Origin of the sequence: Pseudomonas flavescens (genome assembly GCF_013408425.1) — a bacterium.
GTDB lineage: Bacteria > Pseudomonadota > Gammaproteobacteria > Pseudomonadales > Pseudomonadaceae > Aquipseudomonas > Aquipseudomonas fulva_A.
In genome coordinates this window covers 1-57,671 of sequence record NZ_JACBYV010000001.1, presented here as the reverse complement: position 1 = coordinate 57,671, position 57,671 = coordinate 1, and the positions used below count along the sequence as shown (strand labels likewise).

Here is a 57,671-nt window from a genome sequence, read left to right as displayed (position 1 = left end):
CCACCCAGAAACCGACCAGCATGCCGACACCATAGGTGGCCAGGGTGATCAGGCCCTGTGCCGAACTCTTGATGCTCTCGCCGGCCTTGCCGTCGGTGTAGATCTGCCCGGAGACGAAAAAGAAGTCGTAGCACACGCCATGCAGAACGATACCGGCGACCAGGAATGCCACCAGCTCGCCGCTGTTGCCGTAGGCGAACAGCACATAGCGCAGCGCCCATGCCGCCATGCCCACCAACAAGGTCGCCTTGATCCCGAAGCGCTTGATGAACAGCGGCAACAGCAGCATGAACAACACTTCCGAAACCTGGCCGAGGGTCATCATGCCGGTCGGGTTGGCGACGCCGATTTCAGTCAGGAACAGGTTGGCGTTCTGGTAGTAGAAGGCCAGCGGAATGCAGATCAGGATGGAGGCCAGAAAGAAGGTCGCGAAGCCGCGATCCTTGAGCATCTGCAAGGCATCCAGACCGAGCAGGCGCTTGATGCCGGTCTGCTGGCCGGGCACCGGAGGCGTCGCTGGCAGGCTGAAGCTGTACAGCCCGAGCAGCAGCGAAGCACCGGCACAGAGCAGAAAGGTGTTGCGCAGGGCGCCAGCGGCGATGGCCTGCTGGGCATCCCAGGCGAACACGAAACTGATCACCAGGCCGGCCACGATCCAACCCAGCGTGCCCCACACCCGCACCCTGGAAAATTGCGCCGCCGGGTCGCTCAACTGCCGGAAGGCCACCGCATTGACCAGCCCGAGCGTCGGCATGTAGACCACCATGTAGCAGAGCACCAGCGGATAGAAGGTGGCGAAATCCTCGGCCCGGTAGAGCTGGTACAGCAGTACCGCGCCGCCCAGGTGGAGGATCGCCAGCAGGCGCTCGGCATTGACGAAGCGGTCGGCGATCAGGCCGACCACGAAGGGCGCCAGAATCGCCCCCCAGGACTGGGTCGCGTAGGCCATGCCGATCTGTCCGCCACTGGCCTCCAGGGTGCGCCCCAGGAAGGTACCCAGGGTGACGAACCAGCCTCCCCAGATGAAGAACTGGAGAAACATCATCACGCCCAACCTGACATTCAAAGTGCTCATGTTCTTATCCTTGTTGTTGTTCACGAGACTGCGTTAAACATATTCAGTCCAGGCCCAGCAGCCCCCGATTGCGCGACGCGCTGCTGGTGCCCCCGGCGAAATCGTCGAAGGCGCGCTCCGCGCGGGTAATCAAGTGGCGCGAGATGAACGCCGCCCCTTCGCCAGCGCCCTGGGCGGCGTCCTTGATGCAGCACTCCCACTCCAGCACCGCCCAGCCCTGATAGCCGTACTGGGTGAGCTTGCTGAAGATCGCCTTGAAGTCGATCTGCCCATCGCCCAGCGAACGGAAGCGGCCTGGCCGATCGACCCACGACTGATAGCCGCCATACACCCCGGAACGGGCATCGGGCCTGAACTCCGCGTCCTTGACGTGAAACATGCGGATGCGCGGGTGGTAACGGTCGATGAAGCCCAGGTAGTCCATCTGCTGCAGCAGCATGTGGCTGGGGTCATAGAGGATGTTCGCGCGAGAATGACCACCGACCGCGCCCAGGAAGCGTTCGAAGGTGGCGCCGTCGTGCAGGTCTTCGCTGGGGTGCAACTCGTAGCAGAGGTCGACACCCGCCTCATCGAAGGCATCGAGGATCGGCAGCCAGCGCCGCGCCAACTCGGCGAAGCCCTCCTCCACCAGGCCCGCCGGGCGCTGCGGCCAGGGATACAGATAGGGCCAGAGCAGTGCGCCGGAGAAGGTCGCATGGGCCGACAGGCCCAGCCGTTGACTGGCCCTCGCCGCCAGCTTCAACTGGCTGACCGCCCACTCGGTGCGCGCCTGGGGGCGACCTCTCAGGTGCGCCGGGGCGAAGTCGTCGAACAGGCTGTCGAACGCCGGATGCACGGCAACCAACTGGCCTTGCAGATGGGTGGACAGTTCGCTGATGGCGACACCGGCCTCGGCACAGATGCCGTTGAGCTCATCGCAATAGGTCTGGCTCTCGGCGGCGCGCTGCAGGTCGATGCACTGCGGCCCCAGCGTCGGCAACTGGATGCCCTTGTAGCCGAGCGACGCCGCCCAGCCGGCCTGGTTTTTCAGGTCGTCGAACGGCGCCTCGGCAGAGAGGAACTGGGCGAGGAAAATGCCCGGGCCGCGAGTGCCTTTTGTACTGGAGGTCATGGCTGTACTCCTGCGGTCGGTGCCAGCACCGTCCATTTCGCCTCGCTGGCATGGCTGGCCAGCGCCGCTTCGATGAAGGCCATGCCGCGCGCGCCGGTCTCGATGCCTGGCAGGGCGGCAGCGGCGCTGCGGGAGCCGGCAATCGCCCGAGCGAAGTCGCCATACAGATTGGCCATGGCTTCCAGGTAACCCTCGGGATGGCCCGCCGGCAGACGAATGCGGCACAGCGCCTCGTCGCACAGCCAGCTGTGGTTGGCCCCGGCACGCAGCACGCGCATCGGTTGGTCGAGCGAGCGATGAATCAGGCTGTTGGGCTCTTCCTGGCGCCATTCCAGGCCACCCTTGTCACCGTAGATGCGGATCTTCAGGGCGTTCTCTTCACCGGCGCAGACCTGGCTGGCGAGCAGCACGCCGCTGGCTCCCTGCTCGGTGAGGAACAGCATCGCGCAATCATCGTCCAGCGCCCGGCCGGGCACGTGGGTAGCGAGGTGCGCGCAGAGGCGCGCGATACGCTGACCACTGACGAATTCGGCCAGACTGAAAGCATGCGTCCCGATATCGCCGATGCAGCCGCCCTGCCCTGCCAACTGCGGGTCACCACGCCAGGCAGCCTGGCGGTTGCCCTGACCGGCAAGGTCGTCACTGAGCCAGCCCTGGGGATATTCGACATGTAGCTTGCGCACCCGGCCGATCTCGCCAGCCTGCACCATGTGCCGGGCCTGCCAGATCATCGGGTAGCCCTGATAGGTGTGGGCCAGCCCGTAGAGAACATCGGCGTTATCGAGCAACTGCGCCAGGCTGCGGGTGTCGGCACTGGTCAGCGCTGCAGGTTTCTCGCAGAACACATGGATGCCGGCTTGCAGCGCAGCGGCAGCGATGGGCGCATGCAGGTGATTGGGCGTGACGATCGCCAACAGGTTGATGCGCTCATTGGGATCGAGGCCCGCTTCACCCTCCAGCAGCGCCTGCCAACTGGGGTACACACGCTGTGCAGGCAAGCCACATTCACGCCCGGTTTCGGCATTGCTGGCCGGATCACGGCTGAAAGCGCCGGCCACCAGCTCGATGCCTCCGGCCAAGGCAGCCGCCTGACGATGCACCTTGCCGATGAAGGCGCCAGCGCCTCCGCCGATCATTCCCAGCCTTACGCTTGAAGCAGGCATTGAATAACTCCGTCTTGCGCTATTTTTATCGGTATTCTTATCAATGTAACCGGTTACATTGATGAATATATAGACCTCGCCATTATCCAGGTCAAGCGCGCCACGACGGTCGGGTTGCGGTAATCTAGCGGCGAACCGGCGCTCGCAGCCGGCCAGAGAACAGAGGCTGCATGACAAATATCCGCAAGGTAGCCGCACTGGCTGGCGTCTCGGTCGCCACGGTATCCCGCACCCTGAAAAGCCCTGCCCAGGTGTCGCCGGAAACCCGCGAAAAAGTCCTCGATGCCGTCGAGCACGCCGGCTACAAACCCAACCTGATGGCCATCCAGTTCCGCTCCCAGCGCACCCGCAATCTGGTGGTGCTGGTACCGGATATCGCCAACACCTTCTTCGCCCAGGTCATCCGCGGTATTCAGGAAGCGGCCAGCGCGTTCGACTATCGGGTGCTGCTCTGCAACACCCTGGGCAACCCGGAAACCGAGCGACAGTTCGCCGAGCTGGTGGATGCCAGGCAGGCAGACGGGGTCATCCAGCTGCGCGCCTTCGACCCGTTCGCGCGCCAGGATCATCCGCCGCTGGTGAACATCTGCGAGATCGTCGACGACGCGCCCTGGCCCACGGTCAGCCTGAACAACCGCGGCGCCGCCCGGACCATGACCGAGCACCTGCTGGGCCTCGGTCATCGCCGTATCGGGCTGATCCAGGGGCCACCGGACAGCCCGCTGACCCGCGAGCGCTTCGCCGGTTACCGCGAGGCTCTGGACGCCGCAGGTATCGGGCTCGACCCTGCCCTGCTGCAGGACGGTAACTACGACTGCCAGTCCGGACATGCCGCGGCAGCGCACCTGCTGCAGGTCGGTGCCCGCCCGACGGCGATCTTCTGCGAGAACGACGAGATGGCCATGGGCGCCATCCGCTGTATTCGCCAGGCCGGCCTGCGGATTCCCGAGGACATCTCGGTCGCGGGCTTCGACGACATCTCCTTCGCCGCCTTCTGCGACCCACCGCTGACCACCATCGCGCAACCGGCAGAAGCCTTCGGCCAGCACGCGGTGGCCATGCTGCTGGCATTGCTGGAAGGAAAGAGCATTACCGAGCATCACCTGATCCTGCCTTTCGAACTGGTGGTTCGCTCGAGTACTGCAGCCTGCTCACAGCCGCCTGTCGAGGCCTAGCGGCGGCGGCGAGCCGAGGGCCGACGGTGCTGCTTGCCCGATACTGCGGCTGACATCAAAAGAGAAAATTAGCGCTGAACGAGACGCCCATGACCTGCTTATGATGCTGCGCTGAACATCCTCCTCCCGAGCCCGAATCGTAGATGCCCAGAGAAAATTTCAACGACCTGCAGGCCTTCGTGGTCATTGCCCGGGAGGGCAGTTTTACCCGCGGCGCGGCGCACCTCGGCGTTTCCCAGTCGGCGCTCAGTCACACCATCCGCAGCCTGGAAACACGTCTCGGCGTTCGCCTGCTGACCCGTACCACGCGCAGCCTGGCACTCACCGAAGCCGGTGAGCGGCTCTACGCCACGGTGGCTCCGCGCCTCGAAGAGATCGAGGCGGAGATCAGCGCTGTCAGCGAGTTTCGTGACAAGCCGGTCGGCACGCTGCGTATCACCACCTCCGAACACGCCGCCAACAACATCCTCTGGCCCAAGTTGCACAAGGTGCTTGGCGACTACCCGGATATCAAGGTGGAAATCACCGTCGACTACGCCCTCACCGATATCGTGGCGCAGCGATACGACGCGGGTGTGCGCCTCGGCGATCAGGTGGCCAAGGACATGATCGCCGTGCCGATCGGCCCGACCCTGCGCATGGCGGTGGTCGCCTCGCCGGAGTACTTCACCCGCTACGAGGTCCCTCTCACCCCTGCGGACCTGGCCCGGCACTGCTGCATCAACCTGCGTCTGCCGACCTACGGTGGCCTGCTGCAGTGGGATTTCGAGAAAGACGGCCATGAAGTGAAGGCCCGCGTCGAGGGCCAGTGGACCTTCAACAGCAGCACGCCGGTACTGCGCGCTGCCATCGCTGGCTGCGGGCTGGCCTTCCTGCCCGACGACATGGTGCAGGAGCAGTTGGCCGACGGCAGTCTGCTGCGCGTGCTGGAGGACTGGTGCGAGCCGTTCGCCGGCTACCACCTGTATTACCCGAACCGCCGCCAGTACTCCCGCGCCCTCGGCGTGATCATCGATGCGTTGCGGCACCCAGGCTGAGTAACGACAGGCCCACCTCTGCCCTGCCCACCGCGAGCGAGATCGGCGTCGCACATGAACTTGTGAGCAAGACTCATGAAACCATCCGATCATTTCATGATTTCTTCTCATGACAGCATGCCGACTTTGCTACCTAGTGCTGCCCTCAGCCGCTGACTAAGGTGAGTCAGGCTTATTCGATCCCGCTGCGCTCGATACCAGAAAGCAGCGGCCGAACCTGACGGGAGAAGTGCAGATGCAAACACGCCAACTCGGCAACAGCGGTCTCGACGTCTCGGCCATCGGCCTTGGCTGCATGGGCCTGAGCCACGGTTACGGACCGGCAACCGATCGCAATCAGGCGATAGCGCTGATCCGCGCCGCTGCGGATCGCGGCGTGACCTTCTTCGATACCGCCGAAGTCTACGGGCCGTTCACCAACGAGGACGTGCTTGGCGAAGCCTTGGCCCCCATGCGCGATCAGGTGGTGATCGCTAGCAAGTTCGGCTTCACCTTCGGCGACGACGGCAAGCAGCAGATACTCGACAGCCAGCCACGGCAGATTCGCCTGGCCGTTGAGGGCTCGCTCAAGCGCCTGCGCACCGAACGTATCGACCTGCTTTACCAGCATCGCGTCGACCCGCAGGTGCCCATCGAAGAGGTCGCCGGTACCGTCGCCGAGCTGATTGCCGAGGGCAAGGTCCTGCACTTCGGCCTGTCCGAAGCCGGCGCGAGTACCATCCGCCGCGCCCATGCCGTGCAGCCGCTCGCTGCGCTGCAGAGCGAATACTCGTTGTGGTGGCGCGAGCCCGAGCAGGAAATCCTGCCGCTGCTCGAAGAGCTGGGCATCGGCTTCGTGCCCTTCAGCCCGCTGGGCAAGGGTTTTCTCACCGGCGCGATCAAATCGGGGCAGCAGTTCGGCAGTGACGATTTCCGCAGCCAGGTGCCGCGCTTCGAAGCCAGCGCACTGGACGCCAATCAGCTACTGGTCGAGCTGCTGCAGGAAATCGCCAGGGACAAGGGGGCGACACCGGCACAGGTGGCGATTGCCTGGCTGCTGGCGCGCAAACCCTGGATAGTGCCGATTCCCGGCACCACCAAACTGGCACGGCTGGAAGAAAACCTGGCTGCCGCATCGCTCACCTTCGATGCCGCCGAGATGACCCGGATCAACAATGCGGTCGAACAGATCCCGGTTGCCGGCAATCGCTATCCAGCGGCGCTGCAGGCGAGGGTCGGTCGATGACGGCCGGGCATCGCACATGAGCGATACTCACGACCCACTGCGCCGCACGCTGCTCGCCGCGCTCGCCAGCGCGCCCTTTCTCGCTGGCGTCAGCCCGGCCACCAGGGGTGCAGAGATGCAGCGCCAGGGCTCGCGCCTGCTGGTGGCGTACTTCTCGCGCAGCGGTAATACCCGCGTCATCGCTGGCCTGCTGCAGCGCACGCTGAGTACCGACCTGCTGGAGATCCAGCCGGCCACACCCTATCCCGAGGACTACCTGCAGACCGTCGAGCAGGCCCGTCAGGAGCGCAGCAGTGGCTATCGACCAGCGCTCGCCTCCATGGAAGTGGATCTCGCCTCGTACGACACGCTGCTGCTGGGTTTTCCGATCTGGGGCGGCAGTACACCAGCGGTGATCCGTTCCTTTCTGGCCGCCCACGACCTTTCCGGCAAAACCCTGATTCCGTTCGTCACCCATGGCGGCCATGGGCTGGGGGACAGCGAATCGATCCTCGTCAGCCATGCCAGAGGTGCGCGGGTACTCGAAGGCTTCAGCCTGGAAGCCGATCAGGAGCGCCGCACCATGGAGCGCGTCAACCGCTGGCTCGACACCGCCGGGATCAGCGGCTGAAACGCCCTCACCCATTCATCGATTGAGGAGATACGACATGAGTGCACGTCGAACCAGAGCGTTGGTAACAGCTGCCGCGCTATCGGTGGGCAGCCTCAGCGCAGACGCGCAGGAAGCCACCGATATCCGTATCGCACGAGCTGGCGAGCAGCCGTCCGTGCAGGTACCCGCCGAATACTTCACCGGTAACGTCCGCCTGGATGCGCCGTTCAAGGGCAGCGATGCCGCGCGGGTCAGTGGCGGCACGGTCACCTTCGAACCCGGTGCACGCACCGCCTGGCACAGCCACCCACTCGGGCAGACGCTGATCGTGGTCAGCGGCGTGGGCTACGTGCAGAACTGGAATGGTCCGCGGCGGGAAATCCGCCCAGGCGATACCGTGTGGATCGCGCCGGGGGTCAAACATTGGCATGGCGCGACCGCCACCACGGCGATGAGCCACATCGCCATTGCCGAAGAGTTGGACGGCAAGGTCGCCGAGTGGATGGAAAAGGTCTCGGACGAGCAGTACGCGACGCCGCCACAAGCCACTTCTGCGCAGTAGGGCAAGGCAGCGAGCCGTCGATAGCGACGGCTCGCTCACTCGCTTGAAGCTACCCCTTGGCCGCACGCAAGGTGATTCGGGTGATCTCCGACGGTTTGCCCAGGCGCAGCGGAAAGCCATTCCACAGCCCGGCGCCATTGCTGACGTACAGACGCATATCACCCACCGTGTACAGCCCGGACACGTAGCCCTCGTTGAACGCCTGAGTGACCCAGTGCATACCCAGTACCTGACCACCGTGGGTGTGACCGGACAACTGCAGATCGGCACCGGCCAGGGCATTGCCCGACGCCGCCAGTGGCCGATGGCTGAGCAGGATCACCGCCGCCTCCTGAGGCACCCCGGCGAGTGCGGCCTCGATGTCGGGCAGCGGCTGGCCGAAGCGGCTGGCGGCCGGATCGGTGATGCCGGCCAGCACCAGGCTGGCACCCGCGTCCTCGATGGTCACGTGCTCGTTGAGCAGCATGGGCAGCCCCAGGGATTCGAAGTGGCCAAGCCAGTTCTGATATTCGGCGTAGTACTCGTGGTTGCCGGGAATCGCGTACACGCCAAGCCGTGCACGCAGATCACGCAGCGGCTCGACATCCTGCTCGCGGGCAGCGACGGTGCCATCCACCAGATCGCCGGTGATCAGCATCAGATCCGGCTGCAACGCGTTGGCCTTGGCGACGACTGCTTCCATCCACGGGCGCTGCAGAAGTCGGCTGGCGTGCAGATCGGTGAGCTGCACCAACTGCAGGCCATCCAGTTCGGACGGCAACTGGGCCAGCTCGATCTCGACGTCGCGCACATCCGGCACCCGCACCGCCTGCCAGACGCCAAAGGCCGACAGCAACATGGCGGCCGCCCCAACGCCTGCCCGTAAACCCGGCGCCTTGGCGGCACGGCCGACGGCGCCAGCCCGAGCGAAGACCAGCGCAGTGAAATCCAGCACCAGCAGCACCAGCGCGCTGACGATCAGCGCACCGAATGCCCAGCCCAATAACATCAGTACCTCGCCCGGAATTTCCGGGGAAGCCATGCTACCGAAGAAGCTGCGGGTAATCAGATGGTGCTCGGCAACCAGCAGGATCAGCACGCCCAACAGAGCTTTGACGGGGCGCGACCAACGCTGGATGCAGATCATTCGCCAGAATACATAGAGGGCTATGAGGCCCGTGATCAGGTGAAACACGGTTTATCTCGCTTGTTCAGAAGGTGAATCGGCTGCGGCCTCATGTGACCTCGACAGCACAACGGGGTGCCGCTTTTTCCTGTAAGCCTTTGCGACAGGATTAATCAAACAGACTCTCTATAAAGATAAAAGCGGCGCAAATAAAGTATCAACAAACGAATACCCTCATGAGCAGCAGTCATCAATAACAACATTCAACTGTCAATACCGCGACCTAGCATGAATCAGCACCAACTGTATTGCCCATTCCAATGAGAAACAGCACAAAGCAAACTTCCGTATTAATTCACCCACTTTTCTGCGGGCAAAAAAAACCGCCTCATGATGAGGCGGAAACCAAAGGATGATGAACTGGAGAGACCACCGGCTTCTCTCGAAAGCCAATGGTTATGAGTTCATCACCCCGAATGTTATAGGCAAACACCTGCTGCTCAGCATCATTTGCATCGATAGTAATAATCGACTCCTGTGGTTGGCTCGCGCCCCTGCGCCAATGATAACTATCGCACTGCCTCGATATATCCAGGCGAATAATAATTATGTTTATGGAATGGTGAATCAACACTTCAACACCTGCCAATCGACTAGGAGCATCCATGTTCAAGCACAAGAAACTCGCACTCGTCTGTGCGTGCCTGGCAGCAGGCATTCCACTGGCCCAGGCCAGTGAACAATCCGAATCCAACGGGTTCATCGCCGACAGCAGCCTGAAACTGCTGTTGCGCAATGCGTACTTCAACCGCGACTTCAAGAACAGCGCCCCCGATGCCAAGGTATGGGGCCAGGGCTTCATCACCACCTTCGAGTCCGGCTTCACACAGGGCACCGTCGGTGTAGGCGTGGATGCCTTCGGCCTGCTCGGGGTCAAGCTGGACAGCGGTCGCGGCCGCAATTACAGCGCCTTCTTCGACACCGACGGTGATGGCCGCCCAGTCGACGATCTTTCCCAGGCGGGCGCGGCGGTCAAGCTGCGCTTCTCCAACACGGTGGTCCGTTACGGCAACCAGTTCCCGTCCTTGCCAGTACTCGCCCATGACGACAGCCGTCTGCTGCCGCAATCGTTCACCGGCACGCTGGTCACCAGCAACGAAGTGCAGGGCCTCGAACTGAACGCCGGTCGCTTCACCGCCGACAGCCCGATGGGCGACCCGGCGCGGGACCCGAACCGCCTGAAGAACATCGATGTGCTGGGTGGCAGCTACGCCCTCACCGACAACCTGAGCGCCGCGCTGTATCACTCGGATGTGGAAGACGTTTACGAGAAGTACTACGCCAACCTCAACTACACCACGGCGCTGAGCGATAACCAGGCGCTCAACTTCGATTTCAACCTGTACCGCACCGACTACGACGACAACTCAGCCGCAGCGCTGGATTTCGGCGGCGACGGGCGCAACGACCGCAATACCATCTGGAGCCTCGCGGCGAAATACAGCGTCGGCTACCACGCCTTCATCATCGCCCATCAGAGAAACACCGGCGACGCCGGCTATGCCTATGACTACGGCGATGGCGGCAGCAGCGTCTACCTGGCCAACTCCTACTACTCGGACTTCAACCTGAAGGATGAACGCTCCTGGCAAGCCAGCTACGAGCTGGACTTCGCCGGCTATGGCGTACCGGGCCTGCGCTACAAGTTCGCCTATGTGCGTGGCGACAACATCGACACCGGCGGCGACAAGGAAGGCACGGAGCGCGAGCTGTTCAACCAGGTCAGCTACACCGTGCAGAACGGTGCGGTCAAAGACCTCTCCGTGCGCCTGCGCAACTCCATCTACCGCTCCAGCAATGATGTCGGCCCGGACCTCAACGAGATTCGCGCCTTCGTCGAATACCCGCTGAGCATTCTGTAAGGCAGCCGCAAGGCGAACGACGACCCGCAGGTCGTCGTTCGTCGATCACCTTTGCCAGCCTGCACGACGCCCTATTCGAGCAGCCGGCGCACGCGCTGCAGGTCCTCGAGGGTATCGATGTCCGTGAGGATGCCCGGATCATCGAGCTGCAGTTGCAGCGCGCGCCCCGCAGCACGGTAACGCTGCACGACGGATACGGCACCTGCCTCGCCGCTGAGCGCGATCAGCTCGTCGAAGCACTCGCGAGCGAACCCCACCGGATGGCCTTTGGCGCCATCGAAGACCGGCACCACCACGGCACTCTCCGCCAGGGCAGCGGCCACACTGCGGATGCTCTGTGCGGTCACCAATGGCAGATCGCCCGGCAGCACCAGCCAGCCCGAAGCACCTGCGGTGGCCCGCACGCCTTCGGCAATCGAATCGGCCATGCCATCGCCAGGAGCACTATGTACCACGTGAACGGCGAGCCCGGCGCGTTCGACTGCCGTCAGCACATGCTCGAGAACCGGCTTGCCGTGCAGATCGGCGTGCAGCTTGTTCGACGTCCCCCCGGAGGCCCGGAAGCGCGAGCCGCGACCCGCCGCCAGCACGATCACCACGGGAGCGTTCGAGAGCATGGCTACAGCGCCCCCCGGTCGATGCCGTTGGCGACCCTGAGCACATCGGCCATGGTCGCCAGGGCGATTTCCGCCGGCGACTTGCTGCCCAGTTGCAAACCGATTGGCGCGTGAATCCGCTGCATCTCGTCAGGCGTCAGGCCGCCCAGACGGGCCAGCCGCTCCAGGCGCTTGCCACTGGTGCGTTGCGAGCCCATGGCACCGATGTAGAAGGCATCGGTACGCACGGCTTCGATAAGCGTCAGATCGTCCATGCGCGGATCATGGGTCAAGGCCAGCACCGCGGTGGCGCGGTGGGCGCCCTGCTCGGCGATGAAACGGGCCGGCAGCAGTTCGAGCACCTGCATGCCTGGCAGGCTCACCTCGGCGATCACCTCGGGCCGCGGATCGCAGAGGATCACCTCGTAACCGAGGGACAGCGCAAAGCTGGCGCAGAACTCGGCAACCGGCGACCACCCCGCCAGTATCACCCGCAGCACGGCACCCATGCGGATCGACACATGTTCCTCGCCGCGCTGGATCTTCGTATCGCTCATGCTGCCCGGCCGGCACTCGCCGACCCCATTGCCCAGCGGCACATCGCGGATCAGCAGTTCACCGCCGCCGAGTGCATGCTCGACCTGCGCCAGCATCGCCTCGGCAGCAGCACCAGGCTCGATGTACTCGACCAGCACATCCAGCACACCGCCACAGGGCAAGGCACGGGTCGGCGTCAATCCGCCTTCGCCGTAGCGCACCACCTGATTGCGCGTGGCGAACGAACCGCCCGCCACGCGCTCGAGAAAATCTTCCTCCACGCAGCCGCCGGACAGCGACCCGCAGAATGAACCACACGGCAACGCCACCAGCATCGCGCCGGGTGCGCGGGGCGCGGAACCAAAGGTCGACAGTACGGTGCACAACCAGATCGGTTGCCCTTCCGCCAACCAGGCACGCGCCTGCTGAACGACCTGCAGGTCAAGCTGCTTCATCTACACCACCTCGCCACATCAACCAGGCAACGCAGGCCGCCCGCTTGGCAGCCTGCGCTCGTTCGACCCCACCTTAACGGGTGGCCATCAGTTTTTCCTTGGTGATGGGCAGGCTGCGAATGCGCCGCCCCGTTGCGTGATACACCGCGTTGGCGACGGCGGCAGCCAGCCCCGTCACACCGATCTCGCCAATGCCGCGGGCACCGAATTCGCCAAGTTGGTAATCCGGGTAGTCGAGCAACAGCACGTCGATATCCGGCTGATCACCATGCACCGGCACCATGTATTCGGCGAAGTTGTTGTTCACCGGCAGGCCATTGCGCGGGTCGTGCTCGGCCGCCTCGAACAGCGCCATGCCGATGCCCATGATGATCGCGCCCTCGACCTGATTGCGCGCCGCCAGTGGGTTGACCACCTTGCCGACGTCGATGGCGCTGACCACCCGCGCAACCCGCAGACGCGAGATGCCCGGGTCCCAGCGCACTTCGACGAAGTGCACGCCAAAGGAACGGAAGGAGTACTTGTCGTTCTCCGAGGCACCGCTGTGGTAAGTCGCCTCGGCCCGTGACAGACGCTGACGGGTCAGTACATCGGCAAAGCTGGCATTCACGCCGCCCTTGCTCAACTGCCCGTTTTCCCCCAGTTCGATGCTCTGTGGGTCCTGGCCAGCGAAAGGACCGTCGTTCATCACCGCATACTCGCGCAACGTGTCCAGCGCCTGGCGAGTCGCGCCGGCGACGGCAGGCATCAGGCTGGCCGTCACCCAGGAACCGCCGGACAGGGCGCCGGGCGGGAACGACGAATTGCCCAGTTGCACCTCGACGCGATCCATCGGCAAGCCGGTCAGTTCAGCGACCGTCTGCGCGATGATCGTGTAGGTGCCGGTGCCGATGTCCTGCAGGCCGCACTGCACCAGCGCGCGACCATCGGCGCGGAGGATCACCCGCGCATCGGTCGCCACCTGAAAAGCCTCCCAGTTGCAGGCGCCCACCCCGTAACCGATCAGTTCGTCACCCTCGCGCATGGCGCCGACGGCCGCATCGCGCTGGTGCCAGCCAAAGCGCTCGGCAGCCTTCTCGATGGCTTCCGGCAGGTGGTTGCTGGACCACGGCAGGTTGGTGCTTTCGTCTTTGCTTGCCAGGTTGTTCTGACGGAACACCAGCGGATCGACGCCGCTGGCCAGGGCGATCTCATCGATGGCCGACTCCAGGGCGAACAACCCGGGGGCCGCTCCGGGTGCGCGCATGGAGGTCGGCGTACCGCGATTCACCTGGCCCATGCTGTGGCTGACCAGCACGTTCGGGCAGGAATACAGACTCTTGGTCACCCCGCCGCAGGTCTCGGTGTAGTTATCCAGGGTCGAGGTGCTGTTGTAGGACTCGTGACGGATCGACACCAGTCTGCCTTCGCCATTGGTAGCCAGGCGCATGCGCTGGCGAGTTTCCGGGCGGTGGCCGACGGTGGTGAACATCTGCTCGCGCGGCAACATCAGTTGCACCGGCCGCTTGGTAACCCTGGCAGCCGCGCAGGCGGCGATGGAGTGCGGCCATGGCCACAGCTTGGCGCCGAAACCGGAGCCGATGTAAGGCGCCAGTACCTCGACCTGATCGGTGGACAGGTCGAAGACATTGGCCAGCACGTTGCGGTGGTTGACCACCCCCTGGCTGCTTTCATAGACGAACAGACGACCATCGCGCCAATGGGCGGTGGTGGCATGCATCTCCATGGGATTGTGGGTTTCCACCGGCGTGGTGTAGGTGACGTCGATGCGATGCGCCGCCTGCTGAAACCCCGCTTCGGGATCACCACGTTCGTGACCGCCACCACCGGCACGGGCACCGCGGGTACGCAATGCGTCGTCGAGGCTGTTGATCGACTCGTCCGCCTGGTAATCGACATTCACCTGATAGGCCGCTGCCCTTGCCTGCTCGAAACTCTCGGCCACCACCAGAGCGACGAACTGCCCTGGGTAATAGACCCGGTCGTCCTCGAAGGGCAGCCGGTGCTCGTCCACCTTGCTGGCGGTGAGGATGTTCTTGATCAGGTTCTTGGCGCCACTGGGCGTGCGATGCAGGCGCGGGAAATTGCCATGGTGCAGCACCTCGACGACACCGGGCATGCGCCGCGCCTGCTCGTCGTGAACCGCCAAAATTCGCCCGCTGGAAATGCTGCTGTAAACGCCATAGGCGTAAAGCTGACCGTCCAGATGATGATCCGCGGCATACAACGCCGCGCCACTGACCTTCTGACGACCTTCTACGCGCCGCTGGGCGACGCCGATGATTTTATCGCTCATGAAAAGCTCCTGAAGAGCCTTTTCACGATCTAACGAGCTAGAGCCATACAAGGCCTAGGCGGCCCCAAAAAAATAAGCGAGGAAGCGGAGTTTACGGCTGTAAATGAGCATTCCGAGCTTGTTTTCAACGCAGTAGGGCCGACGCGCAGCAGATCGTGAATAAGGGTCTAAGTCGTAAGGTCGCGCAGGTTGCGCATAACCACCTGCTGCCCCAGTGGAATCTTGAAGGCGTTGTGCTCGTATGCACGCGCCCCTTTGACCGCCAGTTCCGCCACCCGGGCGAAGGTCTCCGGGGTGGCCCGCTGACCGATCAGCGCCCGCTCGGCTTCCGTGGCGCGCCACGGCTTGCTGCCCAGGCCACCGAGGGCGACGCGGGCATCGGCGATTCGCTGCCCGTCGAGCACCAGAATGATCGCGCTGGAGGCCAGGGCAAACTGGTAGGAGGCGCGGTCGCGCAGCTTGAGGTAGGCGGAACGACTGCCGGCAAGCGGCGCGTCCAGGGTCACGTGGGTGATCAGCTCACCGCGCTCCAGCGCATGTTCGCGCCAGGGTGTCGCACCGGGCAGCAGATGGAAGTCGCCGAAGGGGATTTGCCGCTCGCCCGCGGCGCCGTGCACGGTGACCTGTGCACCGATGGCGGCAATGGCCACGCACATGTCCGACGGGTGCGTGGCGATGCAGTGCTCGCTGGTTCCCAGCACCGCATGCACGCTGCGATTGAGCCCGCCGATGGCCGCGCAGCCCGAGCCGGGCTCACGCTTGTTGCAGGCTGAAGTACCGTCGCGGAAGTAATTGCAGCGCACCCGCTGCATGACGTTGCCGGCGGTGGTCGCCTTGTTGCGCAACTGCGTCGAAGCGCCAGCCAGAAGGGCCTGGGACAGTACCGGATAGTGCTCGCGCACCAGCGGGTGATTGGCCAGATCGGTGTTGCTGACCAGCGCGCCGACGCGCAGCCGACCATCGGCCAGGCGCTCGACCTGCTTCAGTTGCAGGTGGTTGATGTCGACGATCTGCTCGGGCTTCATCACGTCCAGCTTGACCAGATCGAGCAGCGTGGTGCCGCCTGCGAGGTAAGAGCGTGGTTCGTCGCCGGTCATCGAGCCGATGGCGTGTGCAGGCGACTCGGCACGCACGAAATTGAAAGTACGCATCAGATCGCCCCTCCCATCTTCGACCGCGCGGACTGCACCGCGCTGAGGATGTTCTTGTAGGCGCCGCAGCGACAGATGTTGCCACTCATGGCTTCGCGAACGCTGGCGTCGTCACTGGGGATGTTCGGGTCCTTGAGAATCGCCACGGCGCTCATGATCTGCCCGGACGTGCAGTAGCCGCACTGATAGGCGTCGTGCTCCCAGAAGGCCTCCTGTACCGGGTGCAGGGTGTCGCCCTGGGCCAGGCCTTCGATGGTGGTGATGCTGTCGCCGTCATGCTGCACCGCGAGGGACAGGCAGGAATTGATCGCCACGTCGTTGACCAGCAGGGTGCAGGCGCCGCATTGACCGTAATCACAGCCCTTCTTGGTGCCGGTCAGTTGCAGGCGGTCACGCAATACATCGAGCAATACCGCATTGGCCGGTACGTTCAGCGCGTGCACCTGACCATTGACGACCAGCCGGATACGCTGCTCGCCGACGCCGGGCGCCGATTTGTCCTCGATACCGGGTAGCGCATTCTGGACGGTCGCCAGGGCGCTGTCGGGAATCAGCCCGGACAGCGTCGCCGCGGCGATGCCAGAGGCACCGAACTTGAGAAAACTACGCCGCGTTGGCGATACCGCCAATGCGGCCGGATCCACTTCAACCACCGGGCTGTGCAACGTCTTGCGATCTTTCATCACGGTCACCTCAAGGTCGCTCATGTCGGCAAACCGCTGAACATCGGCGGCTGCCACGACTCATTTCGTTTTATCGCCACTGCACCAGGCATTGAACTTGGTAGCTGCGGCTCTCACTTCGGTTCACTGTTTTTAGTGTCCGGGACAATAAAGACATCCAGCATCGGCACACAACAGCGAGTGCCCATCCCACCAACGACAGGGCATTCGCGAATACGAACGTATTCGTATAAGCAAGGGCGATATACGAACGACCGTTGAAGCTAGCAGCTATCGGCCCGGGTGATTAGTGGCGAATGGCTGCAAGACCTGATGAATGAGGCTCATGAATGGCTGACACCCAACGGGGCCGCGATTATTCGCAGATTAATAAAGAAAGTTCTTTATATGCCTGACACATGAAGAAGCAACTGCAGGGAGCAGGCAACGGCACTGGAGAAACTTGCCCATGGACAAACTTGCCTATTACCGCGTGAGACTGCTGATAGTTGCAGCAAGCACCGACACTCCAACCCCGCTATCAGGTATTCATGAACGGCAGGAAGTTGCTTGAAGTTGCCTAAACATGTAATCGACCGAATTACGGCATTGCGCCATCCGGAAAGATGCTGAAGTCAGGGCATGGCAGTATCGAAGGGATGAAGCATCCAGAACCGCAACGCAATCGCCTCACGGTTCTGGCAACGCGGCAGATTACACGTACGCCTGACGCGCCGTACCGCGTGGCAGCCGGTTGCGACCGGGAATCTGCTCCAGCTTCTGCCGCCATGCCTCGCGCACGCTCAGCGCAGCCTTGGGCTCAGGTTGCTTGACCGGCGCCTTGGCCGCACGGGCAGCTGCACGCAGCTCGGCCAGGGTCGGCGTGCGGTTGACCGCCGCGGCTGGGGCAGCCTCCTTCTCGAGCGAGCGCAGGCACAGCTTGCAGGAAACCTGCGCCTGATCCTGGGTGGCGCTGAGGCTCGAACCGGTGCGGCCACAAGCGACAGCATCAGGGGAAGGCGAGTAGTGAATGGCCAACGTGACATCTCCAGCAGTAAAACGGGGCGGCGATTTTACATATCCGCCGACCTTTCTGTGCAGTCAGATGAGAGAAGTCTTGTTCAGCGAGGTGCCCTGGGGGCGATCAAACCGGCTGAATGCCAGCCTGAGGTGCTTTCTCGGGAGTCATCGCCGCGCACATGGCGAGAAGCTGGTTGACCGTCCACGGCTTGGGGATCACCGCCACGTTGAGGCCTTCGAAATCGGTGGTCCCTTCCAGGAAGCCGGAAGAGATGATGATCGGCAGATCCGGAAAACGGTCGCGGATCAGGTGGGCGAGAAAGATACCGTCGATATCGCCGGGCATGCTGAAGTCGGTCAGCACCATCTGCACCTGACCGTCGCTGCTGGACAGGAACTCCCAGGCATCGTCGGCACAGGGGAAGGCTTTCACCTGGTGACCTTCGTCTTCGAAGATCTCCACGAGGAGCTCTCTGATGGAGCGTTCGTCTTCGGCTATGACTATCAGTGGCATCGCATGGATCCGGGCAGTAGGAGTCAGGCTCTGACCAGCGGCCATGAGCAAGATTTCATAAATATACACGGCTGCCGACTGGCGGCAGCAGCGCCAGCGATACCGCAGCCTGCCAGGCAGGCCGCGGTGTCGCGCCGCGTCACTCGAGGCGGAAACGGTTCACCAGTTTCTGCTGGTGCTCGGCCAGTCGCGCCAGCTCCTGACTGGTGGCTGCGGTCTGCTCGGCACCGGAGCTGACCTGAATGGCGACGTCGTTGATCTCGACCACGTTGCGGTTGATGTCCTCGGCGACCGCGCTCTGTTCCTCGGCGGCCGTGGCGATCTGCATGTTGCGGTCGTTGATGCCGGCCACCCCGGCGGCGATCTCGGCCAGCAGGTCACCTGCACGCTCGATGTTGGCCGCCCCGGCCCGGGCCTTGCCGAGGGTCTCCTCCATGGAATGGGTGGCGAGATCCGAGCCTTTCTGCAGATTGGCGATCATCTCCTGAATATTGCCGGTGGACTCCTGGGTCTTCTGCGCCAGGGTCCGTACTTCGGAGGCGACCACAGCGAAGCCGCGACCGTGATCGCCGGCCCGCGCCGCTTCGATGGCCGCGTTGAGGGCCAGCAGGTTGGTCTGATCGGCGATCCCGCGGATCACGTCGAGCACGGTGGAGATCGAATCGCTCTCGTGCTTCAGATCGCCAATGATCCGCGCGGTCTCGTCGGCCTGGGTGGAGAGCTCACGAATGACCGCCACGGTACGCTCGATTTCCTTGCGCCCCTGGGTGGTGCTGAGGTTCACCTGACGGGACATTTCCGCGGCATCGCTGGTGCTCTGCGCCACATCGCGAACCGTCGCACTCATCTCGTTGATCGCCGTGACCACCAGCTCGGTGCCCAGGCGCTGCCGCTCCAGGCTGTTACTGGTCTGCAGGGTCACCGCTGAGGACTCTTCGGCTGCGGTGGCCACCTGCGCGGTGGCGGAACCGATCTCGCGCACGATCTGCGCCAGCTCTTCGGCCATACGGTTGAGGTTGCGGGTGATTTCGCCGAACTCGTCCTTGCCCTGATAGGCCGAGCGTGCAGTCAGATCGCGCTGCGAAAGGGCCAGCAGCGCGGTGTTCGCCTCACGCACGGCGAAGTTGATGTTGTTGATGATCAGGTAGGACAGCACGGTCACCACCGCCAGCGCTGCCAGCACGGCGATCACCGTCATCCACAGTAGGCCGGCGGCCTTGTCGCGTGCCTGGGCGGCCAGGGTGCCGACGTTCTGGCCCAGTTCGGTCTCCACTTCGCCCATCAGGTCGATGCGGTTGGTGGAGGTCTGGAACCAGTCGGTGGCCTTGACGCCAAGCGACTCGCCAAGGGGCGTTTCGAATGCCAGCTTCTGCAGGCGCGCCACTTCCAGCCCACTGGGCTGCTGGAGCTTTTCGTCGAGCTTGGCCACGAAATCCGCCGAGGCATTGCGGCGAAAGCCTTCCGAGTACGCGGAGAACTCGCCAAGGTTACGGCTGAAGGTAGAGAGCAGATCGGCGTCGAAACGGTCCTGGTTGAATACCACGCCGAGCATGGCACGCTCGCGCCCGGCCCGTTCCTTCATCTCGATGAACTGGGTGAGCGATGACAGTGCGCGGGCCAGCGAGGGGTCATCGACACTGCGCTCGAGGCCGTGGGTGTAGCCGATCAGCGTGCGGATGATGGCCGTGTAACGCGCACCCGACTCACGGTTGTCGATCGCCAGCTTGTCGACCTGCCCGCGGGTCGCATCCAGGCCACTCAACGCAGCGAGGGCTTCATCGAGCTGTGCCCCGGAGCTGCCGGACAGCGCACGCACTTCGCCCAGCGCCGTGTCGGTCTGCCCGCGCATGCGCTGCAGAACGTCCTGCATGCTCTTGCCCTTGCTGCCGAGGAACACCCCACTGGCCCCCCGCTCACGCTGTACCACGGTAATCAACTGGCTGACTTTCTGTGCGGCGGCGCTGGCTTCCTGGGTTCGATCCATCTCTTCCAGCGTCTGATAGCTCCCCACCACCTGCAACGCGGCCAACCAGAGAAAACCGAGTACCGGACAGGCGAGGATCAGCAACAGCTTTAGGCTCAACGGGATATTTCTGAGCACGGTGTAGTACCTATTTCATCTGCTTCACCGGTATTCCCTGGCGAAGCGAAAACAATTGCCTGCGGTCGCGCTTTTTATCGACGGCGCGTTGAGCAGGAGGAGGCGCATGAAGATGCGGCACACAGAAGCGTTTGGAAAAGGCAGATGAAGTGTTCATCGGCGCGCCCCGGACATTCTTTAGGCGATATCGGCGGCACCGTCAGCGATAGTCGAGAGGCGGCCGGGACAGCACGCTGCCTGCAGTTCAGGTCAATCGATGCGCTCCTGCGTCTCCTGCGGCAAGTGCGTATCCACCTGCAGCCAGGGCAGCCGACTCTGGGTCCAGATATGCCGGTCAGCCGGCGCCAGCGCTGGGTCATCCAGTGTCGCGACGGTCACATCCATGGTTCGCGGACTCAGGGTAGTGAACAGCGCCAGGTGCGCGCCGCAGGCAGAGCAGAAATGTCGCGTGCAGGTCGCCGAAGAGGCGTAGCGCGCGGGCGCACCCTGCAGCCAGGTGAAGTGCTGCAGCGGCACGGTGATCCAGGTGACCAGAATGCCGCCGGTGCTGCGCCTGCAGATGGAGCAGTGACAATGGGCGATATCGCGCAATGGTGCCTGGAACCGATAACGCACCGCGCCGCACTGGCAACCACCCTCGTGTAGCTCGCTCATGGTTCTCTCCTGACGTGCGTGGGTATCCAGCTTGCCTGATCGTGCGGCACTGGCGAAGATGCACGCTCACCACCACCGGGGGCTCCCGTGACCGAACTGCTTCTGGCCCTCTGGCCACTCTTCGCCTTGATCGTCGGCGGTTACGAACTGCGTCGCCGCGGTTTTCCCAGTGAAGCCTTCTGGCCCGGCGCCGAACGCCTCAACTACTTCATCCTGTTCCCTGCCCTGCTGTTCAACAGCCTGGCCACCGCGCCACTGGACAACCCGCAGTTGCCGCGGCTGGCGCTGGCGGTGCTGCTCGGCCTGGGTATCGCCTGGCTGGTGCTGCTGATCGTACGGCGCCTGCAAGGCTGGCCAGCGTCGCGCTTCGGCGCGTTCAGCCAGGGCATTCTGCGCTTCAATACCTACCTGGGCCTGGCAGCGGTGGGCAGCCTGTTCGGCCAGCCGGGCCTGACCCTGGCAGCACTGATGCTGGCGCTGATGGTGCCGGCCGTCAACGTGCTGTCGGTGTGGTCGCTGACCGCCGAGCGCGGCGTCAGCGTACGCAGCCTGCTGCTGCCGATCATCCGCAACCCGCTGATCCTCGCCTGCCTGGCCGGAGCCCTGGTCAACCTCAGCGGCCTGGGCTTGCCGGGCGGCAGCGACCGCCTGCTCAGCCTGCTCGCTGCCGCCAGCCTGCCCCTGGGCCTGCTGTGCGTCGGTGCGGCGCTGAAACCGGAACAACTGGGTGGTGAGGTTCCGGCTCTGGCCTGGAACAGCCTGCTGCGTCTGTTACTGATGCCACTGCTGGCCTTCGCTGTCGCCTACCTTCTGCAGTTGCCGGCCATGGAAAGCACCGTGCTGGTGCTGTTCTTCGCCCTGCCCACCGCACCCACTTCCTATGTGCTCACCCGCCAGTTGGGCGGTGATGGAAACCTGATGGCCGGCATCATCACCCTGCAGCATCTGCTGGCCGCCGCCTCGCTGGTAGGCGTCCTTTATCTGCTCGAGCATCTGCTCTAGCGGGCGGCCAGTGCGGGCTTGCCAACCTGCACCGGCATCTGCGAAAACACCTGACGCAACGAAAATTACCTGCATTTGGCGAAAGCTGGCTGAAAGGTTCGTGCTCTAGCATCCGCCCACTGACCGACAAAGATCGGTCGATGAGCTGCCGCCAGAGAGGCCCGCAGCTGCCGTCAACAAGAACAAAACAGGTGATTAACCATGCTCCGCCCTAGTTCTCCACGCCTGCTGCACCCCCTCCGTTCGCCCCGTCGCTAACGCTGACCGCCTTTTCGCACCGTAGCCGAATCACGTCCGGAGAATCTCCATGCTGACTTTCCTTGGCTTTGCCATGGTTTCGACTTTCATGTACCTGATCATGAGCAAACGCCTGTCGGCGCTCATCGCTCTGATCATCATCCCGATCATCTTCGCCCTGATCGGCGGTTTCGCCGCCCAGATCGGTCCGATGATGCTCGAAGGCATCAGCAAGCTCGCCCCAACCGGCGTGATGCTGATGTTCGCCATCCTCTACTTCGCCATCATGATCGACTCGGGCCTGTTCGATCCGCCCGTTCGCCTGATCCTCAAGCTGGTCAAGGGTGACCCGCTGAAGGTCGCTGTCGGCACCGTGGCCCTGGCGCTGATCGTTTCCCTGGATGGCGACGGTTCGACCACCTACATGATCTGCGTCGGCGCCATGCTGCCGCTGTACAGCCGTCTGAAGATGAGCCCGACCATCATGGCCGGCCTGATCATCATGGCTGGCGGCATCATGAACATGACCCCATGGGGCGGCCCGACCGCTCGCGCAGCCAGCGCCCTGCACGTCGACCCATCGGACGTATTCGTACCGATGATTCCGGGCATGATCGTGGGTGCCATCGTGCTGTTCGGCGTTGCCTACTACTATGGTCTGCGTGAGCGCAAGCGCCTGGGCGTGCTGCAACTGCCGGAAGGCAAGATCACCCAGGACGAGATCAGCGTTTCGCAGTTCCCGGAAGCTCGTCGTCCCAAGCTGATTCTGATCAACGCCCTGCTCACCGTGATCCTGATGACCACGCTGATCGCCGGCCTGCTGCCGATGCCCGTGCTGTTCATGATCGCCTTCAGTATCGCCATGATCATCAACTACCCGTGCCTGCAACAGCAGAAGGACCGCATCTCCGCCCATGCCGGTAACGTGCTGGCGGTGGTCGGCCTGATCTTCGCTGCCGGCATCTTCACCGGCATCCTGACCGGTACCGGCATGGTCGACGCCATGTCGAAGAGCCTGCTGGCCGTGATCCCCGATGCACTGGGCCCACACCTGGCGGTGATCACCGCACTGGTGAGCCTGCCGTTCACCTTCTTCATGTCCAACGACGCCTTCTATTACGGCATCCTGCCGGTACTCAACCAGGCGGCATCGGGCTACGGCATCAGCGCCGTGGAGATGGCCCGTGCGTCCATCGTTGGTCAGCCGGTGCACCTGCTCAGCCCGTTGGTTCCCTCGACCTACCTGCTGATCGGCCTGGCGAAGATCGAATTCGGTGACCTGCAGCGCTTCACCCTGAAATGGGCAGTCCTGATCTGCATGGCCATCCTGGCTGCAGCCCTGGTACTGGGCGTGTTTCCACTATTCGGTAGCTAGCGGATCAGTCGACGTTTCAGCGCAAACTGCGGTGTGCTGAAACGTCGATAGCCCTCGATGCACACATTTTGACGAAATTTTCACACGAGTAGCGCTAGAATTCGGCACCCTGGCCGCGTTTTCGCGCTAGTCGTCCACTCACTCGCAAGGAACATCTAATGGAATGGCTGACCAACCCGGAAATCTGGGTTGCCTTCTTGACCCTGACTGCCCTGGAAATCGTCCTGGGCATCGACAACATCATCATGATCGCAATTCTGGTCAGCCGCATGCCGCAGCACCTGCAAGCGCGCACTCGCTTCTTCGGCCTGGCCCTGGCGATGGTTACGCGCATCCTGCTGCTGCTGTCCATCACCTGGATCATGCGCCTGACCGCTGACCTGTTCTTCATCTTCGGCCAGGGTATTTCCGGTCGTGACCTGATCCTGTTCTTCGGTGGCCTGTTCCTGCTCTGGAAGAGCAGCAGCGAGATCTATCACAGCCTGGAAGGTGAAGAAGATAACGTGGAAGCGCCCAAGGGCGCGGCCAAGCACTTCATCGGCACCATCATTCAGATCGCCATCATCGACATCGTATTCTCTCTGGATTCGGTGATCACCGCGGTCGGCATGGTTTCCCATGTACCGGTCATGGTCGCGGCCATCGTCGTTGCCGTCATCGTGATGATGATCTGCGCCGGCACCATCAGCGACTTCATCGAGAAACACCCGAGCCTGAAGATTCTCGCCCTGTCGTTCCTCATCGTGGTCGGCACCGTGCTGATCGCCGAGAGCTTCGAAGTCCACGTACCGAAAGGCTACGTCTACTTCGCCATGGCCTTCTCGCTGGGCGTTGAAGCCCTGAACATCCGCCTGCGTAACGCCCGCCGCCGCAAGGAAGGCCTGGACGACGTAGAACCGGTGAAACTGCGCAAGGACGTCCCTGGGCAGTGATCGGCTCACGCTGATGCAATGAAAAACGGGGCCTTTCAAGGCCCCGTTTTTTTATGCCTGCTCGATGGGCCCGGTACCCGGAAGAGCACCTGCCTGACAAACTCGCTGGCGTTAACCCGAGACACGGCATGCCCCGCTCCACCACGCCACAGCTTGAACGAGCTCACCGGATTGCACTGCAACCGTCGCCACGCTAATCTGCCCACGTCGCTGCCTATTCAGCGACCGGGTTTGGCGACCCGATCAGCAAAAGGCGCACAGGCGCCCATATCTCCATTGCAGGCGCTTTTTTGTGCCCGTAGCAATGCAGTGTTATGGCGGCCGTGCGTGGGAGACCTTCGGGTCTGCCGGGTTCCTTTTGCCCCGGTTCGCCAACCTGCGCACGGCTGCCACCCATAATCGTTTGGCGACGGTTCGTGGCAGCTTCCAGCATGCAAAAGGAGTATTGCCACATGAAGCACTCGCACAGCCCCGATCCGTCAGCACGAACCCATGCCGATTGCGAAAAAGGGGGCCAGCACCATGACTGACCTTCTCCCGCTATCCAGCAACCCGAGCAGCACGCCCGTACTGCTGATCGATACCAGCCGCTCCTACATCGACCTGCAGGAAAGCGCCGAACAACGCCTCGGCGCGGTTCGTGGCCTGCTGCAGAGCCTCGCGCTCATGAACATCACCCTGGCGGATGCCAAGGACCTGCGCTACCTCTGCGAAGCCGCGTACCTGCTGACCGAGGACGCCTATGATCTGGCCAGAGCCGCCCACCATGCGGCAATGCGCGAGGGGCGCCAACACTGAGAAGGGATGGACGAAAAACGGGGCCTGGAAACAGGCCCCATTTACGTCTGACGCCGGGCACGTCGCTGTTCATGAATGGCAGCATGAAGGCAGGGACCGATGCGCGTATTGAGCGGAGCACCGCGCAGACTCAATTCAAGGCCGAGCATCCGTTTCGAGTGATCAGGCACCAGTGTGATTACACCAAGGTGTGCTTTCGCTGCTTGGTGCAACCAAGCTCAGGTGTTGGGGTAGATTTGTGGGGATTCCTCAGGGTCTGCCCCCATAAACCCAGTATTAGCTTTAAATTCTTAGCAAATCACCCTCAGTAGCAAGTGCATGCGTGCAGCTCCCCTCGGCAGCAAGGACCTTCAAGAAACCTGGAAGATCAAACTCAGTTTTCTCAACAACTTCAGAATTTGAGTCATAGCAATATACAGAGTCACTATCTGGCAGTGCTGTTTGCAAGAAATAATACTGAGCCTCAGAAACAAACGAGAAAACAAACGGCTTATTTAAATACTCAAAGAAACCCATCTCTTGCAATTCGGAAAAAAGCCAAATTAAAAAAGCAAGTAATCACGAACAAACCAATGAGGCCGATAAATATGAATAACATCATCACCTATTAATCCTCCACTGCTCTTACCCATTTCAACTAGAAAAGCCCTAGGGGAATCCTTCACCTCAATATTGTAGAGCCTACCGACCCTGTCTAAGTCCTCGAGAGTATAACCTATACAGCCCTTCCCCCTAGAATCAGCACCAAAAAGAGATTTAACTAAATTGCTCATGGGTCCTTCCTAGCACTACGCTGAAAAATAAAAAATCAAACAACGGGTTCTCCCCAAAAAAATTCTACTTATTAAAGCACAACGAGCACATACCTGTCTTAGAGGGCGAAGCATTCTGAACAGCAATTGAAACCATCGCAGTACCTCCAGAATAAACATCCTGCAAATAGTCCATAAGTTTCTGTTTAGTTTGATTGACATTGATAGAGCCTCTAGTTCCAGCTGAAACACAAGAAATAGAATTAGAGCCCTTCGCAACTACTTTGTAATCCACTCCATTGACATTAACGTTCTTAGGAGCGTTCCCTCATCAACAAAAGCGCTTTTCGGTCTTCCAATTACTCGGTCGGCGGAAACAGGCGCTCCCGGTAATCTGGCATTAGCGAATCAACCTGTTCAAACAACTCGGGGCCGGTCTACAGATTGAAGAACGTATAGGCATCTGCATTGGATGTGAGATGATGGCTACGGCGATGTTGAAGAATTGCAGCTCGGCGCCTAGGATTCACCTGGGCTGCCCCGTGGGCTCGGTGTGCGTTCGCAACTATCACCGTAGCCTGAGAGCAGCCTTTCTTCTTCTAGATCAATCGGTTAACGCGTAAGCAAGTTCCATTCGACTCTGACCTCATCGACTCTGTGAGAGCCCCTTTTCTGCTCATTATCTATTTTCTCTATTCCCAACCCAATACGCCGCCGCACCAGCCCCAATTAAGTAATCGTGATCATTGTGACATAGCAAAAGGCTGAATTTATCATCAGTTAGATAAAACACGAATCCGGGACACTCTGACAAAATTCTGACTACATCATTACCTGTAGCAATAGAGAACATAGTAGCTTCATCATCCCTATCGAAAAACATAGTAACCCTGCTAAAAAATGGAAACTCAGAAATTGCTCTCCATCCGTCTGGCTCATAACTACTGCAATCACCACTCAACCGCTCCCATAGAGGAGAGCCTCCATTCCCATGGGAATATTTCCTCTCAATGCAAACCCTGACAGTCGCCGTCTCTTCACTATTAAGCTGCGCCACAGAACACCCTAGAGCATTACTAGCACTCAAAACTGCGTCTTTAATAAAACCCATAAAATTCACCGTTTATGGGGAACATCATCTAAAATTATGAAAGGTATTAGGGGACAGACCACGATTCACTCAAAGATCGAGAAATAATCGTGATCTGCCCCCTATTACTCCGTACTCCGGAGATTTTTTGACCAGTGAACACATGAGTGCAATCGGCTCTAAATTCTCCCCATTGGCCTTCACTCAGCAATCTATCCAGGCAGCGGCCGCCTGACAGCACCCAAGCTCTCCTTGTTAATGGCGCCTATAGCGCTGAAGTTAACTTTGGCCTGCTCAAGGCTAACGGAATTTGCACCGCCCTCATATGTTGGGTCACGATATTGTACCTCGTTATCCTCCCATCCACAGACGGGACAAACCTGAAAAGTACCGGGCGGACCTTCATCAAATGTTAGATTTTTACAGCAAGGACAAACATAACTCATATCTAAAACCTCTCACCGCCTGTTCCAATAATTAATTCCATCTGCGGGGCGAAACATAGTTCTCGAAGCTCCATCCTGCCCCAGAACGCCAAAGGTATTAGTTTTTGGATCATATCTGAGAGTATCACCGCGAGAGTTTTTTGGTCAGTGTGCTTTGAGGCGGATTCGTTAAAAAATTTTAGCTTGCTCAGCATACTGCTTCGCATTCTTCGGTATTAGGGGACAGACCATGACTCACTCAAAGATCGAGAATAATCGTGGTCTTTTCCCTATTACTTATTCAGCTCCCGGACCTCCAGCTGGGCAGGCGCTTGATCGTAGCTGGCCTGACTCATCCAGGTGGGCCGCCTGGATGGCCTCTCTAGGGTGATTAGGTGATCGCGTATGCCAAAGCGCTCGCCTCGCCGGAAGTCGGTACTCCGTCGGCGAGCACCATATTTTTCGAACACATCTTCAATGCCTCTGCGCGGCAATTCGCAGAGAAAAAAACAGACAACGCTTAGGTTTTTTTCTTTAACAAACCGTGTTCATCGGGGTTGAAATTTTTTGGCCATATAGTTTTACTATCATATAATGCCCCGTGAAGCTTACATTGATCCAGTCCGGAGACACTAAAGTCGGCACCAGATAATTCTGCACCGCGAAAGTCTCCTCCTTCCACATTGGAATTTTTAAGACTTGCTAAGCTAAAGTCTGTTTCAGTGAAATCAGAATACATAAGTAACGATTCAGAAAGATCACTCCCCCTCATTCTAGACCCCGTTAATACCGCATTAATCAAAGAAACCCCCTTCATTTTTGAATCATTTAACACAGAGCATTAAAAAACAGAACCCCTTAAATCACAACCGGTAAAATCTGCTTTACTAAAATCCAAATATTCAAATACAGCGCGATGAAAATTAATACCTTTAAGATCAGCACCAACAAAGCTATCAATAGAAAGCTCAAGGGAATCGCCCGTCTCAAACCTCACAGTAATCATCTGTTATCCCATTCCAATAGAAAAGGAGACAGATTTATTTAATCTTAACCACCCGAAAAATAAATCAGTCCGCTTTCCGCTTGCCCCCTTTTCCTGCTACGTTTAAAGAATCAAGCGTTTCAGGCCCTCACAAAAGCTCTTGAAATCAGAAACCTCAACAACAGTCTCTAATCCAAAATATGTATTAGAAGACGCCTCATCTGCCTTACCACAATTAAACAATATAATTATAGAAAAATACCCATCAGAAATATCTACCACTTCACCATCTAAGAACTGTATCTGAATATCACTCTCCAAAGGAACATAAGAAAGTGACTGCGCATATTCACCAAGGATCAATCCTCGCACATGGTTATCGAACTCAGCAACCAACCTCTCTATATCTTTACTGTACAGTCTACAAGCAAAATCCCCCTGTAAGAACCTAGAAAAATCCTTAGCCAAAGCACAGGAAATCCTGAAGTCAAAAAAACCTTCATCGTTACACACTTTGACAGGCGAAAACATTAAGCACCCAGCTTCTGTCTGAAAAACAATATCTGAAAAATTATTCATTTTAAAAAGGCAAATCCTCCCAGCCTTGGTTACGAGCCATTTTCGATACTTCTTGCTTTGTGAAATTGGGTATTAGGGGGCAGACCACGATTCACTCAAAGATCGATAAATAATCGTGGCCTGCCCCCTATTACTATTTTCCCCTATTACTACTTTCTTATGCTTTCAACAGCCTTTCTTTTTATATCTATCAAATATGATACACGCACAAGTAATCAATGCAATTAAGCCACCAACCTTCAACCCTAGCTCGCCTGCTCTGACAGCTTCCTTTATAAAATCGAAATGGTTGATTCCCAAACAATAAGAAACAGCAAAAATACGAGCAACATAGATCGTCGCAAACACTCCGGCAATATAAAATACTGGTATAAAAAAAATAAACCCATACTTTCTTATCATTTTCATCTACCACCACCTGCTGTTGATTCTGCCACGCCACCCACTTCTTTTGCCACAACAGAGCCTAACACGGCATTGAGAACCGACTTAATATTACCCATAGACCGCCCACCAAAAACTGCTGCTGCCTCAGCCATTTTCCACCCTGCAGCGCTACCCACAGAAGCACCCGCCATAGAGGCACCAGGGCTTTCTCCTTTAAGAGTCTTATAAACGTACTCCCCTCCCACATTCGTCATGATAGTAACTGGCAAATTTTTTCCTTAGGTCAACCCTCCAATTAAAGAGGCCTTGCCAACACTCACCAAATCCACCGATCCGGTTTTTAAGACAGATGGCACGTCGAGCTGGACCTACGCAACCTCAAGAGCACCATGGGACTGGAAATGCTGAGCTGCAAAACGGCCGCTATGGCAGTGAAGGAGCTTTGGGTTTATCTATTGGCGCACAACTTGATCCGACTGCTCATGGTGCAATCGGCATCAATCGCGGATTGTTTACCACGCCGACTGAGTTTCAAGCACACCCTGCAACTGTGGCTTGCCTGGCGGCAATTTGAGGATTCGGATATTGACGGGCGCCTTCACCAGTTACTGATGCTCATCGCCCAGCAGCGTGTAGGTAGCCGGCCTGGGCGAGTGGAGCCGCGAGCACTCAAACGAAGGCCAAGACCCTATCCACTACTGACCCAAGCGCGCCAAGTGGAACGCACGGAAGTTCAGAAAAAGGGACATCCAAGGAGGGCTAAGTAAGTGCCATTCAAATCTGTCCCTTTTTTCCAAGCTATGGCGGCAAATAGCCAAGTGGCTCACTTTACCAAAATCAAGAATTGCTACTGCTGACTCCGCGCTCGAAAGCCGAAGCAATCATCACCTCGGTGATATCTACACACGATAATAACCCTGCTAAAGTCGCCCCTATCCTTTCAAAGATAACCTCACTAGAGGAAGCATCTCCAAATGCCGCACAGCGTATATATATCTTTAAAAAACTCCGTACGCCATCGCAGACCAACCCTCTCTCGAGACCTCTGATCGAGGCTTCTTCGTATTCGGAAGGGAGCCCAAAATGCCCATATTCAAACGGGCTAACTAAAGATTCTTTATAAATTTCATTTAAAATAGATTTTCTTGTAAGCCTAACCTGGATCCCAGACTCGACAGAACATCGCCGAAAAGTTATGCCTAGGAGCCCGTACATACAGCGCGCGCCGTGTGGAATCATTACCTCGAGTACAAAGCAATCATTTCCAGAACCGGACCCACAGATTCCTTGCTCATCAATACCTGTAAAAAACTCATTTTCCCAGAAACGAAAACGACCTAATCCATCTAGCCTCCCAGAAATCATCTTTTGTCACTCCAAAATCTCAGCCAGTTACCGTTAAAATAACCAGGCTGTTCTTTATTTAACCTATCTATCACTTCTGGATGGTAAACACTGAATGGCGAAACCTGATACTTTTTGAGAGCCTGACCATGAGCCACACTACGTAGCTCTATCCGTTGCCCCTGAACTCTCTCTATTTCATCCACAAAACGAGCACTACCGGTTAACTGCCCTCTCTGAAGTGCAGTCCGGATCAGTTCAATTTCACTTGACGTTACAGCTCGGCGCATGAACTCCATATAACGAATACGACGCCTTTCAGGTATCGCCAAGTGCGATGACGCAAGGGTCAATATCCAACCAATCACTGCCCGCTTGATCAGTGGTGCGCATCTGGTAACTCGACTAGGGGAAGTCGGCGGCCTCGGCAACCATACGGGCCCGAACCGGGTTTAACTCGATATAGCGGCAGCAGACAAGTAAGTAGGCGTCTGACTCGACCACACTGGATTTGTAACGGCTCTCCCAGAGCAATAAAGTTAGTCTGTCCCTTTTCCTTGTTTAGCTTAGCTGATCAGGTAGAAAATAAATCTGTCGACTTATCCGAAAAACCCAACGACACCGCCACCTCAAGTGCAACTTTGGCATAATTTATATTACCATCCGGGCCTGGCTGCTTTTTCATCTCATCAAGCGCATATACAATTTGTAACTTACAGCCAACTCGAAACAATTCAACATCAGAGCTTTCATTTACGTATATACCAATGTCAATCACTGAGCCGTCTTCCACCAACAACTCAACAGTGTTGTTTTCTGCTTTATTATCCTGACCAGCCGCGTAGGCGCGAACAATAATCCCAGAAAAGAAAAGGAGCGGTATATTTCCGAGATAAATATTATCCCACCACTCCTGAGACCCATACAACCCATACTTACCTTTAAGCCCCAGCAGAGGCCTGCCAGAATTCAAAGTTAACGCTTGAGCAGCGGCAACGCGGGCTGGATCTTTCTGTAACTCTTTCCAGTGCGAATAGACGACTTTCATTTGACGATGTGCGCCATCATTCTTTAACAACATCACTACTTACCTTTACGCACGGCTTTAGGGGACAGACCACAACTCACTCAAAGATCGATAAATAATCGTGGTCTGTCCCCTATTACTCTATGGATAACGCCTCGGTTGGAGGAAACAGGCGCTCCCGGTGGTCTGGCAATAGCGATTCGACCTGTTCAAATAACTTGGGACCGGTCAACAGATTGAAGAATGCATAAGCATCCGTATTGGATGTGAGGCGATGGGTACGGCTTTGTTGAAGGATGGCTGCTTGGCGCCTAGGATTCATCTGGGCTGCTCCTTGGGCTCGGTGTGTGTTCGCAACTATCACCGTAGACCAAGAGCAGCCTTTCTTCTTCTAGATCAACTGGTTAACGCGTAAGTAAGCGCCATTCAAATCTGTCCCCTTTTCCTCTAAAGTGCCAGATCAGCTCGACACGAGACTTTTACAGATAAACCAACATCAGCGCGAAAATACCAATGTGATACTACCTCAAGAACATATCGATATCGTCTAGAGCATCCGCAATTTGCCCTGAGATGATGTTGTCATCTAGATGTTCACGAAGAGCAATGAGTACCTTTTCTTTGTCAAGCTGGCGGTGAATCCTTGCTATATGTCCAAGACAAGTTGCTGCAAGCCCTCTAACATCAGGGCTTTCGTTGCGGAGAAATTCTAAGCATTTACTCTGTGCCCACCTCCAATCAGGATCATTTAAAGCAACGGAGACAAGTGCCTCACAAATACTCTTAACATCCCTCGAAGCAAAAGCTTTTTCTAAAGCTCGCTTATTATAAGGTTGGGGGGCTTGATAGTTCATCATCGTTTCCCACCAGTAAGAATATTACCTTTACGATCAACCATACCTGCCTGTTGCAAGGCTTTTTGCATGTCTGGATGCAAATCACTCCAAGAACGGACGTGGCCGTGATAAGTCGTATCTAGCGTTTTGTCAAAAACAACAAAATCTTTAGAATCGTAGTCAATTCCGACTCGGCGAGAGGATGTCGGTTTAACTTGGATCGAAAAATCTAGCACTTCTTGACCATTAACCGGAGCACGACTCTTAACTGCATTATCGATTTTCCCGTGGTAGGAAGCAGCTTCATAGTCCAATCGGCGCATGGCGCCTGCACTTTCACCGGCAGCTCCTGTCGCTTTTGCCCCGCCCTCCAGTGCAGCCGCATGGATTGAGCAGCTCCCATTGCTGCAGCTAACACAAGGCCCGATATTGTGCACCCATGCCCCAAGCGTTCCAACATAGAACGTATGCCCAGCGTCTACCGTCAGGTTGTAGGTCTGCCCCTGCGGCTGATACAACGTGATGGACTCCACGGTGATGGAGCTGCCATCACCGCCATCTCCCAAGGACTGCAGGCGATCACCGGACTTCAGGTCGATGACCGGAACGAATCCTTTCTGAGCAGGCACATAGAAAGGGTGCCCAGGTGTCACCTCCAGTGTTTCTGAAGCGCTAGCACCATCTACGGCGTCTTTGCTCAGCACCACCTTGTAAATGGGCTGGTCAGTACGCGTGTGAGTAGCAGTGATTGCAGCCGCGAACGGCTCTCCGCCACCTTCGGGCTTGCTCCAAACAACATCGCCTACGTTCAGGGACTCGATTACGCGCTCGCCTTCCGGGGTGGCTACCAAAGTGCCTGCAGCGAAGCAACAAGGCTTATAGCCCTCCTTCTGAGCCTGTGCCTGGGTAATGGTCCGACTCGATGAAGCACCTTGTGACGAACCCCCACCGCTGGTGATGACCTGCCCCGTCCGACCTCGTATCCCCAGCAAAGCTTCTTCCGAGAACGAGGCTAGAATCGTGGCGCGCTCTTGAAGGCTGAGAGGTCGCTCATAAGTACGCTCCAGCCACTGAGTAGAATCCATCCAACCATCGAGGAATTTGGTTTCCTCTGCAGTAAGCCATCCCTCTTTAATGTACTTGGCGAAAGCAACCTGATTGTCAGTAACAAACCGATCACCATGCTTGTTGTAAGGATTAACCGAAGGCGCAGACACTGCATCAGGATTGCCTTGTAACAGGCCCGGCACGTCATATCGACCTTGGAAGAACCGCAGCAGCTCCTTGGCAACGGGATCGTCCATGGCGATGGTTTTGTCGAGGATCGACTCAACGCACTTCCTGTTACCGCACTCATTTATCCCCTTGGAACGTGCAGCCGATAGTTCCTTGTACTTCGCGTCGATGGCGTCGATCTTCGCTGCGGTGCACTGACCACTGGCCCTACAGTCCTTCAGTTCTTTGAGCATCCGCTCAGCAGTCGGATGCTCCAGTCCATTGTAAAGAGAGGCCTGCTGAGCCACCCAACCAGCTTTCTGCTGTTCCTTCTCATCGCCCCCCACCAATGCGGCGCTTGTCATGCCTACAAGCTGCGAGGTCATGGCCACGAGCTGTGCGTGTTGAGGCCCTTGGAAGAACTCCAAATCGATAATGGTATCGACCAGCGCCTCATTCAGCCCCGCAGCAATCGCTCCCGTTTTAAAGCTGCCTCCCGCCGCCTCAGCCACGAGGCCGCCTACTATGCCGTGGGTGATGACCTTGCCTGTCGTGCCAGAGAAACGCAGTTCATCGCCAAGGTTTTTGTAGATCAGGCCGCTAACGATATTGGCCGCATGACCGACGGCTGCTTGACCCAAATTATCTGTAAAATTGCCGCCAACAATGGCAGTTCGCAGTCCAGCCTCTACAAACGTGGTTCTCGCAACCTGCTGAACACTTTGCACGTTGAATCCAAGGCTTGAAGGATTAACCCCAGTGCCAATACCAGCTGTGGCGGCACTGAGCGCATACCCCCTCATTGCATCAGAAGACGTGATATCCCTGGATGTAGAGCTCAAGTTACCCTTGTTACTAATGGTGCTTATCGCGGCCTGGCTAACTACGGCGTGGAATCCAGCCTGGGCAGCCAAGCCCATACCGGCCGAAGAGGTTGCACTTGCAGCCGCCCCGGCTACAGACGTACCGGCACCTGCTGTAAGAACCGTGACCAGAATTGCGATGATGATCGCGGCGCCAGCCCCCACCCCCGAATGGCTGTATTTAAAGGAGTCATGCACTTCTTTCACGCGATGCCAGTCGACATCACCGCGCTGCTCCATCTTCTTCAACCAGGCCAACTCGGGATCAGCCTTGACCATCGCATCAATCGTCTGGCTAACGGTCTGCCGATTGACCTGTTTGATATCGATGTTCAGGCCTTCGACCGCGCTGATGACGGTGTCACCTTTGGCAATCATCTGGCTCTGAAGAAGCGTCTCGTCTGTAGTGCCCTTCCCTTTGGCCGACGTCCACATCGAGCTGTTCTTGCTCTTCTCATGGCTCTCCTGATCCAGATCCTTCACCGCTTCGAAGGTGATGGCACCGCCACTAGCAAGGGTCAGGTCGGCACCGCTTTCCAGGCGCGCTTTCTGGTACAGCTGGTCGCCCTCGCTGACCAGGGTCAGGTCCCCGCCGGTGCTTATGGTGGTGCCGACGTTACGCACGGTGGTGATTTCATCACGCTGGGTTTTCTTGCTGCCCCAGGAGCCCTTTTGCTTCATGTCGTACAGCGAGTGGTGGCTGCTTTGCGCAGCCACCACGGCCAGTTGCTGGCCTGCGTAGAGGTAGGCTTCACCGTCGGTTTGCAGGTTGCTGGCACTGAGGGCAAGGTTATTCTTGGCATTCACATGCAGATCACCACCGGCCTCGACCTCGGCCGCCTGCTGGGTCACCAGGCTGCGCTCGATGTCGACCCTTTTGCCGCCGCTCTTGCGGTGCGACTCGAAGTGGCTCTCGTTGGCTGCAGCAGCGATCAGGATGTCGCCGCCCGCTCCCATGGCCAGATCCAGGCCGGCCGTCACGCGGCTGGCCACCACGGCAAGGTCGCGCTCGGTCGAGAGCGTAAGGTCTCGGCCGGCACTGGCCTCGGAGCCGTATTGGGTCACTTGCTCGCGACGGCTGTTGCCTTTGCGGTCTGTCTGGCGGCTCAGGTCATGCTGCTGGGCCGATACGATCTGCAGGTCACGCCCGGCGATTACCCGTAGGTCGTGCCCGGCGTTGAGGGCTCCGCCGACGTTCTGTACATCGCGTCCTGCACTCAGGTTGAGGTCGTTGAGGGCCTCGATGCGCGCCGCGCTGTCGACGTAGTCCTGGCGATAGTCATGGTTGCGCCCAGCAGACTCGAAGGTGGTGACACTGCGTTCGTTGATGAGGTCGCCGCTCACGGCCCTGGCCGTGACATCGCGCCCGGCGATGATGCCGCCCTGGGCGTTGCGGATGCTCTCGGTCGCCAGCAGTTGCAGGCGCTCGTTGGCCTGCATTAGGCCGCTGTTGGCGATGTTCCGACCTTGTACATCCAACGCACCGCTGGCTCGCAGGGTGCCCTGGTTGCTCAGGTCGCCACCGCCGATCAACGCCACGTCACGGCCCTGGATCAACGCGCCGTTGGGGGCCAGGCGGCCTTCGGCCTGGGCCAGGTAGAGCACCGGCACCAGGACCTTTTCGCCGAGGACTTCCTGCTCTTCCATCCACACGATGTCGTGGGTCAGGGCAGCCACCTGCTGGGCGCTCAGGCTGACGCCAAGGCCCAGGTTCAGTGCGTCCTTGCTGGCGATGGCGTTGTTCATCAGGTAGCGGAACATCGCCTCGTCGCTGGTCAGCCCGGTCAGGTAACGCTGGCCGGTACGGGCGACGATGGCGTCGCGGATCAGGCGCTGTTCGTAGAGGCCATCGCCCAGGCGTTTCTGGGCCTGATCGGGGTCGTAACCCAGTTGGCCAAGCATGTAGTCGGAGCTGAGGAAGCGGCTCAGTTCGGTCAGTGCCGGGTTGGTTTCGATCAGGTATTTGTGGCCGATGCTGGGCTGCACGTTGCTGGGCACTGGCCCTGCGCCGACCGGCATCTGTGCACCGGTCTCCAGCAGGCTGGCGGTAGCGCTCAGGCCGTCCTGCACCCGCCAGGGGCTGCCAGCGTTCTGGTTCTGGGTCTGGCTGGCACTGTCAGCGCTGCCCGCCTGGGTATTCAGGCGAAACAGGCCGTTTTCGCCTTGCGGCAGGCTGAAACCGGGCAGACTCAGCGGATTGACCTGCCGCTGCTGAAGGTCAGGCGGCAGGTGTGCGCTGAGCACGACGACGGGCTGGGTGCTGCGCCCCAGCGTGACATCGGCGCCACGGTACGGGCCGTAATCGATGGCGCTGTTGGGGTAGGTTTGCAGGTTAGCCAGGCTGTTGCTGGCCTCGACGGTGACATTACCGCCCGCCTGGATGACGGCCGGTGCCAGTAGGTGCTCGCTGCCTGAAACGGCGAGCGGCGCATCGATCCCCGCGTAGTAAGCCGGACTGAAGCCCGCCTTCATGGCCAGGTAGGCCGCTTCGCTGAAGGTGGCAGCCGTACCATGCTGCGCCATGAAGTCGCTCACTCGCGCCTGGTGAGCGTAGTAGGTTCGGTTGCGCTCCCGGGGTTGCGCCGTGAAGACCGCCGTTGCGCTGCCGGCCATGGCCTGGGCACCGATGTTCTGCAGGTCACCGGTCTGCACGACGAGGTCCTTGCGGGCGGACAAGGTGCTGTAACGGTTGATCAGGCTATCGCTGTCGATCCGCAGATCTGCGCCGGACAGAATCTCGCCTGCGGGGGAGTCTTCGGCGATGACCGCGCCCCACTCTTCGTGCAGGGTCAGGCGACCCCGTTTGCTTGACCAACTGCGACTACAGTGCTGGATACAGGTCAGGTACGCCTGCGCAGACAGCAGCTTGCCCTGCATGACGAACGTATCCTTGGCGTTCTCCAGGGTTTCTACGGCCAGGCGCATGTCCTTTGCGCTTTCCAGGGTGGCGGACATGTTTTCGACCAGGCTGGAGCGTTGCAGCTGGTCATCTCTGGTGATGCTCAATGCCCCGAGGCTGTAGATGTCGGCATAGCGGTTGGTGAGTCGACTCAGCCGCAAGGCCATGTCGTCGCCGCTGAAGATCAGGCCTCTTTGGTTGAGCAGCGTTGGCGTCTCGAGCCGCAACACTGCGCCACTGCCGAGGGTGCCGTGGTTGTTCAGACCGGCGGCGCTGACCGTCAAGTTGCCCGCGGCGGTGAGCCGCCCCTCGTTACGAAACCGCCCGCGGGTAACGACCGTGCTTGCCGCCGCGCTGGCGATACGGGCGCTGCTGGAAAGATCGAGGCTGCCGGTACCCAGGGTCATGGCAGCGAGGCTGGTAAGCTGACCGTCCCCCGCATAGGCTCCGCTCAGGTCGAGGCTGAACGTGCCATCGCTGGCCAGCAGGCCTTGGTTGCTCCAGTTGTCACCACGGCCACTGAAGGCTCGCCGCGCGACCAGCTGGCCAGCGACGGTCTGCGTGAAGGTGCCGATATCGAGGACCAGTTCATCCGCCTCGATCACCGCGCTGTTGGTCCAGTTGCTGGCGCTGAGGCTCAGCACGGCGTTGGTGCTCAGGGTGCCGCCAGCGCCCATGATCAGGGCAGCACTGAGGTCGAAGCGACCCGCACCGGTATGCAGGATGCGGCCGTCGCGGCCATGCAGGTCGGCGACGCTCAGCTCCAGCTCGGCATTGGCGGTTTCCAGCACGCCGTTGCGGTTGTCCAGCACACCGCCGCTGATCTGCGTGGTTCCAGCCTTGCCCAGTGCCCGCAAACGACCGTATGGGTTGTCGATGCGAGCGGCCGCAAGGTGCAGCGTCGTCGCGCTTTCGAGGATGCCGCTGCCATTGCGCAGCGCACCGGACAGGCTGAAATCGATTCGCTCGGCAGCCACCTTGCCGCCCTGATTCAGGATGTCGAGCTGGTTGTCGAAGTCACCCGCAATCACGCTCACCCGTTGATGGGCATAGAGCCCACCGCCCTGGTTATCGAAGGCGCTGCTGCCCACGTCGACCCGGGCATCGCCACCGAGCGCGGACAGGTGTCCCCCTCGGTTATCCAGCCCTTTGGCAGTAACTGTCACGGCCTGCCCCTGGGCAGTGCCGGAGGCGTTGTCGAACAGGCCTGCACTGGTCAGTTTCAATACGCCGTGCAGGCTGTTGAGGACGCCGGCGCGGTTGTCCACGGCACTGGCGCCGTGCAGATCCAGCGGGCCCTGCGCGCTCTCGATGCGGCCACCTCGATTGTCCAGTGCGCCACTCAGCCTGGCGATCACGGCCTGCTGACCACTGAGGCTGCCGCCACTGTTATCGAGTCGCTGCGCGTGCAGGTCGATGCGTCCCTGCTGGCTGTGTACCAGGCCATCGGCGCTGTTGTTGAGCACACCACTGAGCAGCAACTCCAGGCTGCTGCGAGCGCCGAGGGTTCCGCCGCTATTGTCGAGGTCGCTGGCAGTCAGTTGCAGTAAATGCTGGCTGAGCAGGCTGCCACCCTGGTTGTCGATGGCTGCGGCCTGCAGCACGAGGGGGCCGCCACTGGCCAGGCTGGCCTTCTGCGCGTTGATCAGGAGCCCGCTGAGGGTGAGGTCCATCGCGGCCGTGCTGGTCAGCTGACCGGCGCTGTTATCGAGGCCACTGGCGCGGAGGCTGGCAGCCTGCTGGCTGCTGATCTGCCCCGCGCGGTTGTTCACTGCGCCGCTGTGAACGCTGAGCGAGCCCAGGGTGTCGATCAGACCGCCACTGCCGTTGTCGAGCGTGTCGGCGAGTGCCAGGCTGAGATCCCCTGCGCTGGAGATAACGCCCCCGGCACTGTTATCGAGACGTTGCGCGTTCGCCGAAAGCTGGCCCTTGCTGACCAGTGCGCCCGCCGTTCGGTTGTGCAGCGCTCCACTCAACTCGACATGCAGGTCGCCATCGCGGCTGGACACGGTGCCCTGGCCGCTGTTTTCCAGGCTACCGGCCTTGATCGCCAGGCCCTGCCAACCAGAGACCAGACCGCCTTCGGCATTGCGCAGGACGCCCTGACCCAGGTCGATAGCCAAGGTGCCGGCGCTGATCAGCCTGCCCTCATCACCATTGTCGATGACACCCGCGCTCAGGCTGTAGCCCTGACGGCTGGAAATTTCGCCCCCTCTGTTATCCAGCCTGGCCAGGCGCTCCAGGGTCATCGGCCCTCTGGCACTCAGCAGGCCGCCACGGTTATCCAGATCACCGCCTTGCAGATCCAGATGCACGCCGGCTTCGCCGATCAGCCGGCCTTGCTGCTGAATCAGACGAGCGACGCTCAGGCGCAGGTCACCCTTGGCCGAGACCTCTCCGGCCTGGCTGGCGTCGAGGTGGGCCGCGCTGATAGCCAGGCCGGCAGCGCTGGTGATCAAGCCCTGCCGCTGGTTGTCCAACCGCCCCACCAGGGTAAGCGTCAGGTCCCCATGGCTGCTCAGCACCCCACCCGCGCTGTTGTCCAGGCTGTCACCAACCACCAGTAGATCGTCACCCCCGGTGAGCCCCCCCTTGGTGTGGTTGAGCAGCCGCTGGACCGCGAGGGTCAGGCCCTGCCCGCCAGAGACCAGCCCGGCCTGGCTATTGTCCAATACGGCAGCGGCTTGCCCGGCGCCTGCCCACACCCGAACGTCGGCCCGCCCCCGGGTGGAGATTTCCCCGCGGCTGTTTTGCAGCGCTTCGTCGACACGCAGCTCGATGCCCTGGTGCGCGGCAATCAGGCCGCCGTCGCGATTATCCAGCTGGCGCGCAGCGACGCTCAGTTAGCCCTGGCTGAGCAATTCGCCAGCCTGCTGGCCGAGAACGCCTGCTCGTACCTCGACATCGCCCTTGGCCCCGATCTGCCCGCCTGCGTGGTTGCGCAGTTCACCAGCGGCAATGCTGAGACGGCCTTCGCTGACCACGCGGCTCGCCCCGGCGTTGTCCAAGACGCCGTCCACCGCGATGCTGGCATCGGCCTTGCCGCTGACCACCCCACCCCGGTTATCCAGGCTCTGCCCGCTGATATCCAGGCGTCGATCCGCGACGAGGGTTCCACCCTGGTTATCCAGCGCCGCCTCGCGCACGGTCAGGCTTCCACGACTGCTCAGGGTACCCTTGGCGCTGTTGTCCAGCTCATGGGCTGTAACCGTCAGTACGCTGCCCGCACTGAGCCGCCCGCTGCGGTTATCCAGCTGCCCCGCGTTGACGCTCGCCACGCCCTGGCTGGAAATCTCACCGTCCCGATTGTCCAGGCGCTTGGCAGCGCTCACGTCCAGCGACTCGTCAGCGACGACCAGCCCCCCGCGGTTGTCCAGCGTCTTGGCCGTCACCCGGGTGCTGGCCTTGGCGCCAAGGGCACCCGCCCGATTATCCAACGTGCCGCTGAGGGCCAGGTCGAGATCGCCACTGGCCAACAGGCTGCCCCGATTGCGCACGCCATCGGCCTTGAGCGTGACATTGCCACTCGCATTGCGGGTGTTGTCGCGGTTGACGCCCGCCTCGATCACGCCCTGGTTGCTGATCTGCCGTGCGTTCAGCGTGATCCGCTCACCCGCCGCCAGACTCCGTTCCTCATCCAGGCTCAGGGTCTGCGTGGCACGGGCTGCGACAATGCGCCCGGCATAGGCATCGCCACCGAGTTCGATTGCACTGGCGGCCAACTCGATGTCATCACTGGCCACCACACGGTTGAGGCTCAATCGCCCGCTGGCATCGATCTGAATATCCCCGGCACTGGCCGCCATGTCGCCGGCCAGCTTCACGCCCACGCCCGCCTCGGTGCCCACCAGACGAATCGCCCCCGCGTACATGCCGCCCAGGGCCGAGCTGTCGATGGCCAGTTGCGGTTTTTCACTGCCGTCATCGGCCTTGGCGATGGCCTGCAGGGTGGCGGCATCCACGTCGTTGCGGCCGGTGATGACGTTCAGGCGCTTGGTATGAATCTCGGCGTTGAGCTTGGCGCTGCGGGTGATCAGGTCGAACTGGTCGACGTTGCTGGCGTTGAGGCCTGCACCTTCGATGGCGATGTCGCCGCCATTGACGTCGAAGCTGCGCAGTTGGCCGTTTTCGATCACCGGCGCACCCGTGCTCAGGGTCGCCCGCGGGGTGTTGATGAAGCCGCAGCCGTCGCAGGTGATGCCATGGGGGTTGGCGACGATGACGTTCGCCGCCTGCCCGGCCACTTCCGTGTAGCCCTTGAGCTGGCTGCGGTTGCTGCCGGTCACTTCGTTGAGGATGACCCCTGCTGCACGCCCCTGCAGATTGGAGCCGCCCAGGTTCGGGTTGCCAATGATGATGCCGCCTTGCTGGGTGCTCTGCAGCCGCTCGGTGGCGTTGTTGAGGATCAGCCCTTGCTGGCCGACGTTGTAGTCGGTGAACTTGTTGTGCGACAGCCCGCTGCCGTTGGGCGTGGCGATGTTGACGATCGGCACGCCATTGGCGGCCTGCCCCAGGCTGGTGTTGCCGCCCGCCTGCGCGTCCACGGTCAGTTGCGCGGCGGTGGCGGCGATGGGGTTGAGGAACATCACACCCGCCAGAATCAGGGCGATGTTTTGAAACAATGGGCTGCGAACGTCCATGTTCAGGGTGCTCCGAGGCACAGGCGAATCAAAAAATCAGAGAAAGAGGTCGAGGTGGAAGTGCACCGGGTGATCGCGCTCGGCGATCGCATCGGGTGGTTCCAGGGAATGGGCGAAGGTCACGGCAGCGGTCAGGTGCTCGCCGGGCTGGATCACGCCGACGTCGCCGGTGATCGCCTAGCCACAATCGATGCAGTGATTGGTCAGCGAAAAAACGGACAAGCCATAAGGCCGCAGATCCATTGCGGAAAACCATGCATCCATTCCCGAGGTAACGCGTCGATTCGATACCGGAAAATTAAAACACAGGCCTTTTCGCGGCTAAAACCCGCGCCATAGCGGCAGGCGGCGTTCCCGAGGGGCGACAAAATTTCATCAGCATCAAGAATCAGAATTTGACGCCCGTGGACAACGCATGGGTATTCCACTGGCAACCGCTCGAGGACTCGAGATGGCCGATAATCGATAGCTGCAACGGCGGCCAGCGAAGCGCGTGACTCACGCAAACAATCGCCAACAAAATGACGCCAAAAAGCAGACTTACAACCATTGCAAAATATTGCAAATAGCTGGAAGCAGGTCAGCTCCCCGGAGGACTGCCTCTGTTTTTGCTAACGATCAAGCGCCCCCACTTAACGAACCGCAAGCAAAATGGATCTCGACACAGCCTGCTGCCCCGGATGCGTTGCCATCCGACAAGCAGCCTTCATTGAGCGGCAATATGAAAACGGGGCCTGTTTCAGGCCCCGTTTTCAGTATCGCGAATCACCCACTCACGGGCTCGAAACGTTCGCCCCGAAATACCCGCCTGGGGTTGCCCCGCTCCACCTGCCGGTGAAACGAGCGACGCTCGGCGCGTACAGCATCGGCATCCTGCTGAGCCTGCTGTGCGAGGCGCTGGCCAATCAGCAGAACGGCCAGACGCTTGTTGGCATGCTGGCTGCGCTCGCTCTGGACCTTGACGCTGATGCCGCTGGCACTATGCGTAGCACGCACCGCCGAGTCGGTGGTGTTGACATGCTGGCCGCCTGGGCCGGACGAGCGCAGGGTTTCGAAGCGGATTTCACCGGCCAGTTCCGGGGCTGGCGCGGTGAACCGCGCGCCACCGAAGAACCAGTTCTTGCGGGCGTGGCCTGGCCTGTACGGGCTGGGGCAGGTCCATTGCAGCGACCCTGTCCAGCAGTCGACAAGGCTGTGCGCCTGCTCGCCTTCCAGCGCCAGCAATACCGAACGCAAGGTGCCGGATCGTGGCCCCGGCTCCTCTTCGAGAACCCGCACCTGTACAGCCTGGGCGTGCGCCTCGGCCTGCAGCCTGACCACTGCCTTGGCCACCGCCAGGGCGCACTCCTCAGGTCCCTGGGCTGCCGATAGTTGCAGAAGGATCATCAGCAGCACCCTCCACGTGTCTTGTAGGTCAGCACCGGTTTCAGGCGCGCCAGCACACGTATCAGTCCGGCCCCCTGCAGTGCGCCTATCACCGAGTCGATGGCCTTGTACGCCTCCGGCGCCTCCTCGTAGATCAGCGCTCGGTCGGCGCAGATGACCCGGCTGCCGAGGCTGGTCCGGCCCAGTTGCTCGACGCTGTAGCGAGCGGCAAGACGGTCCTTGCACTCACTGCGCATCCATTTGCGACCGGCACCATGCGCCAGCGAGAACAGGCTGCGCGCGTCGGCCAGCGGTTGCACCAGATAGCTGTAGTCACCACGGGAACCGGGAATCACCACAACGCCCTGATCCGATGGCGTCGCGCCATTGCGGTGCAACCAGCCCTGAACGCCATCGACGCGTGCCGACGAGACCAGGTTGTGGTTGATGTCCAGCACCGCCCGGCCATCGCTACGCAAACGCTCGAGGATGCGCCGAGCGATCAACTGACGATTGGCCTCGGCAAAACGCAAGGCGCCGTCGTGGCGACTCAGGTAATGGGCGCAGGCATCACTGCCCGCCTCCAGCCCCTGATGCCCGAACAGGTCGACCTGCTCGCGCAGAATCGACTCGCCCAGCCCGCGCGAGCCGCTGTGCACCAGCAACAGCAGGTGCTTGCGGTCGATGCCCAGTGCCGCCATCGCCTCGTCGTCGTAGCTTTCGTCGAGCAGTTGCAGCTCGGCGAAATGGTTGCCGCCACCAATGGTGCCCAGCGAGCGTTCATGGCCGCTGAGGGGAAGATCGAAGGCGTCGATGGCCTCACGCCAACTGTCGTCCAGCGGCGCGTCGAGGTTGCCGATGCGCTTTTCCAGCTTGTCCAGATTCAGTTTGGCGATAGCGCTGTCGGTACGCCACAGCGCCATTCCACAACCGATGTCGTTGCCAACCAGGGCCGGGTACAAGCGGCCCACGGAAAAGAATGCCGCGCCGACCGGATAGCCACGCCCCGGGTGCAGATCCGGCATGCCGGCGACCCGATGCATGCCCGGCAGGCGAGCGGTCGTTTCGAGTTGCTGGATCGCTTTTCCTTCGATCCAGGTGTCGTCCGCGGCGACCAAAACGGTGCCGTCGGACAAAGTGCGAATACAAGTGCCCATAGTCCAATCCTGATGGGTTGAAACGAAAAAATGTTCGGATTGGCAGGCCTTGGCCCGGGTGTTGCGCAGCCGCTAGCGAATAGCGGAAACAGCGATCAAGCCAGGCGCGACCTGCAAAGGGTAGTCAGTAGCTGCATGATGTACCTCCTTTGCCGTCGGTTGAGAGAAGGCGCGCATCCTAGGCTTATCGCTCGATTCTTGCAACGCCCAGAGGTGAGTTTGGCGATGGCACCGGGCCGCTGGCAATGCCACGCCCCTGCAACGCGAAAGCCTGCGCTTGGCAAACCGGCGATCTGCAGCTACAGCTAAAAAGAGACCTGCCTGATAGGTCGACTGTGACCACAGGCTATCGCACTCCGTCATCGGCAGTATCCCAAGCGTCGGGATCGAATCTGCGTATCAGGGAGATGCGTGATGTTGACTCTGCTCAATCTGCTTTCCGCCATTGCCCTGCTGATCTGGGGCACCCATATCGTGCGTACCGGGATCCTGCGGGTATACGGCTCGCAATTGCGTCGCGTGCTCAGCCACAACGTCGGCAAACGGCCCATGGCGTTCGTCGCCGGCATCGCCGTGACCGCCCTGGTGCAAAGCAGCAACGCCACGGCGCTGCTGGTCACTTCATTCGTCGGCCAGGGTCTGATGGCGCTGACCCCGGCGCTGGCGATCATGCTCGGTGCCGACGTCGGTACCGCGCTGATGGCGCGGGTGCTGACCTTCGACCTCAGTTGGCTGTCGCCCCTGCTGATCTTCCTCGGCGTGGTGTTCTTCCTGTCCCGCAAGCAGACCCGTGCCGGCCAGCTCGGCCGGGTGGGCATCGGCCTCGGGCTGATGATTCTGGCGCTGCAGTTGATCGTCGCAGCCGCCACGCCGATCACCGAGGCCAAGGGCATTCACGTGCTGTTCGCCTCGCTCACCGGCGACCTGCTGCTCGACGCCGTGGTCGGTGCACTGTTCGCACTGATTTCCTACTCGAGCCTGGCCGCGGTGCTGCTCACCGCGACGCTGACCGGTGCCGGTGTGATCGGCCTGCCGGTGGCCATCGGTCTGGTGATCGGTGCCAATATCGGCAGCGGCGTGCTGGCCTTTCTCAATGCCAGCATGCAGAGCCAGGCCGGGCGTCGCGTGGCCCTGGGCAGCCTGCTCTACAAGCTGATCGGCCTGCTGCTGGTGATTCCGGTGCTGGACCCACTGGTGCACTGGCTGGACAGCCTCAAATGGCATCCGGCAGAACTGGTCATCGGCTTTCACGTGCTCTACAACAGCCTGCGCTGCGTGCTGATGCTGCCGACCCTCGGCCTGATGGCGCGCTTCTGCAACTGGCTGCTGCCGGATCGGCCGGACATGAATGCGGTCGCCAAGGCCCGCCACCTCGATCCCACCGCACTGTCCACGCCGAGCCTGGCACTCTCCAATGCGGTCCGTGAAACCCTGCGCATCGGTGACCTGGTCGACAGCATGCTCGGCCACCTGCTCGACGCCCTGCGTGGCAGCCAGCCGATTCTCGGCAAGGACCTGCGCCGCCTCGACGACGATATCGATGCCCTCTACACCGCGGTGAAACTGTATCTCGCCCAGGTACAGAGAGAGGAGCTGAGCGACCACGACAGTCAGCGCTGGGCGGAGATCATCGAGTTCTCGTCGAACCTGGAACGTGCCGGCGACATCATCGAACGCATGCTCGGCAAGATCCAGGACGAGAAGACCTCACAGCGCCACGCCTTCTCCGAAAGCGGCCTGGTGGAACTCACCGAACTGCACGAACGCCTGCTGGGCAACCTGCGCCTGGGGCTGTCGGTGTTCTTTTCCGCTGACGCCGATGCCGCTCGCCAATTGCTGCGCGAGAAGCGTCGCTTCCGTATTCAGGAGCGCCGGCTGACCCATTTACATGTCGAACGTCTGCACAAGCAGGTGGTCAAGAGTCTGGAAACCAGCTCTCTACACCTGGAACTGATCGACGACATGAAACGCCTCAACTCGCTGTTCTGCGCCAGTGCCTATGCCGTGCTCGGCAGCCATGAAACCGGCGCCCTGCTCGTCGAAGAAGGTGGCGAGTAGTGCTCTCCACCGGCCGCATGCTAACGCTGTTGCTGAGCCTGTTGCTGTGCAGCCACCTGCTGGCGGCGGACCGCCTCAAGGTGGAAGGTTACCCTCTGGACAACGGCCTGCAACTGATCCTCAAGCCCACCAGCGAACGCGGCCATGTGTCCATCCGCCTGGTGGTCGGCGTCGGTTTCGATCAGTTCGACTGCCGCCACAAGGAGCTGCCGCACCTGCTCGAACACTTGCTGTTCAGCGGTATCGACGACAGCGGCGAAGCCGGGCTGGAAGAACGCATGCAGGCCCTGGGCGGTGACTGGAATGCCTACACCCGGGATAGCGACACCACCTTCGTGCTCGAAGTACCGGCCGCCAATCAGCGTGCTGCCCTCGACCTGTTGCTCTCCGCGCTGTTCAACACCGAACTGAACGAGGCGCGCATCGACGCTGCCAAGGGCGTCATCGTCCATGAGAATGGCGAACACCCTGCAGCCTGGCAGCGCCTGCTCGGCAGCTCTGCCAGCAAGGATGACGCCACCGCCCAGCTGGCTGCGGAGCTGGGCCTGGCCTGCGCCGAGCCGGACAGCCTGGCACATCTGACGGCCGACGCCCTGGAGCGCCTGCGCAGCGAGTGGTACGTCGCCAACAACATGACCCTGATCATGGTCGGCGATCTCGATCGACGCCTGCCCGCCTACCTCGAACGGCGCTTCGGCGAACTGCCGCCCGGGCCCATGCCCGAGTTGCGCGAACTGCCGGAAAGCACCGGCAAGGCCGAGCCCGACCGTACCCTGATCAATGGCCTGGTCGGTGAAACCGCCAAGGTGCACCTGATCTTCGCTGAACCCTGGGTCGGCGAACTCGACCACGGCACCTGGCAGTTGCTGCGCGACTACCTGCAATGGGCGGTGTATCGCGATCTGCGTCTCGAACACGGCCTGGCCTATGGGCCGAGCGTAGAGCGCAGTGCCTATGCCAGCAGCAGCTTCTTCAGCATCAACGCCGAGGTGGCACGCGACGATGTCGAGCAAACCCTGCAGCGCCTGCACGACCTGCTGCACAGGCTCGGCCGTGACGGTCTGGATGCGGACACCGTCGAGCGCTTGCGCAACGTCGCCCTCGCCCGCCAGAACTGGACCGCCCAGGGCAACAGCGCCCTTGCCGACTATTACTGGAGTTCGTTGGCCGATTACGAGGAGGGTCGCTTCGCCGATCCCGCCAAAGAACTGCGCCAAGTCCATACCGCACAGCTCGACGCGGCGCTGAACCTGCTCCTCAAACAGTCCACCTACCAGCGGGTGGAACGACCGCTACTGGGCACCACGGGCCTGTACGTGAGCGCCGCCGCCGTGGTGTTGCTGCTGTTGCTGGCCGTTGTCGGGCTATTCGGGCTGCTGCGCGGACGCCGCTAGGCGCCTTTGCTTGCCCTCGTCGCGTCACCAGTACGCGACGCCCCAGCCCGGCGGTTGCACAGCAGGATGCCGAGGATTACCAGAGCACCGCCCAACACCATCGCCATGCTCAGCCGCTCATCGAGCAACAGCACCCCGGCCAGTACCGCAGTCAGTGGGTTGAGGGCGATGAAGGTGCCTGCCCGGGTCGCGCCGATTCGCTGTATGGCGTCGTAATACATCACGTAGGCAGCGGCCGAGCCCAGCACCCCGAGGTACGCCAGGCAGAGCGCATCGGTGACGGACAGGCTGCGCAAGGCGGCCCTGTTCATCTCGCCCATGAACAACGCCGTGGCGCTCAGCATCAGCGCGCCGGCTATCACCGAATAGCACACGGTGTGCAAGGCACCGATGGCCTGCACCACGCTCCTGCAAAACACGCTGTACACCACCCAGCTCAGCACACAGCCGAAGATCAGCGCATCGCCCAGCCAGTGCCCCTGCCCGGACGCCAGCCCCTGGGGTGCCCGCGCGAAGATGACCACACCGGCACCGAGCAGGCACAACGCGATACCGACCATCTGCACTGCGCAGATGCGCTCCCTGAAGAACAGGTAACCACAGAGCGCCATCAGCGCAGGATTGCTGGCGACGATCAGCGATGCCCGTGACGCGTCGATGTAGCTCAGGCCGGAGAAGAAGAACAGGTTGTAGGCGTAGATGCCGACCAGGCCGAGCAGCACGACCTGCACGGCCTGGCCCATGGTCATTGGCACGAAGCCACGCTTCGACAGTGCCAGGAAAGCCACCAGTACCAGCGCGGCGAGAATGAAACGCAAACTGGCCAGCAGCACCGGGCTCAGGTCACTGGACATGTAGCGGCCAGCGACGAAGGTGCCGCCCCATATGATCGCGACCAGCGCCAGCTTGAGGTAAGTCGGCAGGTCCGGTGAAAAGCGAATCGTCGAGTTTTCGTGCATGGTTGTTCTACGGCAAGTGAGAGGGAACCACGCCCATGCGCAGACCCCGGGTGTCGGGGCAGCGGACGAATAGGCGCAGCTCGGGCATACTTCTGCAGATACGTAGTCATAGGGAAATGAGCGATCACTCATGAGCAGCTATCGGCGATGACCCTCACGCAACTGGAAATCTTCGCCATCGTCGCGGCACGCGGCGGTTTCACCTCGGCGGCGGCACAGCTCGGCATCTCGCAGTCGGGGGTTTCCCATGCCATTCGCGCACTGGAGCAGGAACTCGGGGTCGAGTTGCTGCATCGACACCAGGGCCACATCGTGCTCACCGACATTGGCGCGCGGCTCCTGCAAAGAGCGCAGGTGATGCTCGGCATGGCGGAAACCATGCGCCAGGAAGCGCTGGATGCGCGGGGCATGAAACAGGGCACGCTGCGTATCGGCTCCTTCGGCCCCACAGCATCGATACGCCTGCTGCCGGCCATCCTGCAGGCCTATCGGCTGGCCTATCCGGGCATCGAAGTGCACGTCGACGAAGGGCCGGATCGGCAGGTGCTGCAATGGCTGGAGGACAGGCGCATCGACGTCGGCTTCGTGGTGCTGCCCGAGGAACGCTTCGATACCTATCCGCTGCTCGACGACCAGATGGTCGCCCTGCTCCCACGGGAGCATGCACTGGCCCTCGAAACGGCCGTGCCCCTCACGGCACTGTGCAGCGATCCCTTCGTGCTGACCGAAGCCGGCTCCAGCGAGATCGTCTCGCGGCTGTTTCTCTCGGCCAGGCTGCAACCCAACATCCGTTACCGGACCTCGCAACTGCTCAGCACCCTGGAACTGGTCGGGCGTGGCGATGCGATCAGCATCGTTGCCGCCTCGTCGCTGCCCATCGGCGAGGACGCCCCCTACGTGACCCGCGCCCTGATGCCGGCGAGCCCGCGTCGGGTCGGCCTGGCGGTGGTGGATGCACGGCAATCGTCCCCGGCGACCAAGGCCTTCATCGAATTGGCGCAGACTCACCCATGGTTGGGCCCACGCAAAAAGCCCCGGACGAACCGGGGCTGATGGCGACGCGCCGAGCGGCTATCACTCGATGATGTTGAACTCGCTCAGGTACTCGGTGGAGATTTCCAGGCCCAGGCCTGGCTTGTCGTCGTCCAGCTGGATATAGCCGTTGACCGGTGCCGGCTCGCCCTTGAACACGTAGTAGAACAGTTCGTTGCCGACCTCGACGTCGAACACCGGGAAGAACTCGGACATCGGCGATGCGGTGGTCGACATGGTCAGGTGGTAGTTGTGCATCTGCCCGGCATGGGGGATCACCGGCACCGACCAGGCTTCGGCCATGGCGTTGATCTTGCGTGCTGCGGTGATGCCACCGACACGGTTGGTGTCGTACTGGATCACATCCACGGCGCGGCGTTCGAGCATGTCCTTGAAGCCATAGGAGGTGAACTCGTGCTCGCCGCCGGAGATCGGCATGATGCCCATCTTCTTCAGCTCGATGTAGCCTTCCAGGTCATCGGCGATCACCGGCTCTTCCAACCAGCGCGGCTCGAACTCGGCCAGTTTCGGCAGCATGCGGCGGGCGTACTCCAGGGTCCAGCCCATGTAGCACTCGAGCATGATGTCGACATCCGGGCCGGCCAGTTCACGCAGGGCGCGTACCTGCTCGATGTTGCGACGCATGCCTGCCGGGCCGTCCTTGGGACCATAGCCAAAGCGCATCTTCAACGCGGTGAACCCCTGGTTGAGGTAGCCCTGAGCCTCTTCGAGGAACAGGTCGAGATCGTCATTGGCATAGAGCTTGGAGGCGTAGGTCCAGATTTTCTCCTTGGTACGCCCACCGAGCAGCTTGAACACCGGCTTGCCCACCGCCTTGCCCATGATGTCCCAGATGGCGATGTCGATCGCCGAGATCGCCGCCATGCCGATGCCCTTGCGGCCCCAGGCGTGACTCTGCCGGTACATCTTCTGCCAGATGTATTCGTTGTCGAAGGGGTCTTCGCCGATGGCGATGGGCGCCAGGTAGGTGTCGATGATTTCCTTGGCCACACGGGGCGCCAGGGCACAGTTGCCGATACCGACGATGCCGTTGTCGGTCTCCACTTCCACCACCAGCCAGCCATGGAAACGGAACGAGCCCATGGCATCGCCGCGTTCGAAGAGGATGTCGCTGGCGTTGGTGCAGAAGTGGGCCTGGGGCGGTACCACCTTGCCTTTCCATTCGAAGACACGGGTACGGATGGATTTTATTTTCATGTTCACAGCTCCTTTCACGATGTAGTGGCGATCAGACGCGCGCGGTCTCGAGCGGCGCTGCCGGGGTGGTTGAGGGACGATTGAGGCGGTGGATCATCAGAGCGCCGATCACCGCGACCACGGCGAGGGCCAGCATCCCGGCACGCGGGTCACCGAACTGGCTCTCCATGAAGGTCTTCAGGTTCGGCGCGACGAAGCCGCCGAGGTTGCCCAGCGAGTTGATCAGGGCGATACCACTGGCCGCAGCGGCGCCACTCAGGTAGCTGGTCGGGATGGTCCAGAACAATGGCTGCACGGCGACGAAACCGGCGGCCGCAAAACAGAAGGCGATCACCACCGGCACCAGGCTGCTACCCAGCGCCGAGGCCGCGATACCGCAGGCAGCCATCGCCAGCATGCACACCGCCAGGCGCCGATGCTGGCCGGTGCGGTCGGCATAAAGGGTGACCAGGCGCGTGACCAGCAGCGCGCACAGCCAGGGAATGGCGGTGATCAGACCGACACTGAGACCAACGCTGCCGTCGAGGAAACTGGCGATCCGTGTGGGCAGGTAGAACACCACGCCATACACGCTCATCTGGATGGTGAAGTACACCAGGCAGAACCTGAGCACACGACCATTGCGCAGGGCGCTGAGGAAGCCGTGCGGACTGTGCGTCTGTTTCTGCGCATCCTCTTCGGCGAGGGTGGTTTCCAGGGCGGCCTTTTCCTCGTCGTTCAGCCAGCGCGCATCGCCGGGCCGGTTGACCAGATAGAAGTACGCGGCGACCCCCACGATGGAGGCAAGCAGGCCTTCGACCACGAACAGCCACTGCCAGTTGGTCAGGCCGAATACCCCGTGGTACTCCAGCAGCCAGCCCGACAGCGGGCCGCCGAGCACCAGCGCCAACGGCAGGCCAAAATAGAACATGCCCAGTGCCTGGCCACGACTGCGTGCCGGGAACCAGTAGGTGAGATAGAGAATGATGCCGGGGAAGAAACCGGCCTCCGCCACGCCGAGCAGGAAGCGCAGCACGTAAAAGGTCATGGCGCTGTCGGCGAACATCATCGCCGCGGAAACCAGGCCCCAGGTGACCATGATCCGGCACAGCCAAACCTTGGCGCCAAGGCGATGCAGCATCAGGTTGCTGGGCACCTCGAAGAAGGCGTAGCCGATGAAGAAAATGCTGGCGCCAAAGGCGAAGGCCGCATCGCTCAATCCGGTATCGGCCTGCAGGTAGCTGCGCGCATAACCGACGTTGGCCCGATCGATGAATGCCAGTACGTACATGAGAATCAGAAAAGGCAGGAGCCGCATGCGGCTTTTGGTGATGGCGGAGGTCAGTGCCTCGGCCGATGTTCTTGTTGTCATGGTCCATTCCTTCTTTGCCGGTCATCACCTTGCGAGGACTCAAGGCGGGCTTCTTATTGGTCTATCGAGACAGACATCGCTGCCTGTTGCCGCCGACTCTAGCCACAGCCTCTGGCGGCGAATAATCACTTATGCGCATTCAGTGATAACCACAGGAAATGCCTCGAACGGCAAAAGCCATCCGCGCGTTATCGGCTAACCGCACCCGGTGAGGGCCGCAACGAATGCCGGACGGCGGCCCGCTTCAGCCCACCAGACCGAGCGGCAGCCAGCGCCTCTACCAGCAGCACCGCGGTTCCCTTCAGAAGCGGACGCGGAGCGTCCTGGGAGGCATTCCCACGCGGAGCGTGAGGAACGATCCGTGGGGACGGAGGCGTAGGGTGGGCTTCAGCCCACCAAATTGACCGCAACCACCATCTCGCCTCTGCCAGCAGCACCGCGGCCCCCTAAGAAGCGGACGCGGAGCGTCCCGGGAGGCATTCCCACGCGGAGCCTGAGGAACGATCCATGGGGACGGGCGTAGGGTGGGCTTCAGCCCACCAAATTGACCGCAACCACCATCTCGCCTCTGCCAGCAGCACCGCGGCCCCCTCAGAAGCGGACGCGGAGCGTCCCGGGAGGCATTCCCACGCGGAGCGTGAGGAACGATCCATGGGGACGTAGGGTGGGCTTCAGCCCACCAAATTGACCGCAACCACGATCTCGCCTTTGCCAGCGGCACCGCGGCCCCTAAGAAGCGGACGCGGAGCGTCCCGGGAGGCATTCCCACGCGGAGCGTGAGGAACGATCAAAGGGGACGTAGGCGTAGGGTGGGCTTCAGCCCACCAAATTGACCGCAACCACCATCTCGCCTCTGCCAGCGGCATCGCTAGCCCTTCAGTTGGATCCGGTAGAAGTCCCTGGCGTTACGCCAGAAGAAGGCATCGCGTTGCGTGCTGTCGTAGCCCTCGAGCACGGTGTTCAGGGCCGTGACCAACTCGCCGTAACCGATGCGCAAACCAGCCACCGGATAGTTACTGGCGAACAGGCAGCGTTCGATACCGAACAGCGCCAAGGTTTCCTCGATCACGCCGCGGTTGCTCTGCAGCGTCCACGGTTCATCACGTAGGCCAAGCTCGGATATCTTCACGCGGACATTCGGCTGCGCCGCCAGCGCCTGCATGCCGGTGCGCCAACCTTCGAGCCCGGCCGCGCTGCGATCCCAGGGGAAGCCCATGTGGTTGAGCACGATGGGTACCTTGGGAAAGGCGGCGGCGACCTGCGCCGCTTCCTGCAGGTGCCAGTACGGCACACGCAGGTCCCAGGACAAACCGTGTTTGGCCAACAGGGCGAAGCCGCGCAGCCAGGCCTCGTCCTGCATGCTGCCGGCCTGACCACGCACGCTGGCAGCCAGTTCGGGGCGCGTGGCCGTCACCGGCTTGCTGCGAATACCACGCAGCAGCGGATACTGCAGATGCCGGCCAAGGATCTCCTCGCAGTCCGGGCGGTGGAACCAGACATGGGCAACCACCGCGTTGGGAAAGCCGTAACGCGCATGCTGCTCGTGCACCCAACGGGTTTCCGCCACCTGATCGGCACGCTCGTGCTCGGCTTCGCAGTGCACCGTGGCCAGTACCTGCTGGCCGGCGCTGTCGGCCAGATAATCTTCGGGCAGATAGTTGCGGCGCAGGGGCGCGTAGTCACCGAGAAAGAAGCGCTGATCGACTTCATCCTGCAGCCAGGGGTAGCGATGGGTGTCGAGGTTCCACAGGTGATGGTGGGCATCGATCAATCGCTGCCCATCGGCGGCATGGGCCAGGCCGAGACGCTGATGCAGGCAATCGGGCATCTCAGTTGACCTCGCGAATGCGCTGCAGTTCGGCCTGCCAGGCGCTCACGAAGTCGGCGTCGATGCTGCCACGCACCTGCTCGGTGACGATCGTCGCCTGGTCGACGAAGCGCTGGCGCTGCTCGTCGCTGAGGGCGTTGACCTGCATGCCCGATGCCTTCAACTCGGCCAGTTTCTCGCTATTGGCCTGACGTGCCAGCTGGCGCTGTTCGCTGCGCGCCTGCTCGGCGGCCTTGCGCACCTGAGCACGCTGGGTATCGTCCAGCGCATCCCAGGTCTTCTTGCTCATCAGCAGCACGTAGGCGGTGTAGATGTGTTCACTGAGGGTCAGGTACTTCTGCACCTCGTTGTAACGCTGGGTGGCGATCAGCGAGATGGGGTTTTCCTGGCCATCGATGGCGTGCATCTCCAGGGCACTGAACACTTCGTTGATCGGCATCGGCTGGGCGTTGGCCCCCAGGTGATCGAAGAAGGTACGGAAGACCGGGCTCTGCACGGTGCGAATTTTCAGGCCCTGGAGATCTTCCCATTTCTCAATGGGCCGCTTGCTGTTGGTCAGGTTGCGGAAGCCGATCTCCCAAAAGCCCAGGCCGACCAGGCCCTTTTCTTCCAGCTTGGCCAGCAGTTGCTGGCCCATGGGCCCGTCGAGCATGGCATCCACTTCGGCGGTGGAATTGAACTGGTAGGGCAGATCCAGCACGCCGAAATCCTTGACCAGGCCGACCAGCGTCGGCGCCCCCACCAGGGCGAACTCGACGGTGCCGGCCGGTAGCGCACCGAGCATCTGCACATCGTTGCCGAGCATGGCCGAAGGGAACACCTTGACGTTCAGCGCACCGTCGCTACCGGCTTTCAGGTGTTCGGCGAACAGCTTGGCGCCCTGGGGCCCGGGGGCATCGATGGGGTCACCGGCACTCAGTTTGAAACTGCGCTCCTGTGCCTGGGCCGCCGCGCCCGGCAGCAACAGCGCCAGGCTGAGGGCGGCGACACCGCGAATGAAAGCGTTGCTCATGGGGACTCTCCGATAATGACGGGACTTCAGCGCACGATGACCTGGGATACATCGGGTTCGAGCAGGGTGTGGAAGTAACGCTGGAAGGTGAAGGTCTGCAGATCCAGCATGCCCACGCGCTGATCCTTGAGGGTGACGAAGGCCAGATCGCGGGTTGGGTGCAGGCTCATGGCGATGGCATGGGTGTCCAGCTCGATACGGTGGATTTCTTCCAGCGCAGGGTTGAACACCGAGATCGAATGCTCCGCATAATTGGTCACGTACAGACGATCCTGGCGATCCAGATAGATGCGCGTCGGGTCGGCGCCGGTGCGCCCGCGGCGAGTCACTTCCAGGCTCTCGACATCCACGGCGACGATGCTGTTATCGCCGCGGGTGGCGACGTAGAGAATGCGCTCGTCGCGGCTGAAGCAGTTGCCCTCGGGCATGCTCCCCGGCTGCACGGGCAGCGGCGCGACGGTCGGGTCCTGCGGTTTGAGGCGAGTGATGGTGTTGCTCAGCAGGTTCAGGGCGAAGGCGGTTTCGCCACTGCGGGTCAGCGCCACCAGATGGCTCTTGTAGCCGCCGGATGGAATCGCCCGATCCGGCGTGTTCTTGATGTGTGGCTGATCGAAGATCAGCAGGGTCGAGTCGCCCTCGCTGAGTACATAGAGACGATCCTGATCGTCCATCGCCAAACCGTGGGGGCGGCGGAACGGCCAGATGCTCAGGGTGCGCACGTGCTCGCCCTTTTCCAGGTCGATGACGAACACCGAGCAGCCACCCTCGCCTTCATGGCTGGAGGTTTCGATGCCGTAGTGGCCGACATAGGCGAAGCGATTGCGCGAATCGACCACGAACTCGTGGGGGAACTCCGGCAGGCGGATGTGCTTGATCGCATCACCGCTTTCGACATCGTAGAAGCTGAAGGTGTGGGCGCATTTCTGCACCAGAAGAAGAATTTCCTGACTCATGGTCTTGCTTCCTAGAAGCGGTGCCAGGGCACCGCGAACCTGTGAATGGCATTCAACGCTGAGCGTCGATGGCCTCGAGCAAATCACTGCCGTACTGCTTGATGAAGGTCTCGCGCAACGGGGCGGAAACGGCCTTGCGGAAGGCTTCGCGGTCGACGTCCTTTTCGATCTGCATGCCCTTGGCTTCGAGCTCGACGAGGAACTTGCCGTCGTTCTCGGCATTCATCTGCCGCTGCAAGCGACCGGCGGCACGGGCCGAATCGACCAGCAGCTTCTGCTGAGCCTCCGGCATGGCGTCGAACTTCTTCTTGTTCATCACCACGATCAGCGCGGTGTAGGCGTGATGGGTCTGTGACAGGTACTTCTGCACCTCGTAGAAACCCGATGACCAGGTGATGCTCAGCGGATGTTCCTGGGCATCGACGGCACGCATTTCCAGCGCGTTGTAGAGTTCGGCCAGCGGCAGCGGCTGCGGGTTGGCGCCCAGCAGGCGGAACGCCTCGATCTGCGACGGGTTGCTGGAGGTGCGGATCTTCAGGCCCTTGACATCGTCCGGCACGCGCACCGGCTTGCGCGAGTTGGTGATGTCCCGGAAACCCACTTCCCAGTAGGCCAGGCCCTTGAGGTTGTGGGCCTCCAGTTCGTCGAGCAGCTTCTGACCGATCTCGCCGTCCAGCACCCGATAGGCATGCGCGCTGTCGGCGAACACGAAGGGCAGATCGAGTACCGACATGCGTGGCGTCAGCCCACTGAAGTTGGGCGTGCCGGACATTTCCAGTTCGATGGTGCCACCGCGCACGCCGGCGATCATCGCCTGGTCGTTGCCCAGCATGCTGTTGCCGTACGGGCGCACCAGCAGCTCACCGTTGGAGCCGTCCTTGACCCGTTGGGCGAACTCCTTCGCCGCCAGGCTCTGGGTGTCGCTGTCCGAGCCGGCGAAGCCGAAACGCAGGGTGGTCGCCGCATCGGCTCGCCAGACCGAACAGGCCAGCAACAGAACGCAGC

General features: G+C 60.9%; 46 protein-coding genes and 2 pseudogenes (1 of these 48 running past the window's edge). 14 read left to right on the top strand and 34 right to left on the bottom strand.

The window, feature by feature from the left end; genetic code table 11:
- The 3 genes in view from FHR27_RS00235 to FHR27_RS00225 are tightly spaced (at most 43 nt apart) and all read right to left on the bottom strand, a layout consistent with a single transcriptional unit that may run on beyond the window.
- Positions 1-1,075, bottom strand: partial view of a nucleoside permease gene (locus FHR27_RS00235; RefSeq protein WP_179537488.1) — the 5' portion only. It extends 146 nt beyond the left edge of the window; 1,075 of the gene's 1,221 nt are visible here — the first part of the coding sequence; its start codon is at positions 1,073-1,075; its stop codon lies beyond the left edge, outside the window.
- Between the two features lie 43 nt (positions 1,076-1,118).
- Complete coding sequence (locus tag FHR27_RS00230; RefSeq protein WP_179537487.1) at positions 1,119-2,186, bottom strand: sugar phosphate isomerase/epimerase family protein; 1,068 nt, start codon at positions 2,184-2,186, stop codon at positions 1,119-1,121.
- Complete coding sequence (locus FHR27_RS00225; RefSeq protein ID WP_257026772.1) at positions 2,183-3,349, bottom strand: Gfo/Idh/MocA family protein; 1,167 nt, start codon at positions 3,347-3,349, stop codon at positions 2,183-2,185. Before FHR27_RS00225 ends, FHR27_RS00230 begins: the two co-directional genes overlap by 4 nt.
- Positions 3,350-3,519: 170 nt before the next feature.
- On the opposite strand from FHR27_RS00225, the gene FHR27_RS00220 reads away from it, so the two are divergent.
- From FHR27_RS00220 to FHR27_RS00200, 5 genes are all read left to right on the top strand, one after another.
- On the top strand, positions 3,520-4,524 hold the full coding sequence (locus tag FHR27_RS00220) for a LacI family DNA-binding transcriptional regulator (RefSeq protein WP_179537486.1): 1,005 nt from the start codon (positions 3,520-3,522) through the stop codon (positions 4,522-4,524).
- 143 nt (positions 4,525-4,667) lie between these two features.
- Positions 4,668-5,561 carry a LysR family transcriptional regulator gene (locus tag FHR27_RS00215; protein ID WP_179537485.1) on the top strand — a complete coding sequence of 298 codons (894 nt, stop codon included), beginning with the start codon at positions 4,668-4,670 and terminating at the stop codon, positions 5,559-5,561.
- Between the two features lie 235 nt (positions 5,562-5,796).
- Complete coding sequence (locus FHR27_RS00210) at positions 5,797-6,786, top strand: aldo/keto reductase (protein ID WP_042555342.1); 990 nt, start codon at positions 5,797-5,799, stop codon at positions 6,784-6,786.
- Positions 6,787-6,802: 16 nt separating this feature from the next.
- Positions 6,803-7,396: a flavodoxin gene (locus FHR27_RS00205; protein WP_042555113.1), complete on the top strand. Its 594-nt coding sequence runs from the start codon at positions 6,803-6,805 to the stop codon at positions 7,394-7,396.
- Between the two features lie 37 nt (positions 7,397-7,433).
- The gene (locus FHR27_RS00200; protein ID WP_042555112.1) at positions 7,434-7,940 is read left to right on the top strand and encodes a (R)-mandelonitrile lyase; all 507 of its coding nucleotides are present in this window, start codon (positions 7,434-7,436) and stop codon (positions 7,938-7,940) included.
- A 49-nt stretch (positions 7,941-7,989) separates the two neighbouring features.
- Here FHR27_RS00200 and FHR27_RS00195 read toward each other — a convergent pair whose 3' ends face one another.
- Complete coding sequence (locus FHR27_RS00195; RefSeq protein ID WP_042555111.1) at positions 7,990-9,114, bottom strand: metallophosphoesterase; 1,125 nt, start codon at positions 9,112-9,114, stop codon at positions 7,990-7,992.
- A 319-nt stretch (positions 9,115-9,433) separates the two neighbouring features.
- The gene (locus FHR27_RS00190; RefSeq protein WP_156152752.1) at positions 9,434-9,712 is read right to left on the bottom strand and encodes a hypothetical protein; all 279 of its coding nucleotides are present in this window, start codon (positions 9,710-9,712) and stop codon (positions 9,434-9,436) included.
- On the opposite strand from FHR27_RS00190, the gene FHR27_RS00185 reads away from it, so the two are divergent.
- The gene (locus FHR27_RS00185) at positions 9,711-10,967 is read left to right on the top strand and encodes an OprD family porin (RefSeq protein WP_042555110.1); all 1,257 of its coding nucleotides are present in this window, start codon (positions 9,711-9,713) and stop codon (positions 10,965-10,967) included. The two genes, FHR27_RS00190 and FHR27_RS00185, sit on opposite strands and share 2 nt — an antisense overlap.
- A 71-nt stretch (positions 10,968-11,038) precedes the next feature.
- Here the strand turns inward: FHR27_RS00185 and FHR27_RS00180 are convergent, their stop codons facing one another.
- From FHR27_RS00180 to FHR27_RS00140, 9 genes are all read right to left on the bottom strand, one after another.
- Positions 11,039-11,584, bottom strand: coding sequence for a nucleotidyltransferase family protein (locus FHR27_RS00180; protein ID WP_042555109.1), 546 nt, complete (start codon positions 11,582-11,584; stop codon positions 11,039-11,041).
- A 2-nt stretch (positions 11,585-11,586) separates the two neighbouring features.
- Positions 11,587-12,555: an XdhC family protein gene (locus FHR27_RS00175; RefSeq protein WP_042555108.1), complete on the bottom strand. Its 969-nt coding sequence runs from the start codon at positions 12,553-12,555 to the stop codon at positions 11,587-11,589.
- A gap of 73 nt (positions 12,556-12,628) precedes the next feature.
- Complete coding sequence (locus FHR27_RS00170; protein ID WP_042555107.1) at positions 12,629-14,851, bottom strand: xanthine dehydrogenase family protein molybdopterin-binding subunit; 2,223 nt, start codon at positions 14,849-14,851, stop codon at positions 12,629-12,631.
- A gap of 167 nt (positions 14,852-15,018) precedes the next feature.
- Positions 15,019-16,002: an FAD binding domain-containing protein gene (locus FHR27_RS00165; RefSeq protein ID WP_042555106.1), complete on the bottom strand. Its 984-nt coding sequence runs from the start codon at positions 16,000-16,002 to the stop codon at positions 15,019-15,021.
- Entirely contained in the window at positions 16,002-16,685 is a 684-nt protein-coding gene (locus FHR27_RS00160; RefSeq protein ID WP_042555341.1) for a (2Fe-2S)-binding protein, read from the bottom strand. Before FHR27_RS00160 ends, FHR27_RS00165 begins: the two co-directional genes overlap by 1 nt.
- A gap of 693 nt (positions 16,686-17,378) precedes the next feature.
- Positions 17,379-17,702, bottom strand: coding sequence for a hypothetical protein (locus tag FHR27_RS00155; RefSeq protein ID WP_042555105.1), 324 nt, complete (start codon positions 17,700-17,702; stop codon positions 17,379-17,381).
- 106 nt (positions 17,703-17,808) lie between these two features.
- Positions 17,809-18,198: a response regulator gene (locus FHR27_RS00150; RefSeq protein ID WP_042555104.1), complete on the bottom strand. Its 390-nt coding sequence runs from the start codon at positions 18,196-18,198 to the stop codon at positions 17,809-17,811.
- Between the two features lie 139 nt (positions 18,199-18,337).
- Complete coding sequence (locus FHR27_RS00145) at positions 18,338-20,299, bottom strand: methyl-accepting chemotaxis protein (protein WP_042555103.1); 1,962 nt, start codon at positions 20,297-20,299, stop codon at positions 18,338-18,340.
- Positions 20,300-20,548: 249 nt separating this feature from the next.
- Positions 20,549-20,953: a GFA family protein gene (locus tag FHR27_RS00140; RefSeq protein WP_042555102.1), complete on the bottom strand. Its 405-nt coding sequence runs from the start codon at positions 20,951-20,953 to the stop codon at positions 20,549-20,551.
- An 87-nt stretch (positions 20,954-21,040) separates the two neighbouring features.
- Here FHR27_RS00140 and FHR27_RS00135 point away from each other — a divergent pair, with 87 nt between their 5' ends.
- The 4 genes from FHR27_RS00135 to FHR27_RS00120 all read left to right on the top strand — a co-directional run bounded on the left by FHR27_RS00135 (position 21,041) and on the right by FHR27_RS00120 (position 25,297).
- Complete coding sequence (locus FHR27_RS00135) at positions 21,041-21,955, top strand: AEC family transporter (protein ID WP_179537484.1); 915 nt, start codon at positions 21,041-21,043, stop codon at positions 21,953-21,955.
- 307 nt (positions 21,956-22,262) lie between these two features.
- A complete protein-coding gene (locus tag FHR27_RS00130) occupies positions 22,263-23,567 on the top strand; it encodes a CitMHS family transporter (protein ID WP_042555100.1) in 1,305 nt (434 codons plus the stop codon).
- A gap of 158 nt (positions 23,568-23,725) precedes the next feature.
- Positions 23,726-24,499, top strand: coding sequence for a TerC family protein (locus FHR27_RS00125; RefSeq protein ID WP_042555099.1), 774 nt, complete (start codon positions 23,726-23,728; stop codon positions 24,497-24,499).
- A gap of 522 nt (positions 24,500-25,021) precedes the next feature.
- Positions 25,022-25,297 carry a hypothetical protein gene (locus FHR27_RS00120; RefSeq protein WP_231570199.1) on the top strand — a complete coding sequence of 92 codons (276 nt, stop codon included), beginning with the start codon at positions 25,022-25,024 and terminating at the stop codon, positions 25,295-25,297.
- Positions 25,298-25,839: 542 nt separating this feature from the next.
- Here the strand turns inward: FHR27_RS00120 and FHR27_RS26600 are convergent.
- From FHR27_RS26600 to FHR27_RS00090, 6 genes are all read right to left on the bottom strand, one after another.
- Positions 25,840-26,070 carry a hypothetical protein gene (locus FHR27_RS26600; protein WP_218878435.1) on the bottom strand — a complete coding sequence of 77 codons (231 nt, stop codon included), beginning with the start codon at positions 26,068-26,070 and terminating at the stop codon, positions 25,840-25,842.
- Positions 26,071-27,351: 1,281 nt separating this feature from the next.
- Complete coding sequence (locus FHR27_RS00110; RefSeq protein ID WP_179537483.1) at positions 27,352-27,585, bottom strand: CPCC family cysteine-rich protein; 234 nt, start codon at positions 27,583-27,585, stop codon at positions 27,352-27,354.
- Positions 27,586-28,084: 499 nt separating this feature from the next.
- Positions 28,085-28,399, bottom strand: a complete 315-nt coding sequence (locus FHR27_RS00105) for a pentapeptide repeat-containing protein (protein WP_264650090.1) — start codon at positions 28,397-28,399, stop codon at positions 28,085-28,087.
- A gap of 6 nt (positions 28,400-28,405) precedes the next feature.
- Positions 28,406-28,570 (bottom strand): pentapeptide repeat-containing protein, encoded by a 165-nt coding sequence (locus FHR27_RS27125; protein ID WP_179537481.1) that lies wholly within the window; start codon positions 28,568-28,570, stop codon positions 28,406-28,408.
- Between the two features lie 102 nt (positions 28,571-28,672).
- Positions 28,673-29,128, bottom strand: coding sequence for a hypothetical protein (locus tag FHR27_RS00095; protein WP_179537480.1), 456 nt, complete (start codon positions 29,126-29,128; stop codon positions 28,673-28,675).
- A 165-nt stretch (positions 29,129-29,293) separates the two neighbouring features.
- Positions 29,294-29,536 carry a hypothetical protein gene (locus tag FHR27_RS00090; RefSeq protein WP_179537479.1) on the bottom strand — a complete coding sequence of 81 codons (243 nt, stop codon included), beginning with the start codon at positions 29,534-29,536 and terminating at the stop codon, positions 29,294-29,296.
- 326 nt (positions 29,537-29,862) lie between these two features.
- On the opposite strand from FHR27_RS00090, the pseudogene FHR27_RS00085 reads away from it, so the two are divergent.
- A pseudogene (locus FHR27_RS00085) lies at positions 29,863-30,282 on the top strand (IS4 family transposase); the annotation flags it as partial.
- A 738-nt stretch (positions 30,283-31,020) separates the two neighbouring features.
- On the opposite strand, the pseudogene FHR27_RS26755 reads toward FHR27_RS00085, so the two are convergent.
- The 7 genes and pseudogenes from FHR27_RS26755 to FHR27_RS00055 all read right to left on the bottom strand — a co-directional run.
- Positions 31,021-31,420 (bottom strand): annotated as a pseudogene (locus FHR27_RS26755) (transposase); the annotation flags it as partial.
- A gap of 13 nt (positions 31,421-31,433) precedes the next feature.
- The gene (locus tag FHR27_RS00080) at positions 31,434-31,940 is read right to left on the bottom strand and encodes a hypothetical protein (protein WP_042555095.1); all 507 of its coding nucleotides are present in this window, start codon (positions 31,938-31,940) and stop codon (positions 31,434-31,436) included.
- A gap of 467 nt (positions 31,941-32,407) precedes the next feature.
- Positions 32,408-32,743: a hypothetical protein gene (locus FHR27_RS00075; RefSeq protein ID WP_156152750.1), complete on the bottom strand. Its 336-nt coding sequence runs from the start codon at positions 32,741-32,743 to the stop codon at positions 32,408-32,410.
- Entirely contained in the window at positions 32,740-40,404 is a 7,665-nt protein-coding gene (locus FHR27_RS00070; RefSeq protein ID WP_264650091.1) for a DUF637 domain-containing protein, read from the bottom strand. Before FHR27_RS00070 ends, FHR27_RS00075 begins: the two co-directional genes overlap by 4 nt.
- A 138-nt stretch (positions 40,405-40,542) precedes the next feature.
- Positions 40,543-42,339, bottom strand: coding sequence for a filamentous hemagglutinin N-terminal domain-containing protein (locus FHR27_RS00065; RefSeq protein ID WP_179537477.1), 1,797 nt, complete (start codon positions 42,337-42,339; stop codon positions 40,543-40,545).
- A gap of 765 nt (positions 42,340-43,104) precedes the next feature.
- Entirely contained in the window at positions 43,105-43,725 is a 621-nt protein-coding gene (prfH, locus tag FHR27_RS00060; RefSeq protein WP_179537476.1) for a peptide chain release factor H, read from the bottom strand.
- Positions 43,725-44,861, bottom strand: a complete 1,137-nt coding sequence (locus tag FHR27_RS00055; RefSeq protein ID WP_179537475.1) for an RNA ligase RtcB family protein — start codon at positions 44,859-44,861, stop codon at positions 43,725-43,727. The genes prfH and FHR27_RS00055 overlap by 1 nt, the downstream gene beginning before the upstream one ends.
- A gap of 414 nt (positions 44,862-45,275) precedes the next feature.
- Here FHR27_RS00055 and FHR27_RS00050 point away from each other — a divergent pair, with 414 nt between their 5' ends.
- On the top strand, positions 45,276-46,919 hold the full coding sequence (locus tag FHR27_RS00050; RefSeq protein ID WP_042554666.1) for a Na/Pi cotransporter family protein: 1,644 nt from the start codon (positions 45,276-45,278) through the stop codon (positions 46,917-46,919).
- A 17-nt stretch (positions 46,920-46,936) separates the two neighbouring features.
- Positions 46,937-48,313: a M16 family metallopeptidase gene (locus tag FHR27_RS00045; protein ID WP_179539997.1), complete on the top strand. Its 1,377-nt coding sequence runs from the start codon at positions 46,937-46,939 to the stop codon at positions 48,311-48,313.
- On the opposite strand, the gene FHR27_RS00040 is transcribed toward FHR27_RS00045, so the two are convergent.
- Complete coding sequence (locus FHR27_RS00040; RefSeq protein ID WP_042554665.1) at positions 48,310-49,272, bottom strand: DMT family transporter; 963 nt, start codon at positions 49,270-49,272, stop codon at positions 48,310-48,312. The two genes, FHR27_RS00045 and FHR27_RS00040, sit on opposite strands and share 4 nt — an antisense overlap.
- 147 nt (positions 49,273-49,419) lie before the next feature.
- Between FHR27_RS00040 and FHR27_RS00035 the strand changes: the two genes are divergently transcribed.
- Complete coding sequence (locus FHR27_RS00035; RefSeq protein WP_179537474.1) at positions 49,420-50,325, top strand: LysR family transcriptional regulator; 906 nt, start codon at positions 49,420-49,422, stop codon at positions 50,323-50,325.
- A gap of 21 nt (positions 50,326-50,346) precedes the next feature.
- On the opposite strand, the gene FHR27_RS00030 is transcribed toward FHR27_RS00035, so the two are convergent.
- From FHR27_RS00030 to FHR27_RS00005, 6 genes are all read right to left on the bottom strand, one after another.
- Positions 50,347-51,522: an L-rhamnonate dehydratase gene (locus FHR27_RS00030; protein WP_042554663.1), complete on the bottom strand. Its 1,176-nt coding sequence runs from the start codon at positions 51,520-51,522 to the stop codon at positions 50,347-50,349.
- A 31-nt stretch (positions 51,523-51,553) separates the two neighbouring features.
- Complete coding sequence (locus FHR27_RS00025; RefSeq protein WP_042554662.1) at positions 51,554-52,873, bottom strand: MFS transporter; 1,320 nt, start codon at positions 52,871-52,873, stop codon at positions 51,554-51,556.
- Positions 52,874-53,741: 868 nt separating this feature from the next.
- Positions 53,742-54,701, bottom strand: a complete 960-nt coding sequence (locus FHR27_RS00020; RefSeq protein WP_179537473.1) for an amidohydrolase family protein — start codon at positions 54,699-54,701, stop codon at positions 53,742-53,744.
- Between the two features lies 1 nt (position 54,702).
- Positions 54,703-55,713 (bottom strand): TRAP transporter substrate-binding protein, encoded by a 1,011-nt coding sequence (locus tag FHR27_RS00015; protein WP_179537472.1) that lies wholly within the window; start codon positions 55,711-55,713, stop codon positions 54,703-54,705.
- A gap of 26 nt (positions 55,714-55,739) precedes the next feature.
- Positions 55,740-56,666 (bottom strand): YncE family protein, encoded by a 927-nt coding sequence (locus FHR27_RS00010; RefSeq protein ID WP_042554659.1) that lies wholly within the window; start codon positions 56,664-56,666, stop codon positions 55,740-55,742.
- A 52-nt stretch (positions 56,667-56,718) separates the two neighbouring features.
- Positions 56,719-57,671: TRAP transporter substrate-binding protein (locus FHR27_RS00005; RefSeq protein ID WP_179537471.1), on the bottom strand; the 953-nt coding region annotated here is incomplete at its 5' end.

Excerpts from the sequence above, each read along its gene's own strand:
- FHR27_RS00175 (WP_042555108.1), bottom strand. The coding sequence starts at position 12,555 with ATGAAGCAGCTTGACCTGCAGGTCGTTCAGCAGGCGCGTGCCTGGTTG.
- FHR27_RS00050 (WP_042554666.1), top strand. The coding sequence starts at position 45,276 with ATGTTGACTCTGCTCAATCTGCTTTCCGCCATTGCCCTGCTGATCTGG.
- FHR27_RS00095 (WP_179537480.1), bottom strand. The coding sequence starts at position 29,128 with ATGAATAATTTTTCAGATATTGTTTTTCAGACAGAAGCTGGGTGCTTA.
- FHR27_RS00170 (WP_042555107.1), bottom strand. The coding sequence starts at position 14,851 with ATGAGCGATAAAATCATCGGCGTCGCCCAGCGGCGCGTAGAAGGTCGT.
- FHR27_RS00185 (WP_042555110.1), top strand. The coding sequence starts at position 9,711 with ATGTTCAAGCACAAGAAACTCGCACTCGTCTGTGCGTGCCTGGCAGCA.
- FHR27_RS00045 (WP_179539997.1), top strand. The coding sequence starts at position 46,937 with ATGCTAACGCTGTTGCTGAGCCTGTTGCTGTGCAGCCACCTGCTGGCG.
- FHR27_RS00140 (WP_042555102.1), bottom strand. The coding sequence starts at position 20,953 with ATGAGCGAGCTACACGAGGGTGGTTGCCAGTGCGGCGCGGTGCGTTAT.
- FHR27_RS00090 (WP_179537479.1), bottom strand. The coding sequence starts at position 29,536 with ATGAAAATGATAAGAAAGTATGGGTTTATTTTTTTTATACCAGTATTT.
- FHR27_RS00150 (WP_042555104.1), bottom strand. The coding sequence starts at position 18,198 with ATGCCACTGATAGTCATAGCCGAAGACGAACGCTCCATCAGAGAGCTC.
- FHR27_RS00025 (WP_042554662.1), bottom strand. The coding sequence starts at position 52,873 with ATGACAACAAGAACATCGGCCGAGGCACTGACCTCCGCCATCACCAAA.
- FHR27_RS00080 (WP_042555095.1), bottom strand. The coding sequence starts at position 31,940 with ATGTTGTTAAAGAATGATGGCGCACATCGTCAAATGAAAGTCGTCTAT.
- FHR27_RS00130 (WP_042555100.1), top strand. The coding sequence starts at position 22,263 with ATGCTGACTTTCCTTGGCTTTGCCATGGTTTCGACTTTCATGTACCTG.
- FHR27_RS00055 (WP_179537475.1), bottom strand. The coding sequence starts at position 44,861 with ATGGGCACTTGTATTCGCACTTTGTCCGACGGCACCGTTTTGGTCGCC.
- FHR27_RS00230 (WP_179537487.1), bottom strand. The coding sequence starts at position 2,186 with ATGACCTCCAGTACAAAAGGCACTCGCGGCCCGGGCATTTTCCTCGCC.
- FHR27_RS00190 (WP_156152752.1), bottom strand. The coding sequence starts at position 9,712 with ATGGATGCTCCTAGTCGATTGGCAGGTGTTGAAGTGTTGATTCACCAT.
- FHR27_RS00165 (WP_042555106.1), bottom strand. The coding sequence starts at position 16,002 with ATGCGTACTTTCAATTTCGTGCGTGCCGAGTCGCCTGCACACGCCATC.
- FHR27_RS00225 (WP_257026772.1), bottom strand. The coding sequence starts at position 3,349 with ATGCCTGCTTCAAGCGTAAGGCTGGGAATGATCGGCGGAGGCGCTGGC.
- FHR27_RS26600 (WP_218878435.1), bottom strand. The coding sequence starts at position 26,070 with ATGAGCAATTTAGTTAAATCTCTTTTTGGTGCTGATTCTAGGGGGAAG.
- FHR27_RS00220 (WP_179537486.1), top strand. The coding sequence starts at position 3,520 with ATGACAAATATCCGCAAGGTAGCCGCACTGGCTGGCGTCTCGGTCGCC.
- FHR27_RS00040 (WP_042554665.1), bottom strand. The coding sequence starts at position 49,272 with ATGCACGAAAACTCGACGATTCGCTTTTCACCGGACCTGCCGACTTAC.
- FHR27_RS00120 (WP_231570199.1), top strand. The coding sequence starts at position 25,022 with ATGACTGACCTTCTCCCGCTATCCAGCAACCCGAGCAGCACGCCCGTA.
- FHR27_RS00180 (WP_042555109.1), bottom strand. The coding sequence starts at position 11,584 with ATGCTCTCGAACGCTCCCGTGGTGATCGTGCTGGCGGCGGGTCGCGGC.
- FHR27_RS00020 (WP_179537473.1), bottom strand. The coding sequence starts at position 54,701 with ATGCCCGATTGCCTGCATCAGCGTCTCGGCCTGGCCCATGCCGCCGAT.
- FHR27_RS00125 (WP_042555099.1), top strand. The coding sequence starts at position 23,726 with ATGGAATGGCTGACCAACCCGGAAATCTGGGTTGCCTTCTTGACCCTG.
- FHR27_RS00210 (WP_042555342.1), top strand. The coding sequence starts at position 5,797 with ATGCAAACACGCCAACTCGGCAACAGCGGTCTCGACGTCTCGGCCATC.
- FHR27_RS00065 (WP_179537477.1), bottom strand. The coding sequence starts at position 42,339 with ATGGACGTTCGCAGCCCATTGTTTCAAAACATCGCCCTGATTCTGGCG.
- prfH (WP_179537476.1), bottom strand. The coding sequence starts at position 43,725 with ATGATCCTTCTGCAACTATCGGCAGCCCAGGGACCTGAGGAGTGCGCC.
- FHR27_RS00030 (WP_042554663.1), bottom strand. The coding sequence starts at position 51,522 with ATGAAAATAAAATCCATCCGTACCCGTGTCTTCGAATGGAAAGGCAAG.
- FHR27_RS27125 (WP_179537481.1), bottom strand. The coding sequence starts at position 28,570 with ATGATTACTGTGAGGTTTGAGACGGGCGATTCCCTTGAGCTTTCTATT.
- FHR27_RS00110 (WP_179537483.1), bottom strand. The coding sequence starts at position 27,585 with ATGAGTTATGTTTGTCCTTGCTGTAAAAATCTAACATTTGATGAAGGT.
- FHR27_RS00010 (WP_042554659.1), bottom strand. The coding sequence starts at position 56,666 with ATGAGTCAGGAAATTCTTCTTCTGGTGCAGAAATGCGCCCACACCTTC.
- FHR27_RS00035 (WP_179537474.1), top strand. The coding sequence starts at position 49,420 with ATGACCCTCACGCAACTGGAAATCTTCGCCATCGTCGCGGCACGCGGC.
- FHR27_RS00215 (WP_179537485.1), top strand. The coding sequence starts at position 4,668 with ATGCCCAGAGAAAATTTCAACGACCTGCAGGCCTTCGTGGTCATTGCC.
- FHR27_RS00200 (WP_042555112.1), top strand. The coding sequence starts at position 7,434 with ATGAGTGCACGTCGAACCAGAGCGTTGGTAACAGCTGCCGCGCTATCG.
- FHR27_RS00205 (WP_042555113.1), top strand. The coding sequence starts at position 6,803 with ATGAGCGATACTCACGACCCACTGCGCCGCACGCTGCTCGCCGCGCTC.
- FHR27_RS00015 (WP_179537472.1), bottom strand. The coding sequence starts at position 55,713 with ATGAGCAACGCTTTCATTCGCGGTGTCGCCGCCCTCAGCCTGGCGCTG.
- FHR27_RS00160 (WP_042555341.1), bottom strand. The coding sequence starts at position 16,685 with ATGAAAGATCGCAAGACGTTGCACAGCCCGGTGGTTGAAGTGGATCCG.
- FHR27_RS00075 (WP_156152750.1), bottom strand. The coding sequence starts at position 32,743 with ATGATGAACTATCAAGCCCCCCAACCTTATAATAAGCGAGCTTTAGAA.